General features: G+C 48.9%; 58 protein-coding genes and 1 pseudogene (2 of these 59 only partly in view). 35 read left to right on the plus strand and 24 right to left on the minus strand.

The features are described 5' to 3' along the window. Window positions 1-260: the 3' portion of a leucine efflux protein LeuE gene (gene leuE, locus L462_RS21905; protein WP_014168997.1), read on the plus strand. The gene continues 385 nt to the left of window position 1, outside the view; 260 of the gene's 645 nt are visible here — the last part of the coding sequence; the start codon falls outside the window, past its left edge; it ends in the stop codon at window positions 258-260. A gap of 247 nt (window positions 261-507) precedes the next feature. Continuing rightward, the gene (locus L462_RS21900) at window positions 508-1,185 is read left to right on the plus strand and encodes a DUF1963 domain-containing protein (protein ID WP_032677601.1); all 678 of its coding nucleotides are present in this window, start codon (window positions 508-510) and stop codon (window positions 1,183-1,185) included. Between the two features lie 141 nt (window positions 1,186-1,326). Here the strand turns inward: L462_RS21900 and L462_RS21895 are convergent, their stop codons facing one another. The 4 genes from L462_RS21895 to L462_RS21880 form a co-directional block, all read right to left on the minus strand. Beyond that, complete coding sequence (locus tag L462_RS21895; protein WP_020885047.1) at window positions 1,327-2,202, minus strand: AraC family transcriptional regulator; 876 nt, start codon at window positions 2,200-2,202, stop codon at window positions 1,327-1,329. A 309-nt stretch (window positions 2,203-2,511) separates the two neighbouring features. Then, window positions 2,512-3,249 (minus strand): metallophosphoesterase, encoded by a 738-nt coding sequence (locus L462_RS21890; RefSeq protein ID WP_025204744.1) that lies wholly within the window; start codon window positions 3,247-3,249, stop codon window positions 2,512-2,514. 297 nt (window positions 3,250-3,546) lie between these two features. Next, on the minus strand, window positions 3,547-4,053 hold the full coding sequence (locus L462_RS21885; protein WP_032677602.1) for a P-loop nucleotide/nucleoside kinase family protein: 507 nt from the start codon (window positions 4,051-4,053) through the stop codon (window positions 3,547-3,549). 268 nt (window positions 4,054-4,321) lie between these two features. After that, window positions 4,322-5,197, minus strand: coding sequence for a LysR family transcriptional regulator (locus tag L462_RS21880; RefSeq protein WP_032677603.1), 876 nt, complete (start codon window positions 5,195-5,197; stop codon window positions 4,322-4,324). 128 nt (window positions 5,198-5,325) lie between these two features. Here L462_RS21880 and gstA point away from each other — a divergent pair, with 128 nt between their 5' ends. After that, the gene (gene gstA, locus L462_RS21875; protein WP_032677604.1) at window positions 5,326-5,931 is read left to right on the plus strand and encodes a glutathione transferase GstA; all 606 of its coding nucleotides are present in this window, start codon (window positions 5,326-5,328) and stop codon (window positions 5,929-5,931) included. Between the two features lie 332 nt (window positions 5,932-6,263). On the opposite strand, the gene L462_RS21870 is transcribed toward gstA, so the two are convergent. Continuing rightward, window positions 6,264-7,043 (minus strand): SDR family oxidoreductase, encoded by a 780-nt coding sequence (locus L462_RS21870; protein WP_032677605.1) that lies wholly within the window; start codon window positions 7,041-7,043, stop codon window positions 6,264-6,266. Beyond that, window positions 7,043-7,369, minus strand: coding sequence for a nuclear transport factor 2 family protein (locus L462_RS0123280; RefSeq protein WP_032677606.1), 327 nt, complete (start codon window positions 7,367-7,369; stop codon window positions 7,043-7,045). Before L462_RS0123280 ends, L462_RS21870 begins: the two co-directional genes overlap by 1 nt. Window positions 7,370-7,458: 89 nt before the next feature. Here L462_RS0123280 and L462_RS21865 point away from each other — a divergent pair, with 89 nt between their 5' ends. Beyond that, window positions 7,459-7,785: a winged helix-turn-helix transcriptional regulator gene (locus L462_RS21865; protein WP_014169010.1), complete on the plus strand. Its 327-nt coding sequence runs from the start codon at window positions 7,459-7,461 to the stop codon at window positions 7,783-7,785. Between the two features lie 108 nt (window positions 7,786-7,893). On the opposite strand, the gene L462_RS21860 is transcribed toward L462_RS21865, so the two are convergent. Next, window positions 7,894-8,199, minus strand: coding sequence for a chorismate mutase (locus L462_RS21860; protein WP_032677607.1), 306 nt, complete (start codon window positions 8,197-8,199; stop codon window positions 7,894-7,896). A 283-nt stretch (window positions 8,200-8,482) separates the two neighbouring features. On the opposite strand from L462_RS21860, the pseudogene L462_RS21855 reads away from it, so the two are divergent. Next, window positions 8,483-9,419: pseudogene (locus L462_RS21855) on the plus strand (ATP-grasp fold amidoligase family protein). Here the strand turns inward: L462_RS21855 and L462_RS21850 are convergent. Next, window positions 9,407-10,477 carry an ATP-binding protein gene (locus L462_RS21850; RefSeq protein WP_032677609.1) on the minus strand — a complete coding sequence of 357 codons (1,071 nt, stop codon included), beginning with the start codon at window positions 10,475-10,477 and terminating at the stop codon, window positions 9,407-9,409. The pseudogene L462_RS21855 and the gene L462_RS21850 sit on opposite strands and share 13 nt — an antisense overlap. Further along, window positions 10,474-11,178 (minus strand): response regulator, encoded by a 705-nt coding sequence (locus L462_RS21845; RefSeq protein WP_032677610.1) that lies wholly within the window; start codon window positions 11,176-11,178, stop codon window positions 10,474-10,476. Before L462_RS21845 ends, L462_RS21850 begins: the two co-directional genes overlap by 4 nt. Before the next feature lie 925 nt (window positions 11,179-12,103). Between L462_RS21845 and L462_RS21835 the strand changes: the two genes are divergently transcribed. Together L462_RS21835 and L462_RS21830 are read left to right on the plus strand one after the other, a co-directional pair. Further along, window positions 12,104-13,012 (plus strand): ABC transporter six-transmembrane domain-containing protein, encoded by a 909-nt coding sequence (locus tag L462_RS21835; RefSeq protein WP_032677612.1) that lies wholly within the window; start codon window positions 12,104-12,106, stop codon window positions 13,010-13,012. Window positions 13,013-13,055: 43 nt separating this feature from the next. Beyond that, a complete protein-coding gene (locus L462_RS21830) occupies window positions 13,056-16,172 on the plus strand; it encodes a multidrug efflux RND transporter permease subunit (RefSeq protein WP_032677613.1) in 3,117 nt (1,038 codons plus the stop codon). Between the two features lie 172 nt (window positions 16,173-16,344). Here L462_RS21830 and L462_RS21825 read toward each other — a convergent pair whose 3' ends face one another. The 4 genes from L462_RS21825 to L462_RS21810 all read right to left on the minus strand — a co-directional run bounded on the left by L462_RS21825 (window position 16,345) and on the right by L462_RS21810 (window position 21,634). After that, window positions 16,345-17,241: a PhzF family phenazine biosynthesis protein gene (locus L462_RS21825; protein ID WP_032679654.1), complete on the minus strand. Its 897-nt coding sequence runs from the start codon at window positions 17,239-17,241 to the stop codon at window positions 16,345-16,347. A 137-nt stretch (window positions 17,242-17,378) separates the two neighbouring features. Next, a complete protein-coding gene (locus L462_RS21820) occupies window positions 17,379-17,915 on the minus strand; it encodes a GNAT family N-acetyltransferase (RefSeq protein ID WP_032677614.1) in 537 nt (178 codons plus the stop codon). A gap of 255 nt (window positions 17,916-18,170) precedes the next feature. Next, window positions 18,171-21,203: an autotransporter outer membrane beta-barrel domain-containing protein gene (locus L462_RS21815; RefSeq protein ID WP_032677616.1), complete on the minus strand. Its 3,033-nt coding sequence runs from the start codon at window positions 21,201-21,203 to the stop codon at window positions 18,171-18,173. Between the two features lie 116 nt (window positions 21,204-21,319). Next, complete coding sequence (locus tag L462_RS21810; RefSeq protein WP_014169014.1) at window positions 21,320-21,634, minus strand: lipoprotein; 315 nt, start codon at window positions 21,632-21,634, stop codon at window positions 21,320-21,322. Window positions 21,635-21,809: 175 nt separating this feature from the next. On the opposite strand from L462_RS21810, the gene L462_RS21805 reads away from it, so the two are divergent. The 3 genes from L462_RS21805 to L462_RS21795 all read left to right on the plus strand — a co-directional run bounded on the left by L462_RS21805 (window position 21,810) and on the right by L462_RS21795 (window position 24,620). After that, entirely contained in the window at window positions 21,810-22,442 is a 633-nt protein-coding gene (locus tag L462_RS21805) for a response regulator transcription factor (RefSeq protein WP_014169015.1), read from the plus strand. Beyond that, complete coding sequence (locus L462_RS21800; protein WP_032677617.1) at window positions 22,439-24,226, plus strand: hybrid sensor histidine kinase/response regulator; 1,788 nt, start codon at window positions 22,439-22,441, stop codon at window positions 24,224-24,226. The genes L462_RS21805 and L462_RS21800 overlap by 4 nt, the downstream gene beginning before the upstream one ends. A gap of 76 nt (window positions 24,227-24,302) precedes the next feature. Further along, complete coding sequence (locus L462_RS21795; protein ID WP_032677618.1) at window positions 24,303-24,620, plus strand: YebG family protein; 318 nt, start codon at window positions 24,303-24,305, stop codon at window positions 24,618-24,620. A gap of 152 nt (window positions 24,621-24,772) precedes the next feature. Here L462_RS21795 and L462_RS21790 read toward each other — a convergent pair whose 3' ends face one another. After that, the gene (locus L462_RS21790; RefSeq protein WP_032677619.1) at window positions 24,773-25,609 is read right to left on the minus strand and encodes a MipA/OmpV family protein; all 837 of its coding nucleotides are present in this window, start codon (window positions 25,607-25,609) and stop codon (window positions 24,773-24,775) included. A 205-nt stretch (window positions 25,610-25,814) separates the two neighbouring features. Here L462_RS21790 and L462_RS21785 point away from each other — a divergent pair, with 205 nt between their 5' ends. Next, a complete protein-coding gene (locus L462_RS21785) occupies window positions 25,815-26,492 on the plus strand; it encodes a response regulator (RefSeq protein ID WP_032677620.1) in 678 nt (225 codons plus the stop codon). Further along, the gene (locus tag L462_RS21780; RefSeq protein WP_032677621.1) at window positions 26,492-27,886 is read left to right on the plus strand and encodes a sensor histidine kinase; all 1,395 of its coding nucleotides are present in this window, start codon (window positions 26,492-26,494) and stop codon (window positions 27,884-27,886) included. The genes L462_RS21785 and L462_RS21780 overlap by 1 nt, the downstream gene beginning before the upstream one ends. An 86-nt stretch (window positions 27,887-27,972) precedes the next feature. On the opposite strand, the gene L462_RS21775 is transcribed toward L462_RS21780, so the two are convergent. From L462_RS21775 to L462_RS21760, 4 genes are all read right to left on the minus strand, one after another. Beyond that, entirely contained in the window at window positions 27,973-28,755 is a 783-nt protein-coding gene (locus tag L462_RS21775) for an alpha/beta fold hydrolase (RefSeq protein ID WP_050595728.1), read from the minus strand. 99 nt (window positions 28,756-28,854) lie between these two features. Then, window positions 28,855-29,238 carry a RidA family protein gene (locus L462_RS21770; protein ID WP_020885066.1) on the minus strand — a complete coding sequence of 128 codons (384 nt, stop codon included), beginning with the start codon at window positions 29,236-29,238 and terminating at the stop codon, window positions 28,855-28,857. 107 nt (window positions 29,239-29,345) lie between these two features. Beyond that, entirely contained in the window at window positions 29,346-30,803 is a 1,458-nt protein-coding gene (locus L462_RS21765) for an MFS transporter (protein ID WP_032677623.1), read from the minus strand. A 49-nt stretch (window positions 30,804-30,852) separates the two neighbouring features. Then, complete coding sequence (locus L462_RS21760) at window positions 30,853-31,599, minus strand: glucose 1-dehydrogenase (protein ID WP_032677624.1); 747 nt, start codon at window positions 31,597-31,599, stop codon at window positions 30,853-30,855. Window positions 31,600-31,713: 114 nt separating this feature from the next. Here L462_RS21760 and L462_RS21755 point away from each other — a divergent pair, with 114 nt between their 5' ends. After that, entirely contained in the window at window positions 31,714-32,583 is an 870-nt protein-coding gene (locus L462_RS21755; protein ID WP_014169025.1) for a LysR family transcriptional regulator, read from the plus strand. A gap of 19 nt (window positions 32,584-32,602) precedes the next feature. Here the strand turns inward: L462_RS21755 and L462_RS21750 are convergent, their stop codons facing one another. After that, window positions 32,603-33,511, minus strand: coding sequence for a LysR family transcriptional regulator (locus L462_RS21750; protein ID WP_020885062.1), 909 nt, complete (start codon window positions 33,509-33,511; stop codon window positions 32,603-32,605). Window positions 33,512-33,636: 125 nt separating this feature from the next. Between L462_RS21750 and L462_RS21745 the strand changes: the two genes are divergently transcribed. The 10 genes from L462_RS21745 (at window position 33,637) to L462_RS21700 (ending at window position 42,898) form a co-directional block, all read left to right on the plus strand. Further along, a complete protein-coding gene (locus tag L462_RS21745) occupies window positions 33,637-34,374 on the plus strand; it encodes an SDR family oxidoreductase (protein ID WP_032677625.1) in 738 nt (245 codons plus the stop codon). 221 nt (window positions 34,375-34,595) lie between these two features. Beyond that, a complete protein-coding gene (locus L462_RS21740; RefSeq protein WP_025204722.1) occupies window positions 34,596-35,510 on the plus strand; it encodes a LysR family transcriptional regulator in 915 nt (304 codons plus the stop codon). A 170-nt stretch (window positions 35,511-35,680) separates the two neighbouring features. Next, window positions 35,681-36,328 (plus strand): isochorismatase family protein, encoded by a 648-nt coding sequence (locus tag L462_RS21735; protein WP_020885059.1) that lies wholly within the window; start codon window positions 35,681-35,683, stop codon window positions 36,326-36,328. Between the two features lie 334 nt (window positions 36,329-36,662). After that, window positions 36,663-37,226 (plus strand): gamma subclass chorismate mutase AroQ, encoded by a 564-nt coding sequence (gene aroQ / locus L462_RS21730; protein ID WP_032677626.1) that lies wholly within the window; start codon window positions 36,663-36,665, stop codon window positions 37,224-37,226. 97 nt (window positions 37,227-37,323) lie between these two features. Next, complete coding sequence (locus L462_RS21725) at window positions 37,324-38,379, plus strand: catalase family peroxidase (RefSeq protein ID WP_032679655.1); 1,056 nt, start codon at window positions 37,324-37,326, stop codon at window positions 38,377-38,379. Next, window positions 38,376-38,921: a cytochrome b gene (locus L462_RS21720; RefSeq protein WP_014169034.1), complete on the plus strand. Its 546-nt coding sequence runs from the start codon at window positions 38,376-38,378 to the stop codon at window positions 38,919-38,921. The genes L462_RS21725 and L462_RS21720 overlap by 4 nt, the downstream gene beginning before the upstream one ends. Before the next feature lie 75 nt (window positions 38,922-38,996). After that, entirely contained in the window at window positions 38,997-39,584 is a 588-nt protein-coding gene (locus L462_RS21715; protein WP_032677627.1) for a TetR/AcrR family transcriptional regulator, read from the plus strand. A 409-nt stretch (window positions 39,585-39,993) separates the two neighbouring features. Next, on the plus strand, window positions 39,994-40,488 hold the full coding sequence (locus L462_RS21710) for a putative pterin-binding protein (protein WP_020885054.1): 495 nt from the start codon (window positions 39,994-39,996) through the stop codon (window positions 40,486-40,488). Between the two features lie 16 nt (window positions 40,489-40,504). Further along, the gene (locus L462_RS21705) at window positions 40,505-42,448 is read left to right on the plus strand and encodes a putative bifunctional diguanylate cyclase/phosphodiesterase (protein ID WP_032677628.1); all 1,944 of its coding nucleotides are present in this window, start codon (window positions 40,505-40,507) and stop codon (window positions 42,446-42,448) included. Between the two features lie 63 nt (window positions 42,449-42,511). Next, window positions 42,512-42,898: a hypothetical protein gene (locus L462_RS21700; protein ID WP_032677629.1), complete on the plus strand. Its 387-nt coding sequence runs from the start codon at window positions 42,512-42,514 to the stop codon at window positions 42,896-42,898. A 108-nt stretch (window positions 42,899-43,006) separates the two neighbouring features. On the opposite strand, the gene L462_RS21695 is transcribed toward L462_RS21700, so the two are convergent. Next, complete coding sequence (locus tag L462_RS21695; protein ID WP_014169039.1) at window positions 43,007-43,483, minus strand: GNAT family N-acetyltransferase; 477 nt, start codon at window positions 43,481-43,483, stop codon at window positions 43,007-43,009. Window positions 43,484-43,575: 92 nt separating this feature from the next. Here L462_RS21695 and L462_RS21690 point away from each other — a divergent pair, with 92 nt between their 5' ends. After that, window positions 43,576-44,535: a LysR family transcriptional regulator gene (locus L462_RS21690; protein ID WP_032677630.1), complete on the plus strand. Its 960-nt coding sequence runs from the start codon at window positions 43,576-43,578 to the stop codon at window positions 44,533-44,535. 15 nt (window positions 44,536-44,550) lie between these two features. After that, entirely contained in the window at window positions 44,551-44,907 is a 357-nt protein-coding gene (locus L462_RS21685; RefSeq protein WP_032677631.1) for a nuclear transport factor 2 family protein, read from the plus strand. Window positions 44,908-45,095: 188 nt separating this feature from the next. Here L462_RS21685 and L462_RS21680 read toward each other — a convergent pair whose 3' ends face one another. After that, window positions 45,096-46,304, minus strand: a complete 1,209-nt coding sequence (locus L462_RS21680) for an MFS transporter (RefSeq protein WP_032677632.1) — start codon at window positions 46,302-46,304, stop codon at window positions 45,096-45,098. Between the two features lie 103 nt (window positions 46,305-46,407). Between L462_RS21680 and L462_RS21675 the strand changes: the two genes are divergently transcribed. Further along, window positions 46,408-47,325, plus strand: a complete 918-nt coding sequence (locus L462_RS21675) for a LysR family transcriptional regulator (RefSeq protein ID WP_032677633.1) — start codon at window positions 46,408-46,410, stop codon at window positions 47,323-47,325. Window positions 47,326-47,475: 150 nt separating this feature from the next. On the opposite strand, the gene L462_RS21670 is transcribed toward L462_RS21675, so the two are convergent. Both L462_RS21670 and L462_RS21665 read right to left on the minus strand, forming a co-directional pair. Then, window positions 47,476-47,880 carry a nuclear transport factor 2 family protein gene (locus tag L462_RS21670; RefSeq protein WP_032677634.1) on the minus strand — a complete coding sequence of 135 codons (405 nt, stop codon included), beginning with the start codon at window positions 47,878-47,880 and terminating at the stop codon, window positions 47,476-47,478. Between the two features lie 225 nt (window positions 47,881-48,105). After that, the gene (locus L462_RS21665) at window positions 48,106-48,546 is read right to left on the minus strand and encodes a GNAT family N-acetyltransferase (RefSeq protein ID WP_032677635.1); all 441 of its coding nucleotides are present in this window, start codon (window positions 48,544-48,546) and stop codon (window positions 48,106-48,108) included. Between the two features lie 779 nt (window positions 48,547-49,325). Here L462_RS21665 and L462_RS24995 point away from each other — a divergent pair. The 7 genes from L462_RS24995 to L462_RS21640 all read left to right on the plus strand — a co-directional run bounded on the left by L462_RS24995 (window position 49,326) and on the right by L462_RS21640 (window position 54,926). Then, a complete protein-coding gene (locus L462_RS24995; RefSeq protein ID WP_155964410.1) occupies window positions 49,326-49,463 on the plus strand; it encodes a hypothetical protein in 138 nt (45 codons plus the stop codon). A gap of 60 nt (window positions 49,464-49,523) precedes the next feature. After that, window positions 49,524-49,991, plus strand: coding sequence for a glycine-rich domain-containing protein (locus L462_RS21660; protein WP_050595729.1), 468 nt, complete (start codon window positions 49,524-49,526; stop codon window positions 49,989-49,991). Then, on the plus strand, window positions 49,966-51,270 hold the full coding sequence (locus L462_RS21655) for a hypothetical protein (protein WP_155964412.1): 1,305 nt from the start codon (window positions 49,966-49,968) through the stop codon (window positions 51,268-51,270). Before L462_RS21660 ends, L462_RS21655 begins: the two co-directional genes overlap by 26 nt. Next, window positions 51,267-52,445, plus strand: coding sequence for a cupin-like domain-containing protein (locus tag L462_RS21650; RefSeq protein WP_032677638.1), 1,179 nt, complete (start codon window positions 51,267-51,269; stop codon window positions 52,443-52,445). Before L462_RS21655 ends, L462_RS21650 begins: the two co-directional genes overlap by 4 nt. Window positions 52,446-52,820: 375 nt before the next feature. Continuing rightward, window positions 52,821-52,949, plus strand: a complete 129-nt coding sequence (locus L462_RS25450) for a hypothetical protein (RefSeq protein WP_255358169.1) — start codon at window positions 52,821-52,823, stop codon at window positions 52,947-52,949. A gap of 206 nt (window positions 52,950-53,155) precedes the next feature. Beyond that, window positions 53,156-53,782, plus strand: coding sequence for a LysE family translocator (locus L462_RS21645; RefSeq protein WP_032677640.1), 627 nt, complete (start codon window positions 53,156-53,158; stop codon window positions 53,780-53,782). Between the two features lie 241 nt (window positions 53,783-54,023). After that, a complete protein-coding gene (locus L462_RS21640) occupies window positions 54,024-54,926 on the plus strand; it encodes a hypothetical protein (protein ID WP_032677641.1) in 903 nt (300 codons plus the stop codon). A 551-nt stretch (window positions 54,927-55,477) separates the two neighbouring features. Here the strand turns inward: L462_RS21640 and L462_RS21635 are convergent. Then, entirely contained in the window at window positions 55,478-56,098 is a 621-nt protein-coding gene (locus L462_RS21635) for a LysE family translocator (RefSeq protein ID WP_032677642.1), read from the minus strand. A 224-nt stretch (window positions 56,099-56,322) separates the two neighbouring features. Between L462_RS21635 and L462_RS21630 the strand changes: the two genes are divergently transcribed. Together L462_RS21630 and map are read left to right on the plus strand one after the other, a co-directional pair. Then, entirely contained in the window at window positions 56,323-56,541 is a 219-nt protein-coding gene (locus L462_RS21630; RefSeq protein WP_032677643.1) for a ParD-like family protein, read from the plus strand. Continuing rightward, window positions 56,522-57,132 carry the 5' portion of a type I methionyl aminopeptidase gene (gene map, locus L462_RS21625; protein WP_032677644.1) on the plus strand. It continues 178 nt past the right edge of the window, so only the first 611 of its 789 coding nucleotides appear in the window; its start codon is at window positions 56,522-56,524; the stop codon falls past the right edge of the window. The genes L462_RS21630 and map overlap by 20 nt, the downstream gene beginning before the upstream one ends.

Raw genomic sequence — 57,132 nt, forward strand, 5'->3', positions numbered from 1 at the left:
ATCCAAAGACGCTGCTGTTCTATATCTCTTTCTTCGCCCAGTTCATCAATGTTCAGGCTGAACACTCCTGGATGGCGTTTATCATTCTTGCTGCAGTAATGTTCGCAATTACTCTCGTTTATTTCGGTTTCCTCGTTTTCTGCGGCTCTTATCTGCTCAGCCGTCTGAAAGGCAACCGTAGGTTATCAACCATTGGAAACGCGCTGGTAGGTATGTTCTTCATTGGATTTGCAGCGCGACTCGCAAGCGCAACTTCCTGACAAGACAGCTAAACCGCCTCACGGCGGTTTTTTTTACGTTCTTACGCTGGATGGGACGGCCGCTCTTCGCTCACAGCGGACTTTATGCTCCGTTAGTTTGGCCGCTTTGTGTCAGGAGCGGACCTCCGTTACTATTCTGAAGAGGAAGCACAGAAATATTTAGGTCTGTTGGGTAATAATTACGATATATAATAAAAACTCCTCCATTTCAGAATCCAAGAGTATGGGCATACGCAAGGATGCAATTATGAAATCCAAGAGTGCGTTAGTTTTAGAAGAACTCAGATCCAAATTACGTACTGCATCTGTGGCACAAGTCGGTGGTTTCCGCCCTACAGCAGACCCAATTACATCCTGGTTTTTAAAAGGAGTCGCTCTTCCAGGTGAAGGGTTGCCAGTTTGGAAGGGGCAGCCGATGTTTCCGCTTCTCCAGATTCGCGTAGATGAGCTTCCCGTGATTCCTGAACAACTGAAGGGGATCGCGCTCTTAGTGCTTTATCATAATATGGAAAGCCATCCATTTGATAAACCTCATGGCGAGGGGTGGCTAATACGAGAATACGCAACTCTTGATGGGCTTGAGTTATTGCCTGCAATTAATACTCCATATCGAGCATTTCCGGTTCGGTGGGTGAGTGTCAATGATGATGCTCCGGGATGGGAGGATGCTTGGGATATTATTGACTTGTCTGACGTAAACGATGATGAGGATGCAAGTAATAGATTCTATGATGGTTTTAACCGGTACAGGGGAACCAAGGTTGGAGGATATCCAATGGAGATACAACATGGTGTGGGGATTCAAGATTTTGTCTTTCAAGTGGGGTCAGAAGAAAAAGTAAACTGGATGTGGGCGGACAATGGTATCGGCTACTTTCACAAATCCCCAGAGGGACTTTGGACGTTTTCATGTCAGTTTTACTAGAAACTCAACGTCCTCTTATCGCTCACAGCGGACCTTCTGCTCCGTTAGTTTGGCCGCTTTGTGCCAGGAGTGGACGTTGCAAATATCACGGTTTTAATTGATGGGGAGCAGGTCAACGATGAACAATAACCCTGAATCAGCTCATTTTAACGGCAAATATATATCCGTGAGTAATTCATGTTCTGCTACCTCATGCACAAAGTTGTGGTAATGAAAGAAAAGCGGGAAGTCGCGAAGTTCCTCTCCGCTCTCTGGCAACCAGTCACGATACAGAGACTTAGCCAACCCGGTTAACGCATCATGCGATCCCTGATGACGTAACACCGCACAGCGACCAGCCGGAATGTCACTATTTATCACCCCGAAGCGATTGTCTTCAATAATGGGTGACGTGACGGTTCCGCAAATATGGAACTCAAATTCATCCGGCGGCGTTAAGGTTGGATCGTGTGGTGCAATACCGTATGTCTGGCTACTGGCAACCGGTGAAAAACCCGTGGTTTTTCGCCATTCAATAAAGCGAGCCGCCGTTTCGTTTATTCGCTCCGGTTGTCCATAATGTGTCAGCATTGCGACTGACGTCGCGGGGAAAGTAATGATCCTGACCTGGCTTTGCATGGTTTGTCTCCTGGCTTTGTAAGGTTCGGATATGCGCTTATGCCAATCCACCCAGGGGGGCTGCTGGCGGAATTGCGTCGGTGATAGACCGAACATTTGTCTGAAAGCACGGCTAAATGATTCAGAATGCTGGAAACCGGCGTCGTACGCGATATCAGTGATTTTCTCTAACGGATTAAAAGCCAGTCGATAAGATGCGCGTTTTAAGCGCATCATCTGGATGTAACGGCCAGGTGGCATCCCACAATAACTACAAAACTGACGATGGAAATGAAATGGCGAGAAGTGAGCCACTTCACTCAGTTTTTCCAGTAATAAAGCGTCATCGAGATGGTGGTCAATATAATCAAAGACCTGTTTAAAGCGTCTGGCGTAACTATCAGTTTTATTATCACACATGACTTCCTCCGTGCTGCTTAATATGCTCGAAGGCGATTCAGTTTGCCTGACCGATCTTGCTCAATGACGTACAAAGGGGAGCATTTCCAGGTGGCTATCTTTCGAACCTTTGACTTGCTCCCCATTGCTCAAGACTCTCGATGTCAATATGCATGCCGAACTTCCACTGTTCGCTCACAGCGGACTTTATGCTCGGTGAGTTCGCCCGCTCTGTGCCAAAAGCAGGCATTTCTCCTTCGCAACCATTATGTATTAATCACTGGGGGTCAGGTCGTTTTCTATGAGGTCTATGCATTTTCTGAATGCCAGTTAAACGCAAACGTGATGACTGGTAAGAGAGTTACTGACGTAGCGGTGAATCATCAACGCTGGCGGGTCATTTGCAGGAGGAGCGTTTACTGTTCCAAACCAGACAGGATTAGCCGGGCAGACGGAGCCACAAATGTAGGCAGGTATGTCCGCAAATGTACCAGCTATTGGTCTATGGACATGGCCTGTAGAAATGGCGAGTAGTCTGGTCGGGGAGCGTCTTATCAAATCTTCCATCTCAGTTAGACCTCTGCACATAGTTTCGTCTAGCGTTGGTATGCCAGATGCAAATACATGATGGTGCAAAAACAGCAATGAAGGAGGGCTGTCTGCGTCGCTAAATTGATTATCCAACCATTCCAGATGGTCAGTCACACTGCCGTAATCCTTATAATTAACCGTCGAATCCAGACCAATCAGGCGAATGCCACCGGTATTATGAATTAAGTGCAGGGCTTCTCCTTGGGCATCGTGCGCCCATCTATTTTCATCCCAAACAGAACGCATCAGACTGCGGTCGTCTGAGTTACCCGGCAGGATATACGAAGGGTAATTTTGCTGATTCAGGCGGTCAGCTATCTGTACATAACCTTCCTGCCAATACCCATCCGTTAGATCACCTGTAAGTACCAGTACGTCCGGTTGCAGATGCGTAAGCCAATTTAATATCTGGTCGAACCGAAACAGATGATCATTCTCGGGTGAGGCGTGAATGTCTGAAACCTGCGCTATCAGCATAAAGGCCTCATACGATTATTGTGTGGGGAACAAGATCGTGATACATGGCCATAAATCCGGTTTCAAATTTCATTTTTTCACCACTATGGCAACAATGGACAGATTAATTAGGATCGGTAATTCAAAAGTTACGCTGAATCAAACTGGCTCCGAAGGCGGTCGGGAATTCACAGTAAATCGCTAAGTTTAATTTCTAATGCTCAGAGCCAATGTTAGCAGGGATGCGTAAGGTCCGCTCCTCGCTCACAGCGGACCTTGCGGCTCTTATGCCAGTCCGCTTTGTGCAGAAAGGTAAATTCAGCTGTATTCAATAATATCAAACCCTTCATCAGCCGTTGGCTCTGCGAAAAAGCGCGTTATGGTTTCAAATTGTTGATCTGAGGCTGTAAATTCATGCATTCCTTCTGCATTACGGGCGCGCAAGCGGGATTTACATACTTCATCAGTAACTTTCAGGTAATGCAGCCTGTTACTGGCACCTGACTCCTTAATGATGCTCATCATCCATTCACGATTGGTTTGTGTGTTTGCCGGAAAATCCAGAACTACGGATAGACCCGCTTTGAGTAGCGACACCAGATGAGGCTTCATAGCGTTTCTGAGTTTTGAAGAATACTGCACATAATCAGCTATGGATTGCATTTCATTGGCAAAGAGGGCAGCCAGCCAATAATCTTCACTGACAATTATGGTGCCGGGTAATGCACCTAACTTTGCTGACAATGTGGATTTGCCTGATGCAATTTTCCCACATAACAAGTGCAAAGTGGGTTTTTCTGACGTTGTTACTGAAGCGATATCCATTATTTACCTCACGGGATTTTTACCGGTAAGGCCCGCCTTACCGGCGGGAAAATGGCGAACGTTATCCCACCTGAGTCAGACAGGTGATAATAATCATTGAATGGAATAGGACAGAGTGTGTTTTCATTGTCATTCAAGTTAACAGGGCCTGAATGCAAAATCAGCAATTTTTTCCCTTATACATTGAATGTCCACTCCAGTGAGTTTGGCTGCTTTGTGTCAGAAACGGACATTTAACAAGGCGCTGAATTGAATAACACCAGCTGGCTCATCTTCGCTTACGTAGCGCATTAAGTAGCGTCTGCGTTGCATCGGAAGACGCTCCAGATGACGAACAAACCAGCCCAAATTCCCGGTGTATAGCAGGCGTCAAAGGCGCCACACACAGGTTGCGCAGCGTCTCCGGCAGGGCTGATTCAGGTACAAGGGCGACGCCCATCTCTTCCCCGACCAGCTTACAGGCGCTAATCCAGTCGCGTACTGTCACGCGTATATCAGAAAGTTGCAAACCAGCCATTTCCATCAGGCTTTTTCCATTAACGACACATCCGCCTGTCGCCAGAATAAAGGGCTGGTCTGCCAGCGCCTTTAGCGTTATGCCATAAGCCCTGGCATGATGTGCCAGCTGATGTTTAGCTGGTATTACCGCGACCCATGCATCCTGTCCTAATATAACCTCTGCACGCCCGGGACCGGGATTCATGACCACCCCAAGTTCTACGGTATCGGCGGCAAGCCACTCCTCGACTTCCTCGTCCGAGCCTTCCAGGACAACGATTTCAATACCCGGATGCAGGCGCTTAACGTCGCGAAGAAGCCCTGGCAACAATGTGGACGTCACTGAGGGAAAACTGGCCAGGCGAATGCGCCCTCGGTGTAAGTCTCGGCTCTTATCAGCCAGTATGCGGATGGCATTCAGCTGCAAAAGCATGTTTCGTGCATTTTCAATAACCTGCTCACCCAGCGCGGTAATACCGATATACCGTCGCTCACGCGTAAATACCGGAAATCCAAGCGAAGCTTCTAGCTGGGCGATGGCCTGGCTGGCACCTGACTGAGTCATTCCTATCTCTTCTGCGGCGCGCGAGATGTTACCGGCATCCGCGACGGCCACCAGCAGGCGCCAGTGTAAAAGATTCATCATGATTATCAGTAGCTCAGCTAATGGTTGGATTCTATATCATTAATTTTACAGCGAAATACGCGTCAAATACAGTGAGTTCAGAATTGCTTCGAATTTCTCGATGGCTTTACACATTTAACGGAGACAACATGAAACTCTATTACGCCCCGGATACCTGTTCGTTATCACCGCACATTGTGCTGCGCGAACTGGAAATTGAATTTGAACTGGTGAAGGTTAACAACAAAAGCAAGCTCACTGCTGATGGTCGCGACTTCCGCACCATTAACCCTAAAGGTTATGTCGCTGCACTTGAATTGGATAATGGGCAGATACTCACTGAGGGGCCAGCCATTGTGCAGTACCTCGCCGATCTTAAACCAGAATATGGCCTGGCACCGCGCGCGGACAGTTGGGCTCGGGTGCGTCTGCAGGAATGGCTTAACTTTATCACTAGCGAAATACACGCTGGCTCGGCACCGCTGTTCAACCCCGCGCTGCCCGAGGACATCAAAGCGATTTTTCAGGATAAGCTCTTCCGACAGTTCGATTTACTCCAGGCGAGGCTCGACGAAAACACCTATCTGACTGGCTCATCCTTCAGCGTAGCGGATGCCTACCTTTTTACTGTACTGGGTTGGTGTAAATTCTTCTCAATCCAACTGGAACGCTGGCCAGCGCTACCGGCGTACATGGAAAAAATAAATGCCCGACCTGCTGTACAGGCTGCATTACTGGCTGAAGCGTCTCAGTAGGGTAGGTAATCGCTTATTGCTGGACACAGCATGTTGAGTGTCTGCAAAGAGGTCGTCTGCCCTTTGTTCTACGCGGGCCTGAAGTTGCGCGTAGCGTTCTGCTCCGTAGCATGAGCTGACGCTGAAACCAATTCCCGGCGGCATTCACTGCTGCTTTCGTTTCATTATGGACTCAACGCCGCGCGACTTTTTGCCTTAATCTATGCCTCAAGTCAGACCTTGCGGCTCTTATATCAGGCCGCTTTATACCCTAAGCGGCCGTTACGCCTGGCCACTCGTTTGTCGTGAGGAAACGTAAAGGCTCAAAATAATGCACTGTTTCAGATATAAAATTATACCGTCGGGACAGTACCGCCATCGATCACATATTCCGTACCGGTAATAGTGGCAGCACAGGATGACGCGAGGAAGACGATAAGGTTCGCCACTTCGATGGGCTTTGAGGGACGGCCCAGCGGAATTCCACCGAGTGCATTCATGATGATCTGCTTACCGCCCTCGTAGTCCGTTCCTGCCTGCTGAGCAAGTCGTTCCGCCATCGCGACCGATGCTTCGGTTTCTACCCAGCCAGGCGCCACACGCACCACCCGAATTCCCTTAGGGGACACTTCTTTTGACAGGCTTTTGCTGTACGCCGACAGTGCCGCTTTGGCCGCCGCATATCCGGTGGTCGATTCCGGTAACGGCAGTTCACGCTGAATAGAGGTGACGTGGATGATCACCCCATCCTGTTGCGCCAGCATCCCTGGCAACAACGCGCGATCTAAGCGTACCGCAGGCAACAGATTAAGATTGAGCTCCTGTTGCCATTCCTCTTCCCCAAGGGCTGCAAACCCACCGCCGGGAGCGGTAGAACCGCCTGCTACGTGGATGATGATATCGACGCCGCCCAGGTATTTCTGAACGGCGTCCACGACTAAATTACATCCCTGGATGGTGGTCAGATCCGCCGCCACGAAAGCGTCTGCGGCAGATTCTGCGGGCTCGTGACGCGCGGTGGTTAGCACCGTTGCCCCTTGCTGTTTTAAAAGGCGGACAACTGCTTTGCCGATCCCTTTGGTCCCTGCGGTAACCAGAACACGTCTGCCCTGTAAATCAAGATCCATCAGCATCAGATTATCTCCAGAGTCGCAATCTTGTCGCCAGCGAGGCCGAAAGTATGTGTAAGCATCACGGGGCTACCGGGAAAATTACCGACAACGTTCGAGGTGACTATTACCCGATCGCCTTCCGTGAGAACTTCAATGGGATGAGCGCTATAGTCGAACGCAGCCCGCGCCGCGCGTTGCCACGCTTCGATTGCCGCGTGCCCCCGATGGGTTTTACCTTCATCGAACACGACGGCATTGAGGGTAAAACAGCGCTTAACGCTGGCAATATCGGCACCATTGCCGATCGCAAAATAGGTTGAAATAGCTTGCGGTAGAGATAATGACATGGCCCTTACTCCCGTTATTTACAGTACGGGAATTTTTAACATAGACTTTAAAATTGACAAGTACGCACAAAAAAGTGAGCAACTGAATTATGAGTAAGTTATATAGCCCTGAAACCGCCGCAAGCGGCGTGGAACAAGTTCTGCGAATGCTGGAAGGTCGCTGGAAACTCATTATTCTGTTTCATCTTTTCGACGGAAAGGTGCAACGCTATTCTGATTTTGAAAAACTGATCCCCGAAATTTCGCAGAAGATGCTGGCACAACAGCTGCGACAGCTGGAGGCCGACGGCATTGTGTCACGTAGGGTATATCCCCAGGTTCCACCGAAAGTCGAATATCGGCTCACTGAGTGGGGGCAGGCGCTGTGTCCGGCTCTCGATGCGATGCTGAAATGGGCAGAAAAACGCGAGGTTTAGGTGCTCGGGTACATTTTTGTTTATGATCGAAAATTGTTGATGTTCATCCCTTGCTGATAGCAGACCTTGCGGCTCTTATTTCGGTCCGCTTTGTGCCGGGAGTGGACATTAATCAAGCTCAGATTTTTTCTTCCGCAGTTGGTCGTGTTGCTCGAGTTCATAATCGATAAACGCTCCAATCATAGTCCGATAGATTTTTTCGATAATCACTTCGGGAAGTCCTGCTTCAGTGGCCTGTTTATGTACCTTGTCGATCACCTGCTGGACGCGGTCTGGCGCGCGGACGGCTGAGTGGTCAACTTTGAACGTTGCTGCAGCTTTAACACATTCGCTGCGTTGCGCGATTATCTTCACCAGTTTACTGTCAATTTCATCGATTCGTTTTCTAACGTCTTCAATTGATGAAAAATTCATATTCGGTCCACCTGACTAGTGCATGAGATTGACAGGATACACACATCTTCTATTCATTGCAGTATCAAATTTAGAAAATCCTTGTAAGAGGGAGAGAAATATTAAGTAAAAATATCCAGAAACTCGAGGCTCTGGGTAGTGTGTTGAATTTGTGAGTCGGAAGACCCTCCCTTCTCTCATAGTAGGCCTTGCGGCCCTTATGTCGGTCCATATACTCTCCATAATCTGCGAAACATAAATCAATAATCCTCTGTCAGAATTATTTAACTGAAACGGAGGAGAGATGAATAAAATAACTTATCACATTAAATACTTCGAGTATTTATTAAGAAAGTGCAAGACGATTTTATCCGGGGATATTGCATTCCATGCGGCCAGGTTAAATAAAATTTCAGGGGTTTATCCAGATTTACTTAACCCTTTAACGCTTAATGAGAAGATTTGTCATCGTCTTATATTTGAACGCAACCCATTTTATACAATGCTAGCGGATAAAATTGCTGTCAGGGAGTATGTGGCTAGAAACACTCGTTTAGTTAACATTGTTCCGGTGATTGGTGTATATAACCGTGTTGAAGATATTGATTTCGACAGGCTACCTGGCAAATTCGTCTTGAAGTGCAGCCATGATAGCGGTAGTGCAATCATATGCACAGACAGGGAAAGTTTTGAACCTGAGAAGATTTTAAATAAATTAAAGTTGGCCCTTAAAAAGAATATGTATTACACAACCAGGGAGTGGCAATATAAAAATATCTCACCTGTTGTAATCTGTGAAATGTATGTGGATTTATTTTCCAGTAACAATAAGAGTGTCACTCCAGAAATGTTAAGAATACATTGCTTTCATGGTGTGGCTTGTTCCATTGAAGCTGATTTTACCGATGAAAAGGGCCGAGGATTCATCAATGTATATGATAGATCGTGGCATTTACAACCCTTTCAAATGGAATACCCGAATACACCCACTCCGGTTGATGAACCCGAGTCATTCCATAAATCCATAATTGCTGCCCAGCAGTTAGCGAAAGAAATCGACTATTGTCGTGTCGATCTGATGCTAAAAGGGCAAGATATCTATTTTAGCGAAATAACGTTAAGTCCTAAAAGAGGAAAACTGAAAATTACCCCAGCGATATGGGATACAAAACTTGGGGGGATGTGGGATCTGTCGTTGACTAAAAACAGGCTCAATTGAGCCTGTGTATCAATCCCTTTGAACAGGCCATGAAAGCCTGAAAACTGAACCGTTTTCTCGTGTTAAGCTGTAGCTGACGTCTCCACCATGGGCACGCATAATGGCTTTAACAACCGATAGTCCTAATCCACAACCCTCAGGATTAATTTTTTTTGCTTGTTCTCCTCGCTGAAAAGGCTGGAATAAGGTCTTCTGGAGGTCTTCAGGGATCCCCGGACCTTTATCCTGAACGATTATAAAATTATCGCTTCCCATGATACCATTATTAACTAAAAGCGTTTTCGATGTGGAATATTTTAAGGCATTATCAAAAAGGACAGTCAGGCACTGAATTATGCGTAAAGGATCGCAGACGCTACGCTGAGAGCTAAGTTTAGTTACTATTTTAAAATCTTTAGTTTCAAAGTCTGGTAAAAAGGTATCCAGCGTATTTGAAATTGTTGTCTTGAGATCGACCTCACTGAGCACCAAAGAATATCCGGCCCCGCCTGAAGAACTCACGACACGAAGGTCTTCTATTAAGTTAGTCAGCCCTTCAGTTTGTTTAAGGAGATTTTGGAATAGCGACGGCTCTGGTTCAAACACGCCGTCAACCAGTCCCTGAAGCCTCCCTCTCAAAATAGTCACTGGTGTCCGGAGCTCATGAGCGATTGCAGCATTCCATAAATTTCGCTGAGCATCCAGTGTCTGTAATTTTTCCGCCATTACATTGAAATCATTGACGAGTTTATTCATCTCGCCTAACTGAGAATTACTGCTAAACGCTCTTGCGCTAAGGTTTCCTTGAGAGATCTGTTTCAGACTGTATGCTACTTCATTCAAGGGTTTTAATATTCTTGCAGATAATTTTACGGTAAAAAAGAGTGAAACGACCAGACTGGTAACTGAAGCGATCAAGATCCACATCCAGTCAAGGAATGTCATGTTATCTTCATTACCTGCGTTAATCCCTCCCGGCAGATAATCAATTATGAAACTATAAAATAAGTAGGAGCCAAGTATGGCAATCGCAATAATGACGAAAGTTAATGACAACATATATGTCAATATCTGACGGCTCAGAATTGTTTCTTTGTTCATTTTTTGTCACCGAGCCGGTAGCCTAATCCTCTGATGCTTTCCGGAATGCCTTTTAGTCCGGCATGCTCAAGTTTTTTCCGGAGTTTACTCATATGACTGTCTACAGTGCGATCCAGCGAGTCGCCCTCTGGTAAACACGCATCGAGTAACTCCTCTCTTGAGCACACTTTTCTCGGATTTCTGGCCAGATAGGTCAGAAGCTTAAACTCAGTCGTGGTAAGTACTGGCGTGGAAACCTCACCTTGCGTAGTGATTTCTACATAAAATTCATCGGGGTAAATTGTAAGAAAAGGCGTTCTTAAAGGACGTGAATGTGTAGCCTCTGCAATCGGTCTGGTTCTGCGAAGGACTGCTTCAACTCTGGCAATAACCTCTGAAGGATTAAAGGGTTTTATCACATAGTCATCTGCCCCGAGCCGTAGACCCATCAGTTTATCAACGTCTTGATCCAGTGCCGTAACCATGATGACGGGTACATTCGTTTCCTTTCTTAACGTTGTGAGAACGTTCCAGCCATCGTACACGGGCAGGTGAATGTCCAATAGCAGGAGGTCAGGCTTGTGGAGACGGGTAAGATTGATCGCCTGTTCACCGTCTTCGGCTCTCATGGTTTTCATTCCTGCCTTATGTAAATAGCCTGTCAGTATGGCGGCGATGTCATCATCGTCTTCAGCAACGATGATCAGAGTGTTTTTATGCATATTTTTTCCACAGTACCGATGACAGCGTGTATTTTATCCTGAAATGCCTTTTTCCGTCATGCTAAAAGAGTGTTTGCTCAATTATAATCATCAAGGTTTTAAGCTAATTTATTTTGACAGATACTTTTTGAAAAAGTTCATCAGGATATTTTTTGCGAAAACGTAAGCTGTCAGCGTCTCCATATTGGCTACACAATTCATAAATAATTATCCAACATTGTTAAGTAATAATCCTTAGCCAGGGTATGAATAATTCAGATTCCCACTATCCGATGACTCTTGCCTGGGGCAGGGTAAGTTTAGTGAAAAAAATATTTTTATTTTTAGAGGGCAATTATCATGATGGCTAAGGTAAGTTTTCGGCGTGAGAATGTCATGGCCTCTATTTTATTTTCTATTTTGTCCTGGGGGTTATTGTATTCCTGGGTTTATCTTATGCGTGCCACCAATGAAAGAGTAGATTCAACTTTACCTGAGTCATCAGTGATTCAGGTTTCGATAATATTGGCTGTCATATTTTTCGTGTTTCAGAAAAGACCCGGCGTATTAAAAAATCTTTTCATAATAATATCTGGGTTAATCTTGATATTTTTATACACAATCACTGTGTTACATCTGCTTTTGAATGTGGTTCCGGATATCGATGATTTCGTTTTTTATTATGAGTGTTTTTTATTGATGTTTTTTTGTGGGCTGCCTATGTATTTATGTCTAAGGATGATTTGATTCCAGTTGTGTTCATTCCGGAGAACGGCTTAGAGGCGTACATATACCCTCCATAAAACGTCCATTCGCAATTGATATCATGACGTTAAACTCCTCATGTACTTTATTTGATAGCTATATCAGTTCATTTTTACGCGATCTGAACTCATTAGCTAATGGCAGAATACTTTCTCGAACCGATGCTTAACATACATTCATCATGACCTATAAAAACGAAAAATACGGTTCCACGGCACCTGGGGTGGCTATCTCACTAAAGAGACTCGCGTTCCGTCACATTAAGAAATTGTGTATTACTTTTCTGCTCGTTATTACAGAAAACGTTGCATTTCTGCTCTATCCCGTTCTGGCTGGCGTGGCCATAAATGCCATTCTGGCAGGGCAGACGGCACGTGCGACCATCTATGGCCTTCTGGTTCTATTCATGTGGTGCATCGGGGCCGCCAGACGTAGCGTAGATACCCGAACTTTTGCACGTATTTACGCAAGTCTTGCCGTGACGGTAGTGTTAGCTCAGCGAAAATATTCACACAATCAATCGACTATTGCCGCGAGAGTAACGCTATCGCGAGAATTTGTGGACTTTTTTGAATTGCATCTGCCTGTCTTTATCACTTCGATAATTTCCCTTTTCGGTGCTGCAATTATGCTTTTGTGGATTGAGTTCTGGACAGGAATAACCTGTTTGATCATCGTGGCAATATTAATGTGCTTTGTCTCAGGCTATGCCTGTAAAAACGAGGCGCTTTACCGACGACTTAACAACCGCCTTGAAAAAGAAGTCGATTATGTTGATAAGGCATCTTTTAGTGCTTTGAACCGACACTATGACACGCTTGCCCGTCTACGGATGGTCTTATCCGACAGAGAGGCATGGGGATTCTTATTCATAGGCATTCTGGTCTCTGCGCTATTTTCAATGACCATTATCAGGATGAGTATGGAAACCGGAATTAATGCCGGTCATGTTTATTCCGTAATGACCTATATGTGGATGTTTGCAACAAGCCTGGATGACGCTCCACATCTCCTTGAGAAATTTTCCCAGCTTCGAGATGTAGGTCGGCGGGTCTCAACAGACGATGAAACGCATTTAACGGGAAAGTGATTATGAATTTAGACCATTTGCATATTGACTGGAAGTATACCTGATGCCGTACTTTTTCATTAAACGTCCCATTTTCGCATGGGTTGTCGCTCTGTTTATTGTCCTGGCAGGCGTATTGTCTATTCCTCGTCTACCGGTTGCACAATATCCTGCTGTTGCACCACCGGGTATTATCATATCAGTCAGTTACCCTGGCGCTAGCCCGGATGTTATGAACACTTCCGTCGTATCACTGATTGAACGTGAAATTTCTGGTGTTGATAATTTACTGTATTTTGAGTCTTCCAGTGACGCTACGGGTATGGCGTCAATTACAGTGACCTTCAAACCCGGAACAGATATCAAAATCGCCCAAATGGATCTGCAAAACCAAATTAAGATTGTGGAGCCTCGCTTGCCGCAGTCTGTACGACAAAATGGGATAACTGTTGAAGCGGCCAATTCCGGGTTTTTGATGATGGTGGGATTAAAATCCCAAAATGGAGAATATCAGGAAGCTGATTTAAGTGATTATTTCGCCAGAAATGTGACGGATGAACTCCGACGCGTACCCGGTGTAGGGAAGGTTCAACTTTTTGGCGGAGAAAAAGCACTTCGCATTTGGCTGGACCCTATGAAATTACACGGCTATGGGCTGTCTGTCACCGATGTATTAAACGCCGTCAGTCAACAAAACGTGATTGTTTCTCCGGGCCGAACGGGAGATGAACCTACGACCGACGGGCAGGGGGTTACCTATCCTATAACGGTAAAAGGGCAACTCTCTTCGGTTGAAGAATTTCGCAATATCACGATTAAATCGCAAGTCTCCGCTGCGCGTCTGACGTTGGCAGACGTTGCCCGCGTGGAGTCCGGGTTACAAAGTTATGCATTTGGGATACGTGAAAATGGTGTGCCCGCCACGGCTGCAGCCATTCAACTGTCGCCTGGCGCTAATGCAATGAGTACCGCATCGGGTATCCGTACGCGGTTAACAGAGCTATCGGGTGTACTTCCGGAGGGAATGGAGTTCACCGTACCTTTCGATACGGCTCCGTTTGTGAAGCTTTCTATCCTGAAAGTGGTTGAGACATTTGTCGAAGCTATGGTTCTGGTCTTTTTCGTTATGCTGCTTTTCCTTCACAAGATTCGCTGCACGATTATTCCTGCGATTGTTGCACCGGTGGCGCTACTCGGTACCTTTACCGTGATGTTATTAAGTGGTTATTCCATCAATATTTTGACCATGTTTGGTATGGTGCTGGCCATCGGGATTATTGTCGACGATGCGATTGTTGTGGTCGAGAATGTGGAACGTTTGATGGAGGAAAAAAGCATGTCTCCGCAGGAAGCGACGCGAGAAGCGATGCGTGAGATCACTCCGGCGATTATTGGTATCACGCTGGTGCTTACCGCGGTATTTATACCGATGGCCTTTGCCAGCGGCTCTGTTGGTATTATTTATCGGCAGTTCTCTATTTCAATGGCCATATCTATTTTACTGTCGGCATTCCTGGCGCTGACATTAACCCCTGCGCTTTGTGCAACCCTGCTCAAGCCCCATGGTCGTCATCACGGTAAGAGCAGTGCATTTTCAGCGTGGTTTAACGCTCACTTTCATAGACTGGCTTCATTTTACGCCACCGGGCTGGGCTTTGTTCTTAAGCGTACTGGCCGCATGATGGCGATCTACGCTGCTTTATGTATAGCGCTGTATGCCGGTCTGTCTTCCTTACCTTCTTCATTTTTACCTGATGAAGACCAGGGATATTTTATGTCGTCAATCCAGCTTCCATCGGATGCCACGATGCAAAGGACGCTTAAGGTCGTCGATGAGTTTGAAAATGAAATCGCCCACCGTCAGGCGGTAGAAAGCAACATTATGATCCTGGGGTTTGGGTTCTCAGGCTCGGGTCAGAACTCGGCTATGGCGTTCACCACACTGAAGGACTGGAAACAGCGTAAAGGGATCACGGCGCAGGATGAAGCCGACTATATTCAGTCCCGAATGGCAAATGTGCCTGACGCCGTTACGATGAGTCTTCTGCCTCCGGCGATTTCTGATATGGGTACCTCTTCCGGGTTCACTTATTATTTACAGGACAGAGGCGGTAAGGGTTATCAGGCATTAAAAAAGACCGCGGATGAGCTTGTTATGCAAGCAAATCAGGATCCTCGACTGGCCGATGTCTATATTGATGGGCTTGGTGAGGGGACACGTCTCTCCCTCAATGTCGACCGGGAAAAAGCGGAAGCCATGGGTGTGTCTTTTGATGAGATTAATCAAACCATTTCCGTCGCAGCGGGTTCCAATTATGTCAATGACTATACCAATCATGGTCGGGTTCAGCAGGTTATCGTCCAGGCGGATGCTCCGTACAGGATGCAGCCAGAACAAATTTTGGCCTTGTCAGTCAGAAATCATCTGGGGCAGATGCTTCCGTTATCCACTTTTGTGACACTTTCGTGGAATGTTGCTCCGCAGCAACTGAATCGTTATCAGGGATATCCAGCCATACGCATAACCGGAAGTGCCGCTCAGGGAAAATCGTCGGGCACTGCAATGGTCGCCGTGGACAAACTGGCTGAGCACTTACCGCCAGGATTTGCAGGGGAGTGGGCGGGGAGTTCTTTACAGGAAAGGGAATCCGCTTCACAGCTTCCAGGACTCATTGTGCTCTCTATACTGGTAGTATTTATGGTGCTGGCTGCTCTTTATGAAAGCTGGTCCGTGCCCTTCGCGGTAATGCTTGTTGTTCCGTTGGGGCTGCTCGGTGCTGTGCTGGCCGTAGCCGTTACGAATATGACTAATGATATCTTTTTCAAAGTGGGCCTGATTACCCTGATTGGTCTTTCCGCTAAAAATGCGATTCTGATTATCGAATTTGCGAGACAATTGATGAATGACGGAAAGAACCTAATTGATGCGACAATAACTGCAGCGAAGCAACGTTTGCGACCCATAATGATGACTTCTCTGGCTTTCACATTGGGCGTTGTTCCACTGATGCTTGCCAGTGGGGCCAGTGACAGTACGCAGCATGCCATTGGTACCGGTGTATTCGGCGGGATGATTAGCGGCACACTACTGGCAATTTTCTTTGTTCCGGTATTTTTCGTTGTGGTCAGCCGATTTACCGGAAGGCGAAAAGATAGACTGGAAAATAGCCGGAACGGCTAATATCGGTCATATTTTCCAGCCGGTTAAAGCATGGTTATCGCTTGACTGGCTGGTATATCTCCTTTGCCAGTGAGCATGGTGAGGACAGGTATGATGACACATACATCTATGTGTTACTGAACTACGTAAAGGTCCTGGTTAACCGTCCGCTTCTCCTCATTCACCGCGGCCGTCAGGGCAATGAAAATGAGCCTTCCATGACAATAACGCTTTTTCCTCCTACCCGAACTGACGGGCTTTCTGCAGTGCCGTCATAGCCTGAAAATAATATGCTGGCGCGCCCCATATCAACGCCCTGGCTTACGCGAAGAGAGAGCTCTTTTTTATTGCGAAGCTGGGCCAGCAGGGCTGTTACTGCGCCAGTCGCGCTGCCTGTTGCCGGATCTTCGGTCATGCGGGGCGTAAACATCCGGGCCTGCAAATCACACGGGTCTTCAGGATCCGTTTCCAGCGTATAGGCGTAAATGGACACCGCACCGTCGAGGGGCAAAATAGCCCGGAACCCCTGCAAATTGGGTACGCAACAGCGAAGCGCATTTCGGGTCGCGAGTTCGACAATCAAAAAAGGCAGGCCAACAGAGGCGACGACAGGCATATGCATTTCAGTGCGTATATCACTGGCTTCAAGAGAGAGGCAGGCCGCCACGTTTTCTGGACTGACTTCTGAATGGCAGGATAAAGCTTGCGGAACAAGAAGTTCTGCACCCGTGACCTTTGCATTTTCTCTGATAATCCTGACAGGTACCCGTCCGGCGGCTTCTTCGAATATCAGCGTTTCAGGTAGCGATTCGCCATTCAGTTCAGCCTGATACGCCAGGACAAAAGCAGTCCCAATATTGGGATGACCAGCGAAAGGGATTTCACGCGTCGGGGTAAAAATCCGTACCCAAGCCGTATGTGATGGTTCTTCAGGAGGTAAAACAAACGTCGTTTCACTGTAGCCAAATTCTAACGCGAGCAGCTGCATTTGCTCAGTGGTCAATCCCTCGGCATCCAGAACGACAGCTACCGGGTTACCGCAAAACGGTTTATCAGTAAACACATCTGCAATCACATAACGTCTTCTCACCAGGACCTCAACTTCCATGCCTTAAAATGAATTTATACTCAACGAGTTTGTCGTTTTAATATACGCTCACGTGAAAACATAACCCACTGGCATTTACCTGTATGCGTATTTTTCACCTTAACGACTGAAGGTGATGTTTACCTGGTTTTGTTCATCCACTCCGTTAAGGTGAGTGAATACAAAAGGCTCGGCGGTGCGTCTTTAATATCATGTATATCTCTGACATATCTCAGTCCCGTTTTTTCAAGAACGTTCTGTGACGCCAGATGGTTAGCTCTGACAACGGCTGAGATCTCGGTGAGTTTCATATCATCAAAACCATACCTTACCGCGCGTGTAGCAAATTCTGTCGCCAGGCCTTTTCCCCAGGCATCTGTCGATAACCGATATCCAAGATTGTTAATCACACAATCGCCATAGCTACGGATGCTCAGACCACCAAATCCGATAATTTTTTCAGGGGATTCGAGAAGCGATATGGCGAAGCTACCAAAGCTGTGAGTTTGCCAGTGGGTGAGCCAGCGATTGAGAACCGTTTTTGCATGATCAATATCCGGGTAGGGGCCTGCGGGGTTAAACGTGTTCGTCGCCGGATCACCATAAATTCTGAAAAGATTGGCTACGTCTGATGCTATTACCGGGCGAAGGCACAATCGAGTTGTTTCAATTCGCAAACAGACCTCCTGATATGTGTTGACGGGAATATGTCTTTCATTAATTGATGCTCTCTGATTTAAGCATATATGTGTTTTGACGTAATTCGACAGATCCGATTGTGTGCTGTCGTGGCGAAACGCACACGACGAATACCCTGGTGTGTTAACCAATGGGCACAGGTCAGCCTTACCAGATATCAGTTTGCGATGGACAGAAAACGGACAAAAAAAGACCCGCAGTACGCGGGTCTGTATAAATGCTGAAAAGGGTAATCAGAACGACCAACGCAGGTTAGCGTTGACCGAATTGATGCGGGTGTCTTGACCGAGTTGCCCCTGATAACCGACATCCAGCGTCGCAGCGCGCGACAGCTGTACGCTGACGCCGATATCGCCCACCATCACGTCCTCATCAACGGCCTGGCCCTGGGTGATGAACGCGTCACTGCCGGCAAATGCCATCCGCGATGAGGTGTTTTTATCCCCGTAGGCGTGCTGCCAGCCCAACGAACCATACAGGTTAACGTTTTTCGGCAGTTCGGTGACGCCGCGCATCCCGAGCGTGGAGTAGAAGGTGTTCATCGTTTCATTACGCACGCTCAGCGCGGCGGCACCGCCATCTTCCCTGAAACTGTCGGTATGCAGTCGAATCCAGGACAGGTTGATAAACGGTTCAACATTCATCGCCGGCTGGCCAAAACGGTAGCCCGCCTCGGTAAACGCCAGCAGCGAGTTGGCGTCGTAATCTGACTTCAGGCGGTCCGAGAAACCACTGAAATCAACGTTGCGCTCGCCTTCAATCTTGTGCCAGGTGTAACCCAGCGCGCCGCGCAGTGAGAACGCATTCTGTTGCCCTGCGGCATACAGGCCAAGGTGATAGTTGTCGGTATCCGTGGATGAACGGCGGCTATCAACGTCGTAATCACCACGGCTATAGCCGAAGTACCCCCCGACACGTACGTTATGGTCAGCCAACGTGCGATCCGCGCCCAGCAGGAAGCCGGTGGTGTTGCCGTCCAGCTTGCCTGCGTTACCGTTGTCGCGCGTTCTGCTCCAGGAACTGAAGGTCTGGCCCCATACACCGTTATTTTGTTGCTCCGGCTGTTGTACCAGCGACATCGCTAACGGCGGTATCGGCAGACTGTCATTATCGAACGCGCGCTGCATGCGCTGGTTCAGTACGTTGAACAGCTGAGTGCTGCCGGCGATCAGGTTAGACTGTACCGACGGGTAAACTTCACCTGACAGCTGGTTGAACGCCTCGCGCGCTTGCGGTGCGCTGAGTACCAGCAGAGAGTTATACAGCGCCAGGGAAGGGCCGTTTTGTGTCAGCGTGGAAAGCGCGCCGGCGGTATTCCACTGGTTGCTGGTGTTGGCTACCGTCTGGAAAATACCCGGCTTACCGCTTCCTGGATTTTCTCCACCTGGATTCTCGCCGCCTGGATTCTCACCGCCAGGATTCTCACCACCCGGATTTTCACCCCCTGGGTTCTCACCGCCCGGATTCTCACCACCCGGGTTTTCGCCCCCAGGATTCTCTCCGCCGGTCTCTTTCTGCGCGATGGTGAGATCGACAGCGTCGGTGCTCTGTTTCAGTGCCACGTCCAGGAAGGCGGATTTGGAGATGGCCCCGGCGAACTGGCCGTCAATTCCCCCGTTGGAGGTTAGAATGCGATAGCTTTGGCCCGTTTTGTAGCTGGTCTGCGGATCCAGCGCGGTAACCTGTACTTTAGCCTGATCGCTGATGGTCGTTTTGCCAGACACCAGTAACTGATCGCTGCGGCCGTCACCAGCGATATCAACGTCATAGAACGATGCACCCACAAAATTCAGGTAGCGTTTCAGCGTCAGCGTGCCGATAGTGCCATCACCGGGCGAGATATGGCCGCCGGAGAGGATCTCTGTCTGGCCCAGCGTGCCGTCACCGCCCAGCGTGCCGCCGGCTTTGATCGACGCGGCGCTGCTGTAACCTTGTCCGTTACTGACCTCCGATCCCGCCGTCGCGTTGAGGATCAGCGTGCCGCCGTTCTCGGCGCTAAGCGTCTGCACATCAAAAATATCGTCTTCGGGTTGGGTATTGATATTGCTGGCAATAATGACTTTTCCACCGCGCGCGGTGACGTTCGCCTTGAGCCCTGAAAGATCGCCGTTCAGCGTGGTCTGGCCGGAGGTAGTGATCACTTCACCTTCGCCGCTCATCTTGTTGCTGAAAACGTAATTTCCGTCGGTATGGTTGAAATAGACATAGCTGCCGAATAACCCACCCCGAAGGCTGATTGCCGTCTTCGCATCAAGAGTGCCCGCGCCGCCCGCCGCGCCGAGCGTCGGCTCCGTTAAACCGGTGCCGGAGTCCATATTGCCGCGGCTGCCGATTATCAGTGCGCCCCGGTTCGAGCCAGAGCCCGTCATCCCCACTACCAGCTCATTACTGCCTGCGGAAAATGCACCGCCGTCCATGACCGACAGTACGCCATTGCCGTAATCGCCAACGCTAACGCTGCTGGCACTGGTAAAACGCGAGCCCTCGCCCGCGATAACCAGCTCGGCGGTTTTACGTGCGCCTGAGACGCCCGCCACCTGAATGTTGCCCACGTTAACCGCTCCGCCGTTGAGCACGTCCAGATCGCCATAAAGCGTGAGCGTACGGCCAACATTCCATTGCGAACCGGATCCCGTGACGGTGGCTTTCGGGCTCAGCTTGTCGGTTTCATCTGGGCCGGAACCATTGCCGATACGGGCATCGTAGGTGGTGTTGAGCGTCGCACCGTTTTCAATCGCCAGCGTGGAGCGGGCTCCCAGGTCAGTGCCAACGCTGAGAAAATTACTGACGACGCGTGAACCGGCGCCCGTAGCGATTAGGTGGCTGTCGTAGCCACGGGTGGTACCGACCACGATCTCCTTCGCGCTGGCCAGCGCACCGTCTTCGACTCGCAGGGTGCCCAGGCCAAGATTCAGGCCACCACGCAGAATGTACTGATCGTTAACCGCGTTCAGCTCGGCGTTTGGTCCGCGGACCGTGACCACGCTTTCATAAATTTGGCCGTTGAACAGTCGACCGATATTGATGTTATAGGCAGTGATTTTGCCATTATCGATCAGCAGGTTCCCGCGTTGGTTACGGCCGACGTAAACATCGCCGGTGTAACCTAAAGATTCGGTAACACGCGCATCGCCGTCAAAAATGGCATCCGCTGCGCGAGCGAAATCGGCAGGGGAGAGCATCAACAGCGGTGCGGAAAATAGAGCGAGGTAAAGTCTGGAAAGCGGTGTCTTAACCGCTAAAGAATGCGATGTAGAGTTATTCACGGGCTATCTCCGTACTCATTAGCATGATGTCTGGAAAATCGTTTTTATATGAAACTCAAATGTGTCGGGAAATTTAAAAGGCGTTATTATTTGTACGCCTTTTGGTATTGAGGAAATTATTTATGCGTGACAACCGGCGTACAGGTCGGCGCGCTTAGCGTCGGCGCAGATCCTAAAATTCCAGGCATCATCATTGATGAGCAATCGAAAATTCGCCCTTTTTCTGTCGTGGCGCGATAAGAAAGTTTTTGGCCGCCCAACGCATCCGGTTGGGCACCATTCACGTTGGTCACCGTTATTTCGTCCGACGAGCCCAGCCCCAGCATTTTAGCGGTTTCCGCCTGCAGCAGTGGAATAGCCTGATCGGTTTTCAGGGTGGAACAACCGGCTAGCATCAACGTAACGGTTAAAGCGATTAGTGGTCTTTTCATAAATTATCCTTTATATCCAACCAGTTAAAATCACTGATTGTATTTATGTTTTCTATTACCCAAATCAGCGGGTAATATATTTCTCTTTCCTAATTGAAAAAACCCTCCTAAAGTAGGGTGGGTCGATAATAATTCATCTGTACTCTCAGATACGCGAAGGTGAAAGGAGATTCCTTTGGGGCAGAATTATGCGTTGGTTGTTGATGACCATCCATTGGTAGCAAGCGGCATCGCCAATTTTCTGATTACACATTGCCGGTTCAAACAGGCGTATGTCGTGACGAATGAAGAAGATTGCTACCGTCATATTAGGGAAAATGGCCCGCCACGTTTACTGGTAATCGATTTTTGGCTATCTTCCGGTACGGCGTTGAAATTACTCAAAGAAGTGAAACAACTTTACCCTCAAGTGCGCCTCCTGGTCGTCAGTGGGGATGAAAATAACGATATCTGGCAGAAAGTGCATACGGCCGGAGGACACGGTTTCGTATTGAAAAGCGAACCTCCTGAATTATTCTCACGGGCCGTTTTTGCCCTGGCGGATAATCTGACATGGTTTCCTTGTGCAAACGAATGTGCCGTTAAGACGAATAATGAGCAGTTAAGTAAATTTAACTTAACGCCGCGGCAAATTGATGTTTTGAATATGATTATGCGCGGCCTGCCAAATAAAAGAATTGCCGCCCAGCTTTCTATTTCTGAGCCCACGGTAAAAGAACACATCAGCAATATTCTGAAAAAGATAGGCGTTAACAGTCGGGTGGAAGCCATCACGCTACTGCATGGCAAACGGGAGCCGTCGGAATGAGGTTTTTCCAGGGTTCACAGAACGATGGCATCTCTCCCCCCGCGCAAATTCGCCTGCTGAATAATACGTTTCTGCGGCTGGTATTCAGCTTTAGCGCTGTGCCTTTTGTCGGCATTCCTTTCGCTATCTGGATCCATTTGCTGGGGGACGATCTGGGTCCCACCATTACCTGGATAATAATTTACTTGCTCTGTGCTGTGGCGATCCGAATAGTGCATCGGCGCTATCAGCAAGAGGTTAAAGAAAATGATGATGAGGCCGTCCTGCGCCGCTGGCTTCCGCGCATTAATAAGGTGGCCTTTTTTCACGGGCTGGGGATTTCATCACTCTATTTAATTACCCCGCAGACGCAGAATTTTGACTTTTTCCTGCTCCTTAATATCAGCATTGCCGCTATTGTCGCTGCCAATGCGACGCATCTGACGCCGGTCATCAGCACCTTCACACGGTTTTTCTTTGCCTCCTGGGGGGTTCTGACTCTCGGTATCATCCTGCGACTGGATGACCTGATGTTCATCGTGCTGATGCTGAACCTGCTGTACGGCTTCGCAATCTACCGCCATGCGTTAACGTCCCACGCGTTCTTTATCCAGCAAGCGCTGCTGGAAGAGCAAAGCTCACGCCTGGCGGAGCAGTTCCGGCAGGCCAAAGAAGAAGCGGAACAGGCGTTGCTCGATAAAAATCAGTTCCTGACGACCGCCAGCCACGATCTGCGCCAGCCAGTGCATGCCATGGGCTTTTTGATCGAAGCCATTATCCACAGAAACCAGGACGACAGCCTGACGCCGCAGCTGCTTGACCTGCAACAGAGCGTTCGTTCGGTGCACCTGATGTTCAATTCCCTGCTCGATCTCAGCAAAATTGAATCTGGCAATGTGATGACCGCCCCTACACGCGTGGACATCGGCACGCTTCTCGACTCGGTGATCACCCTGTTTCGCGAAGAGGCCAACAGTCGCGCACTGCGGCTGCGAACCTGGCGGCCCAAACGTCGCCTCTTCGTGATGGGGGACCCGCTGCTGGTGCGTCAGTCCTTGATTAACCTGATACAAAATGCCCTTCGCTATACGCAACAGGGCGGTGTGCTGGTTGCCATCCGTCCGCGCGGTGCCGAGTGTCTGGTGGAAGTATGGGACACCGGGGTGGGGATCGCCGACGACGAAAAAAGCAAAATCTTCTCGCCTTACTACCGCCCCGAGCTGGCATGGAAGATCGACAGCGCAGGGCACGGGCTGGGCCTGGCGGTGGTTGCCCGCTGTGCCAAGCTGATGAACGTGAAGTATGGAATGCACTCCATTGAAGGCAAAGGTTCGCGCTTCTGGATGCGCTTTACTCAATACACGGGTGACGTGAAAGCGGTGGATCCACTGCCCGCCGGTGACAACATCGCTACACCGGTACGCTATGCGCCACTGCATGGCTCCTGCCTGATCGTTGACGACGATCCGCTGGTGACGTCCGCCTGGGAGAGCCTGATGAGCCTCTGGGGGATTAACGTGCGCTGCGCGGCCTCGGCCGAAGACGCTTTTGCCATCATTGACGACGGCTTCACGCCATTTGCTGTGCTGTGCGACCAGCGCCTGCGATCCGGCGAAAGCGGGTTCGACATCCTGAAAGCACTTTTCGAACGTCTGCCCGACATGAGCGGCGCGATGGTCAGCGGGGAGTTTAACTCGCCGGTTTTGCTGGAAGCGGAGCAGGAAGGCTACCTGGTGTTGCGTAAGCCGCTGGAGCCAGCCAAACTGCATGCGCTACTGACACAGTGGTCTGTAGGCTCGGGCTAAAACAAAAGTACAATTTGACTGCAACACAATTCTGGAAATGCTATACTGTATATAAATACAGTATGAGAGGTGCATAATGGCTGTTGAAACAAAATATGTTGTCGTACGAAAAGGTGAAGAGAAAATGACATTTGCCAGTAAAAAAGAGGCTGACGCTCACGACAAACTGCTCGACATGGCAGAAGCGTTCACCGACTGGCTGTTGCAAAGCGGCATGCAGATGGATGAAACGCAGGCTGAAAATCTTGGGCTGTATCTCGCCGAGCAGAAAGAGGCCGTGCAGCATATTCTGCGTACCAGCAAGCTTCCCGATCTCAATGCCGCCACTGCCACAGATAACCCAGAGCCAGATGCGGTTGGCAGTAAGAAAATCAGAGCCGTTAAAGCTGCCTGATCGCCAGAGTGCATCATTGATTCTGATGCCCCGAGTCAGGGGGGCATCAGGGAGTGTTGAGTGCCGCCCCGTTATCTGACAGGGGCGGAACGAAAACATATTATTGAGAGTTCAGAGCGAGAAGTCGTCGGGAAGCACTCATCCCATCACGATCAGAAGCTGTACGTCACTTTCAAACTTCCCGTGGGCGACGTTTTTCGTTGAACAATGGGGCTATTGCCTGCATCTCCCGTCAACTGCGTAATACCTGTTGCGACAGCTACGCTCCAGTCTGGGGTGAGCTTGTGGGTCCAGTCCACATTCAGCGAGTAAGCATAAATACCGGATCCAGCATCATGTCGGGAAAACCCCGATGCTGCTGACTGTGCAGCATTCACCCCGTAGTAAGTCTGCATGTATTTGCTGGATCCCCAACTGGTGGTCAGCGCCAGCGTCAGCGAATTTTTCGGTGATGTATAAAGCGGGCTGATAATCCCGAAATGCAGGGCCTCACCGTTGTTTCTTTCAGAAATCGGCACTTCAGCCTGCAATTGCACACTCAGCCAGTCGGTCACCTTATACCCCAGTCCGGGCACAATGATGGCCGATCCTTTGACATCACCCATACCCCGCAAGTCGTCACTGCCGGAGTTTATTGAATCGCTGTTCACGTCACGATCCTTGCGGCCAGCGCGATAGCTCAGCGCAGCGTTGTAATCCAGCTTACCGACACTGTTACCGTAACCGATACCCCGCGTGGTGCTGATAAAGACGCCATTTGCCATGGAGTAATCAAGCACTAATGCTGTAGTGGCGCGGCTTTTATCCGAACCAGAATAGCGTGGCGCAATATCCACACCTCCCCCCAGGGTCAACACATTACCCTGGTTCTGTTCTGCCGCCAGTGTGGGGGTGGCCAGAAACGCCAGAACGACTCCCGGCACTATTTTTTTCAGGCTGCGAGGCGGGAGCAAAGGAGGAAACTGATGACGCAGTGCGATGTTTCTCATTAAAGAAGTCCTTGTGGATTCAAATGATGACGATACAAGCGGTTATTCACGCCAGTTTTCTCAGTTTGAATACGCACCCTAAGGTTCTTATGAGCCGAAAATGAAGAAACGCTGAAGCAAGTACCGCTGCAGTAAACCTGATAGATTTATCGAAACCGTTTTTTTCTTAAGACGTTCTTCATTCACTGTTGATACCGTTACCAATGTGAAAATTCTACTAATCGAAGACGACCTGGATCTGGGCAATGGCGTGCGGATCGCCCTTGCAGATCAAGGATTTGATGTCATATGGGTTCGCCGCAAAGAGGATGCGCTGCATCAGCTTGATGCCTGCGTGCCAGAACTGATATTGCTCGACCTGGGACTGCCCGATGGCGATGGCATGGGCCTGATGACCTGCTTGCGGCAGCAGTTCAAAGGGATCCCTGTCATCATCCTGACTGCCCGAGGCACGCTACAGGATCGCCTGTGTGGGCTGGATGCCGGTGCAGACGATTACCTTGTTAAACCTTTTATTCTCGCCGAGTTGTTGGCCAGGGTAAGAGCGCTTGCGCGACGCAGTTACGGTTTTCAGAATGAGGCGCTAGAAATCAGAGGGTTATCTCTGCATGTGCCAACGCGTCGCGTGACGGTGAGTGCCAGTCACGTGGAGTTGACGGCAAGTGAATACGCGCTGCTTGAAACGTTAATGTTGCGCGCTGACCGCGTGCTTACACGACGATTTCTGGAAGAAAGAATCTTCGGCACCAAAGAAAATCTGAGTAATGCTCTCGACGTGCATATGGGGAATTTGCGTCGAAAAATCGGGGACGGTTATGTGCGAACGGTGAGAGGGGTGGGGTATGTCATTGATACTGTACCGATCTACAAAGGCGGTGATTGATGCGAAATATCTGGCGTACCCTGAGACTCCCCACGCTCGTACGGCGAATCATCATCGCCCAGATGCTGCTGCTGACCTTGCTGTGGTGTCTTTTTTTGACTTTTGTTTTGTGGGAGGACTTGCGTAGCCCCCCGATATTAACGGGCAGTAAGACCTACGAAACCCTTTTTACGCTGGTGGACAGTATGGACGATCGCCCGCAGGAACGCACCGATGTGCTGAACACGTTCAGCAAGGCGTTGCGGGAAGGATATGGCGGAGGTGAAGATCCTGAACTGTCAATCAGCCTCATTATTCGCAAACATAACGAGATAATTTATTCATCTGATGGCGCACCAACAGGGGTCGTAAACACCCAACTGGGGGAATTACAGCGCATTGAGAGTGAGGGGCGCACCTGGACCAGCCGTACGCTAAAATCCGGGAACTCCGATGTGGAGGTGACACTTGTGACGCCTGCCGGAGGATGGAACTTCTTTATCTACCTGAACTCGCGTGGCTATTACATATTGCCGCTACTGGTATGCATTCCTTTTCTTTTATTTCCCGCGTGGCTGTCAATTCGTATTGCAATGCGACCCTGGAGCAAGGTCGTAAATGAAATATCCTTGCGAACGCCAGACGATCTCTCTCCATTAAAAGCCATGCCAAAACACAGGGAGCTTCGCCAAATGGTGGACGCGATAAACGTGTTTCTTGCCAGGGTGCGCGAAAGCGCGGAAAGGGAACGGATTTTCATTGCTGATGCCGCTCACGAGCTGCGTACTCCTCTGGCTGCAATGCGAATCAACGTGGAGGCGCTGCAGTCGTATGTAAGCAATGAGACTCAACAGGAATTACTGGCGGGGATTATTCGCAGCAACAGCCGGGCTGCCCGACTCGTCAATCAATTATTGCTGATGATGCACAGTGAAGCACGTATTGATACCGTTATGCAGCCAGTGCCGCTGACGACGCTCATTCAGGAGCGAATGGCGGCACTGGAGCCGCTGGCTACGGAGCGCAGGATAGAGCTTGAATTCGTCTCTGATGATGAAGTCTGGATCACAGGCATCAGGGAGCGCCTGATGTCGCTGATTGACAATTTGATTGAGAACGCAGTCAAGTACAGCCCTGAGGGCGGACGGGTTGAAGTAGAGATACGATCGCGGGATAAATCCACGCAGCTTCGTGTCTCAGATGCCGGACCCGGTATTCGGCCTGAATTGAGGGAGCGAGTATTCGACCGATTTTTTCGCGACCCCAACCAGATGCAAAGCGGGAGTGGACTGGGACTTGCAATCGTCAACGCGGTTGCGCAGCAACACAACAGCAGCGTAGGCCTGTGTACGTCTGCAGAAGGCGGGCTGCTGGTCACTGTCGATTTCCCAACTCAGATAGCCGAAGATGCGTAGCAAAGGCCAGAAGCAGACAAATCAGAAAAACGACCTGGCGTTTTATTCGCAGAGAATAGGGGGACTCTGTTTGCATCAACGTTATTTTAAAGGCCTGTTTTATCGAGCCATCTGGACACACGCTGGGCCAGTTCATCCGGTTTTTCCAGAGGAATAAGATGTCCACAACCGTCAACATAATCCACACAGGTTCCGGTTAGCCTGGCGAGTTCTTCTGCCTCTTCTGTTGAACGCAGCCGATCATGTTTCGCTGCAATAACGTATGTCGGGCATGAAATGGGTTTTAATGATATTCGCTCGCGGTTTAGCCCTGACTGGACTCTGAATACATCGGCTCCCAGCCTTTTTCCCATATTACGGATTTTCTCAATAAGGGCCGTATTACTGGCGAGATCAGCATGAAGTGATTTTCTAATGGCCGTTGTGCTCAGCCCGCTAAATTCTCTGGAGGAATTGATATTCGCTGCAGCAACACGGGTATTTATCTGTTCTGCCGAATCCTCTCTGAGAGACGTGGCAATGAGGATCATCGCCGCTGTCCGCTCCGGAAAAGCCTCATAAATAGCTCTGGCAACATAACCACCTAGCGAAAAGCCGGCCAGCACAAAACGCTCCGGTAGTTTCTGGACTATATTAGCGGCAATATCCTGGATTGTGGTTCCCTGGCCCAGGCTCGTAGGTATAAAGAGCCTGCGCTCGGGAAATGCGGTGATAAAATCGTCCCACAGTGTTTCATCAAGCATAAATCCCGGGATAAGTACCACAGGAAGGTTCTCTGCATTCATCGGCAAGTCCCATTTTCTGGCCGCAGTGCCATTGCCAGGGTTTCTGAATCTGTAAACATAGCCTATTGCAGTTGATGAAGACATTGTCGTCTCGTCGAGGTCTGCCGTTTGTTCGTAGCAGACCTTGCGGCGCTTAAGCCGATCCGGTTCGTGCCTGGGGTGATTTGGGGACACACGGTGGTACTATTTTTTAGCCACAATCCGCATTTCCACCAGCGCATTTTCTGGAATGAACGCTGATACGCCTATCGCGGTCCATGCTGGGTAGGGCGCCTTTACATATTCATCTTTCACTTTAGAAAAAACGTCTATATGTTTTTTTAGATCAATATGAAAAGTGGTCATCTCAAGGATATTTTCATACCCTAAGCCTGCGGCTTTCAAATAAACACCAAGCTTATAAAACGCATCATGGAATTGTTCTTCCGGATGCTGACTTATCGGTTTGTCCTTCCGTGCCGCGGTAACACCAGAGAGATACACCGTGCCATCTGCTTCGATGACAGGCGAGAAGTGCCAGTCATCGAAATAGTGTTGAAATTCTTCAGGGACTATCGATTTTTTCATGATTTTTTCTCAGGTTGATGCAGGAGTACGTGCTACGGGTAAACGGTACGCTGGGGAGGAACATGAGCAAGGATGTCCACCCCTCAGCCAGTTGATTGTCTGTTACGTTACTTGATAGACGCGCCGCTCGCAGCAGAAAATAAACCGGAGGCCTGCCGGATAAGCCGGATGCTTAGCGCGGCACCCGTGGCCAGGCATATCGCCATCGCCAGAAGGGCGACGATAAAGGCATGCGTAATATTTGCACCGCTTCTGCCGGTGTCCAGCATGCTGTAAAAAATGCCACCGATGACGGCGACGCTCAGTGCAGTGCTGATTTGGAGTGTCGAGCTGGTTACCCCGGCAATCATGCCTGAAAACGCCGGTGCAACGCGGCCTGTCACCATCCGGACCAGCGTCGGCATCGCCAGTCCCTGGCCGAGGCCGGTGATAAAAAGCAATACGGCGAGTGGCAGCATGGACGGTGCGTTACCCGTCATAGTATGGGCAATCAACCCTGCCAGGCCTGCTAACCCCAACGTCTCGCATCCCATCCCGATTGCGCTCAGGTAATTGCCGACAAAACGCCTCAGATAAGGTGTTAGCAACGGACCGATCAGAAAACCTACGCCAAAAGGCAGAAAAAGCAGGCCCGCAGTCAGGGCGTTTAACTGCAACGCATCTTGTAGATAAACGGAGAACAAAAGAAAGAAGGCCCCGATAGAATAAAACAGCAAAACGATCGCCAGCCCCTGGCCCAGCCCCGGTGCGCGTAACACGACCGGATCAAGCAGAGGCGAACCGCCGTTCTGGCTAAGGCGACGCTCATAACGCCATAACAGCGACGCCAGCAGCGGGACAGCCAGAAATGACAGCCATGTCCACCAGGGCCATCCCGCTTCACGGCCTTCAATTAACGGCACAATCAGCGCACTCAACGTGGCGGTCGCCAGTAACATGCCGACCGGGTCCAGTCGTTGTGCGGATGGCGCACGCGTCTCTTTCAGCAGTGGCAGCCCGAAGAGAATGACCAGCAGCGCCACCGGCAAGTTAACGAGAAAAATAGCGCGCCATCCCAGGTGAAACAGATCCGCTGAGATCAGGATACCGCCCACTACCTGCCCGATAACCGAGGCGAGGCCAAATACAGCGCCATAGATACTCAACGCGAACGGTTTTTCCGCTTCCGGAAAAATGGCCTGTACGGAAGCCAGTGCCTGAGGTGCCATAATCGCGGCCGTAGCACCCTGTAACACGCGTCCACTAATCAGTACCCATGGTGACCAGGCTAAACCGCACAGCAGCGATGCCGCCGCAAAACCGATAAGCCCTATAAAAAACATCTTCCCACGACCATAAATATCACCCAGACGGCCGCCGGTAATTAAGGTTACGGCATACACGGCTGCATAGGACGAAATGACCAGCTGTTCAGCAGAGGAAGAGGCGCTCAGCTCGTTCTGAATAGCAGGCAGTGCAACATTGACGATAAAAAAATCGAGCGGGGGCAAAAATGCGCCAACCAGCAGGATGACAAACATTGCCCAGCGACGCGGCTCGGCTTGCGGGAGGATAGGGGTCGACATGGAACACTCCACAGGTAACAGTTATGTGCAGAGATTGAGAGGCAGGGCGTTAGTGCATGCCACCAGAGGCAAGAATCACCTCACCGGTGATCCATCCCGCATCGTCTGATGCGAGAAATGAGACGATCGGCGCAACATCCTGCACCTGACCGATGCGGCCGAGCGGGGTCTGCTTTTCATTCCATGTCTGGAAGTCCGAGTTCATCGCGCCTGCACTATGACTGCCTTCCGTTTCGATAAGGCCTGGGTTGACCGCGTTGACGCGAATTCCCCGGGGGCCGAGTTCTCGTGACAGTACCCCGGTAATAGCATCGATCGCCCCTTTGGTGCCGCTGTAGATGGCACTCTCGGCGATAAAGACGCGGGTGACGAACGAACTGATGTTAATGATGCTGCTGCCTTTATTCAGATGCGGCGCAGCAGCGCCGGACATTAACAGCGGGCCCAGAACATTGATGTCGAATTGTCTGCGGTAGAGTGCCTCTGTGCTCTCTTCAATGCGGGCGAACTCATAAATGCCGGCGTTGTTCACCACAATGTCCAGCCGCCCGAAAATGTCGATGGCCGCGTTAACCAGCGCCTCAACCTCAGCCTGGCGGGTGACATCCGCCGCGACCGCTACCGCCTGCCCGCCGGCAGCCTGTATATCGGCAACGACGTTATCAGCACTACTTTTGCCTGACGCGTAATTGACAATGACCTTCGCGCCGTCAGACGCCAGTTGACGGGCAATCCCGGCTCCGATGCCTTTGGAACCACCGGTTACAATCGCCACTTTGTCTTTTAATTTGTACATGTCATTCATTTCCTGACTGGGGGGGTGAGGACGCTATAGTGATATCGACAAAGTTGTTTTGGAACTGCCACTTTTGTATATTCAATGTTCATTTTTGTACGGTGAGACACTGGCATGGAATGGGGCGACGTCCGGGTATTTCTTGCAGTTATGCGTAAGGGCTCTTTCGGCGAGGCGGCACGAAGCCTGGGTGTGAGCCATCCGACGATTGGTCGCCGGATAAAGGCGCTTGAGGAAGAGGCGCAGCAAGCGCTATTTCGCCGGACACAGGAGGGTCTGGTTCTAACCGACGCCGGCGATAGGGTGCTGAAGCTGGCAGAAGCGATGGAAAACTCCGCGCTGGCGATGGAGCGGCGTCTCGCCGGTAATCACGAACGTCTTGAAGGGATATTGCGGATCTCTTCAGCAGAGTGGTTTGCCAACTATGTTCTCGCACCGGTCCTGGAGGAACTGACGCGCCGCCATCCGGCGATTGTGCCGGAGCTTATCGCAAGCTACCGCTTACTTAACCTGTCGCGGCGTGATGCCGACATTGCGTTTCGCATCGTTCCCTTTACCGAACCGGATATTGTCCAGCGCCGCCTGATGCGCATCCCCTATGCGCTATATGGAACGCCGGAAATCGCCGATATCGCCCGACACGATCCGGCCGCAGTGGGGCTTATTCTGATGAACACGGCACAATCCCACTTCTCTGACGTCGCCTGGCTGCTCGACAGGTTCCCCCAGTCACGACGTGTGTTCACCAGTACCAGCCGGGCCGTACAGGCACAGATGTGCCAGCGCGGAATGGGCATCGCCGTGTTACCGCGCCCGCTTGGTGATGCCATCACCGGCTTAGCGGCTATCAGCATGCCGGAGCCACCGCCGTCCAAAGATATATGGGTAGGGTATCACTCTGACCTCCGGCATATGGATCGCCTGCGGGTTATGCTGGATATCGCCGATGCGATGCTTGCCGATCCCGCGGCGCCGTCAACGTGAGCGACGGTTTACGCAGCCATTAAGCGTTCACCTCAAAGCGTTCCCGATAGAGAGAAACCAGCCAGTCTACAAAAATCCGGACACGGGGAGAAAGCTGTCGGTGCTGTGGATAGATAGCCGAAAGTTGCATGGCCGGGCTTTTCCAGTCGCTTAACACTTCCTGTAGCAGGCCATCCCGAAGGGCATCGTCCACATGATAACGTGGAAGCTGAACCAGCCCACATCCACGCAACGCGCAAATAACGTAATTTTCTGCGTCATTCACAGTCATCCAGCCTTTGGTCGGATAGCTTTTCTCTTTACCGTTAACAATGAGTTCCAGAGGGTAATTCTTACCCCGGCTGGTGGAAAAGAAATTGACGCTCTGGTGAGAAAGCAGATCGTCAGGGGTCATCGGTCGGCCGTGCTTACGAAGATAGTCCGGACTGGCGCAGATAACCTGAGGCATCTGGGCTAAAGGCCGGGCAATTAATGATGAATCAAAGAGCTTGCCCGCGCGTACGGCGCAGTCAACGCCTTCCCGAATCAGATCGACCAGACGATCCCCACTGCTGATAACCAGCCTGATGGCGGGATAGCGGGCGTGAAACTCGTCAATACGGGGCAGTACAATGCGGGTCGCATGGGCCCCGTGAAGATTCACGCGCAAAATCCCCTGTGGTCTTACGCCGGAATGACGCAGGGAAGACTCCGCATCGTCCAGTTCAGAAAGAATATGCACGCAGCGTTCATAAAATGCCTCGCCATCCAGCGAGGCCCGCACGTGTCTGGTCGTCCGCTCCAGCAGACGACACTCCAGGTTTTTCTCCAGGCTTTTTATTGCATTGCTGGCCGTCGCTCTGGGGATCCCTAGCTGGTCCGCGGCCTGACTGAAGCTTTGAAGCTCTACAATGCGGGTGAAGAGCAGCATGGTATCAAATTTATCCATCACGGATCCTGAAGGCGATTATTAACGATAATGGAATTATGTTATCAAATATCACCCATTTATCTCTCCCGCTAAAACATTAATATCTCCATTCAGACCCCCTTTCACTGAAACCGGAGAGAACGATGGACAAAGTCAATAAAACTGCCCTTGTTACGGGCGGTTCCCGTGGTATCGGCCGCGCCATTGCTGAGCGTCTCGCGCGGGACGGTTTTACCACTATCGTGAATTACGCAGGTAATGCCGAGGCGGCAGAGCAAACCGTGCAGAGCATCGTTGCTAAAGGTGGCCGTGCGACGGCGATTCAGGCTGATGTTGCCAGCGAAGCGGACGTCAGCCACTTGTTCCAGCAAGCGAAAGCGGTTACCGGCAGACTGGATGTGGTGGTGCACAGCGCGGGGATCATGCCAATGGCGAAGATTACCCCTGCCGGTCTTCACGATTTTGATCGTGTCATTCATACCAACCTGCGTGGCGCATTTCTGGTGCTGGCAAATGCGGCTGAAACCGTGAGTGAAGGCGGCAGAATCATTGCCCTTTCGACGAGCGTGATCGGCAAATCCTTCCCGGCTTATGGTCCCTATATCGCCTCAAAAGCAGGCGTGGAAGGGCTTGTACACGTGCTGGCAAACGAACTGCGGGGCAGAAATATCACCGTTAATGCCGTTGCCCCGGGACCCACCGGGACTGAGCTCTTCTTTAACGGTAAGAGCGAAGAGCAGGTTGCGGCCGTTGCAAAACTGGCCCCGCTCGAGCGCATCGGTACCCCAGAAGAGATCGCCAGCGCAGTAGCGATGATCGCCGGTCCGGACGGGAGCTGGATCAACTCGCAGGTTATTCGTGTAAATGGTGGCTTCGCCTAATCCCCCCGACAGGCGGATGCATACGCTTTCGGGGTAAATGAGCGATGAGGCCTGCACGGTCATGCCGCGCAGGCAATAGTCAATATCGTCACTACACCTGCGGGAAACGTCCCTTCCGGGTTGATATTGGAGAGTGCGGCGGTGGTCAATGCCATTGCCGAGCGCATCCGCCAGCAATTTTTACAGCTGGCCTGCCGATAAGATATTTGGATTTAAAGAGTATGAAGAAAATGACCTCCCAGAACTTTTCCTGGGATGATTTGAAAACCGTTATGGCTATAGGTGAGCACGGTAATCTGTCACGCGCCGCAGATGCTCTGGGCATCAATCATTCCACCTTGTTTCGTCGGTTGGGGGCCATTGAGACGTCGCTGGCATTAGCCCTCTTTCTGCGTCGCCGTACCCACTACGTTCCGACAAAAGCCGGAACCGCGCTGATCGCCCTGGGACACCGCATTGAAGAGGATATCCACTATGTTCTACAGAACATTGAAGAGGATGAATGCGGTTTTTCGGGGGAGATAAGGGTCACCACGTCAGATGCCCTTTTGCAGGATTACCTTAACCCGCTGATCGCGTCATTTAGCCGGGTAAATCCCCACATTACCTTTCAGGTCTCGACAGGAAATGAATCCGTCAATTTGTTCGATGGCGGGGCAGATATCGCGTTTCGAGCCACCAGAGACATTCCGGAGCATCTTTCCGGCCGCAAGGTGGGATCGGCGTTCTGGGCAGTGTATGGTTTACGTGAACAATGGGAAAAAAAGCAAGTCAATGCTATGACGCTCACGGAGCATCGCTGGGTCTCCTTCCATTACGCAATGTCTAAGTTAAACGCCTTTCTGTGGATTGAAAAAAATATTCCCGAGAAAAATATCACCTTTCGCGGCGACTCCGTTCTCAGTGTTGCGTCGGCAATCTCAAGCGGCATTGGGATCGGTTTGTTACCCTGCATGCATGGCAATCAGATAGATAAACTGGCTCAGATTAGCCCCATCGTGGAGGGACTGGGTGAAGACATTTGGCTGCTCGCGCATCCTGATGTGAGGAAATCAGCAAAAATAAGGGAATTTATGAATCACTGTTCCCACTATTTAGCAGAGAACAGAAAGAGAATATTCGGACAAACATGTTAATTCCTTTTTTCATATAAAATTCATTAATATTTCACAGCGTTCATTTTTGCAATAAGCCCTTTGCAAAAATGAACGGACAAAAGAATATTTCGTTTTGTATAGTTTTCCCGAGTTCACGAATCAGGTCGTTAATACACTGATAAATTTAAATAAACATCGCGGAAACTATTATGACGATTAAAGCAACACCTGCAGCGGCCAGAAATCTGTTAAGCCCGGAAAACCATGCGCTGATCCTGCTGGATCACCAGAGCCAGATGGCGTTCAATGTGAAAAATATTGATATCGGCCTGCTGAGACAAAATACCGCAGTCCTCGCGGAAACAGGTAAGGGGTTTAATATTCCGACCCTTGTTTCGACGATTTCACGCCATGATTTTGCGGGCCCGGTATTTCCTGAAGTTTCAGCGGTATTCCCGGATGACGCGTCGTACGTTAACCGATCCACCTCAAACGCATGGGAAGATGGTAATTTTGTTGATGCCGTCAACAAACTGGAGCGCGACCGCCTGGTGTTTGCAGGTCTGTGGACCTCGGTCTGTCTGAATGGTCCGGTTCAGTCTGCCATTGAGCAAGGTTTTGACGTCTATATCGTCACAGACGCCAGCGGTGACATGAGTGCAGAAGCTCACGAACGCGCTGTGCAACGCATGATTCAGGCTGGCGCAAAGCCGATTACTGCCCTGACTTACCTGCTTGAACTGCAACGTGACTGGGCACGTCATGAAACCTACGAACTGACCACTTCGATCAGCCAGAAACATGGCGGAGCGTTCGGTATTGGCATCCAGTATTGTGCAGATATGGTTCACGCCTAAGATAACTCGCCATACGATTTTTTTTGCTGGGGGAGTGGAATGACCGTATGGCCGGTATGCGGGCAGGATGCAGTATTCCTGCCCGCATGTTTTTTCTGAGTTCTGTTCATCTTTCTTCGTTCCCCCTCGCTCGCCGTTTCGGCAGCCTGTCTTACCCCGAATTCTTTTGAAAACCATTCCGAACAAACATGGCATCCAGCATTGAGTAAAAAATGAGTGATGAAATTGACACCAAACCTACCAACTGGTAGGTTGGTTTTTGTTCGCTTTCCAGCCAACCGGATCCGGGCCTGAGAACGTTATTTTTTTACCTATGCGATAAGTGAGATCGGTAATGGAGAAAAAGCATGAGTTAGCGGCAGGGCCATCCATTCAGGGAGATGGCATTGCGGAAACAACGACAGCGATCGAGGTTTTTTCCGGCCCTGGCATGAGTATCAACCTGCGTTTTTGCCTGATGAAAGAGGTTGCAGCGTATAAGGCGCAGCAGGGTCTGGCAATTGCCGACCCTGAACAGGAACGGGACGTGCTTGAAAGAGCCTTTGCTGTCGCCCACGCGTCAGGGCTGGAAAGAGAGAGCGTCAGGTCTTTCATTCAACTGCAGATGGACATTGCGAAGGCTATCCAGCATTTCCATTGTGCCGACTGGCTCATGGAAGAAGACACACCGAGGACACCGATGCCGCTCTCTGCGGTGAGAGCAAAAATTGCCCATGCCGATGAATCAACGCTTCGCAGTATCGCCCGGAAATTAAAAACGGAGGGCGGCTTTTCCGGAGTTGATAAAGCGGCATTCATGCGAGAAATTCAGCATGAAAAAATACGTGACAGAGATAAAGAGCGGCTCTGGGCTACAGTTAAAAAAATCCTGCTTCATTCATCCTGTGGCGCGTCTTAATGGGCGAGTTATCACGCCAGCAGCGAAAGACGTGCTTAATGTTTTCAGGAATACGTTCTCGCGTATTTGATTGTGTATTCACTGTGTGAGCAAAAATATGACGAAGACTTCACTTTCCACCGGCCAAAAAATAGTCCGCCTGTGCCTGGTCGCGATTATTCCCCTTGTCTTGATAGCGCTGTTTCTCTGGTCAGGCGGCTGGCTGACGCCGAATCGTCTGACGTCTGACAAACTGGTTTCGGTATTGCAGAAATCGGGTGGGGAACATCCTGGTTTTCGCCGCAATCACGCGAAGGGCGTGTGCGTGGTGGGGGATTTTATCTCTAATGGCCAGGTCAGTTCGTTATCGCGAGCAGCGCTGTTTGCCCCTGGCGAAACGCCGGTTACGGGACGTTTCGCCATCGCAGGGGGTAACCCAAAAGCGCCGGATTATGCCGTTCCCGTGCGCAGCATGGCGCTGCAATTCAGGCAGAGCAACGGCGAGCAGTGGCGAACAGGCATGAACGCGATGCCACGCTTTCCGGTCTCTACCGTTGAAGACTTCTATGCGCTGCAAAACCTGACTCTGCCCGATCCGGCAACCGGTAAACCCAACCCCGATAAGCTTAAGGCGTTTGTGATCGCGCATCCTCAGATGCAACCCTACCTCGCCTGGGCAAAGCAGTATGTACCTTCATCCAGTTGGGCAAGCGATCGCTTTAATAGCCTGAATGCATTTCGCTTTATTGATAAAGCGGGTAAAGAGCATCTGGTCCGCTGGAGTATGGTGCCGCATATTGGCTCTCAGCCGATGAGCGAGGCGGATAAAAATGATAAAGATTTTCTGCAACACGATCTTGAAGAGCGCCTGAAGCAAGGGCCGCTGAAATGGGATCTGATGATTACCGTCGCTAAACCGGGCGATCCGGGCAACGATGCAAGCCAGGTTTGGCCTGAAGATCGGCAAACCATCAATGCCGGCATGCTCGTGCTGACGCGTGCAACACCGCAGCAAAACGGTCCGTGCAATGACATCAACTACGATCCGCTGATTTTGCCCGATGGCATTGCCCCTTCGGACGATCCTTTACTGAATGCGCGCTCGGCGGCCTATGCCAAATCCTACAATGCGCGTACCCGTGAACAGTCCCGACAGTCAGGAGCTGGCTTATGAAACAGGTTGCTTATTTCCATCCGGCGTTGCGCATTCTGCACTGGTTCATGGCAGCGGCTATCGTGGCAATGCTGTTTATCGGCATTGCGATGGTTTCAACTATTTCGTCGAAGCATGCCCTGCTGGTGGCGATCCACAAACCGCTGGGGCTGATGATTCTGGTTCTGGTGGTGGTCAGGCTATGGCTGAGGTTTTATACCTCCGTCCCTTCGCTACCGGCTTCCATACCGGCCTGGCAGCGCCTGATAGCGCATCTCTCCCACTGGGCGTTATACCTCATGATGTTCCTTCAGCCCCTGATTGGCTGGGCGATGCAGTCAGCGGCGGGGTACCCCATCACCCTCGGCGGCGGGGTTGTTTTGCCACCCATTGTTCCGGTGAATAACGACTGGTTTGCCATTCTGCGGCCTTTGCACTCTCTGGTTGCGCTGATGCTATTTGCTACCGTGATGCTGCATTTGGCGGCCGCGCTTTTTCATGCGTTAGTGCTGCGAGATGGCGTCTTTGACAGTATGGCGGGGACCGGCAGACGGCGGCAGTAAAGGCGGCCTGTCGGTAGGTTTTCGCTCTGCTCTCTGATATCTTATTGATCTGTATACTGACAATGGGTTACGGCTATGTCCACCGAACGTTCACAGAAAGCAAACGACATTGTATTTTTCACCCGACAATTGCTTACCACCGGTGGCTACCGAAGCTTCAGTTTTGCCGACCTTTCTGAAAAGGTGAATATTCGCAAGGCGAGTATTCACCACCATTTTTCAAGCAAGGCGGAGCTGGTAAGGGTCGTTGTGAGCGAGTATCGCCAGGAGGCCCGCGCCGGAATGCAGGCATTAAGCCATCAACTAAATAATCCGGTTGCCGAACTTCAGGCCTATGCCGATTATTGGGCCAAATGCATCCAGGACGGTTCTGCGCCATTTTGTATCTGCGCGATGCTTGCCGCCGAACTGCCGACGTTGCCGCCCGAAGTCGTTTCGGAAGTGACGGGACATTTCGCCGATCTCTCTGGCTGGCTGACGGAGTTGCTTCAGAGAGGAGAAAGGGAAAAATGCTTTACTGTCCGGTCAACCCACGCCAGCGAGGCGGGGCAGTTAATGGCAACGGTACATGGTGCCATGTTAGCCGCACGCGCGTTTAACGACGCGAAAGTATTTCAGCAAATCGTCCAGCCGGTGATCGACAATATTCTTGTGTCGGATTGATCGCTCGATAGCACGACATTGCTCTTTTAACCTGCTTATAAGGGCGCAATGTGCACCTCTCCTGAGGGTATTCCGTAGCAATAATTGACCACTCCGCACAAATTCTGACCGTTTAAGACGCAACGGGGGATTAGAAACGACAATTTTTTCAAATTCCGCCTTCGTCCAATTTTAATAACCTGCTCTGTCTCATATTATCATGGTGTAAAAGGGAGACAGGGACACGTCTGAAGGCTAATCTTTGTTAATGACGATACGGCAAGCAACAACGTCGGGATGGCTGTCATGGACCGTTAAACGAGAGTATAACGGGACCGTTTCGTCCTGGAGTCTTATCTGGTTGGCTGGTAACAATTTGTGTCAGAATAGACGACAAGACATACCTATTTCCTTAATGGAGTCATCGCGCATGAGAATGGCAATCACCCTACTTTTCTTGATTATTTCGACCTGTTCCTGGGGGAAGGAACTCCCTAAGCTTGAAGGGAAACCCGTGTTAACCATCTCCGGGAAAATCGAGAACAGTAATCAAAATGGCGCTGCAGTCTTTGATATCGCTGGCCTGGAAAAAATCGGCCTCGTTACCATGCGTACCCGTAACCCATGGTATAATGACCAGACAAGCTTTGAGGGTATTCCCATGAAAAAACTCATGGAACTGGTCGGCGCCAAAGGCACTGTTCTGAGTGTAACCGCGCTCAATGATTATACGACCGAAATTCCCATTGAAGACTTCACAAAATATAACGTGATCCTTGCAATAAAAATGAACGGCCAATATATGCGCGTTCGCGACAAGGGCCCTCTGTTTATTGTCTATCCTTATGAAAGTAACAAAGAGTTGGATAACCAGGTCTATTACTCGAGATCAGCATGGCAGATTAGCAAAATGGTCGTAGAGTAATAATCTGGAGAAATGCATGAACAGGATCCTGGTAGGCATTATATTTTTCCTATTCATTACAACCGGGTATATTTCATTTCTTTTGCATGAGCGGCAGGAGGATCTGCAAAAACTCAACCATTATAAGGACTCCTGGTCTGTCTCTCAGATGGTTTCAGAATACTACAGGCTGGAGTCGTGGATCAGCCGTTATTCTGACAATAATCCTGATATCACCATGGACGATCTCCGCATGCGGCTGGAGATCATGCTTAGCCAGCGCGAGTTACTGAAAGAAGGCGATTTAGGGAAATATGTAAAGTCGAATAAAAGCCATAATGCACTGGCAAAAAACCTGCATGAAACGCTTGATTACCTTGATCATCATCTGGAAGGGATGAGTCGCGCTCAACTTGCTGATTATCTTGAGAAAATGTATGCGCTTGATTCCTCCCTTAGCCAGTTTTCATCCAGTGCACTCTCCAATGATGTTAACTCTATCAACGAGACAAACCAGAATATACAAAAGCTGTATCGTATCTATTCAGGCCTTTCGGTTCTGCTGATTATTTTAAGTGCGATATTGGGTGTTTTAAACGTCTGCCAGAACAGGAAGATACTTAAAACTCACCGACAGGTTACCAGCCTGGCAAATGAACTCCAGAAATCGAAGGAAATACTCCAGCAACAGAATAAAAAACTGGCGTATGACGTTTACCATGACTCGTTGACGGGGCTTAAAAACAGGCTTTATTTCTGGGATGATCTTATTAATAACATCTCGATAGCGAGTCGCATACACAGGCCAGTCACGGTCATGTTATTTGATCTTGATCGCTTTAAAGAAGTCAATGACAGCTTTGGTCACGATGCCGGCGATCTGTTATTGCGTGAGGTTGCGCACCGGTTATCCTCCATGAGCAACGAAACAAATACATTCTATCGTCTCGGGGGCGACGAGTTTGCATTATTGTCGCATGAGCTGACAGAAGAAAGTGCCGTTAATCTGGCAATGGAAATCTGTGAGTGCATTAAAAAGCCTTACATAATAGGTAACTCTAACGTCACCATTGGTACCTGCGTCGGTATTGTTGTTTCAGAGTTAGAACGACGTTCAGATTACCTTTATAAGTTTGCCGATCTTGCTCTGTATGAAGCTAAACGTGCAGGCTTAAACATGATCAAAGTGTTTCGCCGCATCATGCTACAAAAGCTCGAGGAAAGCAGAACCCTGGAGCGTGATTTATCAGTGGCAGTCGCAAATAAAGAGTTGGTCGTTTACTATCAGCCGATTGTTGATTCGTACACCACTGAAATATATGGCTATGAAGCCCTTCTGCGCTGGAATCATCCCGTTAAGGGCATCATTGCACCGGATGATTTTATTTCGGTAGCAGAGAAAACAGGATTCATCCATGAGATAGGCAAAGCCGCGCTTGAAATCGCCTGCAAGGAAGCGACGACATGGAAGGTGCCGGCAAGGATCTCTGTCAATGTGTCGCCGGTGCAGTTAAGCAGTATGAATTTTGTCGATACAGTACGCGCAGTGCTGGCCGAAACGGGGTTGCCCGCGACCCGACTCGAACTGGAAGTGACGGAATCTTCGCTGTTTACCGACAGTGAAACCCCCATCGAAATCCTTATGGCGCTCAGAGTGCTGGGCATAAAAATCTCTATTGATGATTTTGGTACGGGCTATTCCTCCCTTTCAAGATTGATTCAGTTAGGCTTTGATAAAATAAAAATCGATAAATCGTTTGTGCGAACAATATCCACGGATGAAGAAACTCAGACCATCGCAAAATTAATGGTCGGCATGGCGAAATGCCTTGATATGGTAATTATTGCTGAAGGCGTTGAAACCAATGATCAACTGTTATGCCTTCAACGTTTAGGGTGTGATTTGGCACAAGGATATCTCTTTGGAAAGCCCGCGCCCTTTATCAGTCAATCAATCAAAGCGGGTGAAACACTTGTTTAATCCTGCGGTGACGCTCACTGGTCAACACGTGTGCCTGGCGCCTGGAAGAGAAGAGAGGGCGATATGCAGGCGCAACGGCTGATGGGGGAGGGGTATGAACCGTACGTTGAGCAACAGGGTGACAGACTGACCTACTCTTTGCCGGTCGATTCCGGATTTGTCAGTTTTAACTTCACGTTTGATCTTCGCCAGACCGATCTGGATGTCCTGCTGTCGAGCGATTACAGGCGAGCCGTCCTCGAGATCACGGCCCACACTTTGCTCCAGCATTCGACACTGAAGGGGAATGACCGTTTCACTCAGAAAGACTTCGACAACCTGGTCGCAGTCACACTCCACGCATCGCTGGCGCTTTTGCACATATTCATTTCGCGCGTGAGCTGTGAGCACAATATTGCCATTGACCATTATGTCGAAGAAATACTCCTCCGACGAACACGCCGCGGCTGAACAGGCCCGAAGCCTGATCAATGTGTTCCTGATACTCCCCTCAACGCGAACATGACTGCCCCTCAACAGAAGCAGCCTGCATCTGCAATTTGCTGCAACACGGTCGCGTTATTCGGCAAAATTCAACAGCGCGTTACCCTCCAGGCGATACCGTACCCATTCGTTTTGAGGTAATGCGCCAATGCTGAGGTAAAAATCAATCGCGGGCTGGTTCCAGTCCAGTACGCTCCATTCAAGGCGTCCGCAGCGCCGTTCCACGGCATATTGCGCAATTTTCTTCAGCATCGCTTTTCCCGCGCCCTTGCCGCGATAATCGGGGGAAATATACAGATCTTCCATATAAATACCGTTACGTCCTAGCCATGTGGAATAGCTGGTGAAGAACACGGCGTACCCGGCGATTTTCCCTTCAATCTCGCAGATTAATGCTTCGGTATGGCTGCCGTCACCAAAGAGTGTTTCGCGAATCTCATCCGGTGTGGTGACCACTTCTTGCGGGGCTTTTTCGTAAACCGCCAGCTCATAAATCATATCGTAAATAGCGGAGGCATCTTCCGGGCGGGCCTGGCGAAGGCTGATACTCATATGTTTTCCTGTCTTTTTTGCAAGGCATCGTTATTGATGGCGTTAAGCATAGGGGGTATTGTCAGAAGAATTAAGTGCAATGAAATCACCCCATGATGAATATTATGCATCCAGCGCTACGACGTCTTGATTTAAACCTGCTGCTCATTTTTGACGCCATTTATCGGCACTGTTCCGTTCGCCTCGCCGCGGATGAACTGGCGATGAGCACCTCTGCGTTGAGCCACGCGCTGTCCCGACTGCGTATTGCGCTCAATGACCCGCTATTTTACCGGGAAGGCCACCGGATGTGCCCAAGCGTGTATGCTACCCAGCTCGCGCCGTCTATTGCATCAGCACTGAAATTTCTCAATCAGGAGCTGACTGTACAACCGGCGTTCGTGGCTTGCGAAAGCACGGAGCGGATCCAGATTGCGATTACGGACTTTACCGCGTTGTGCATTTTCCCGACGTTGATGCAGAGGCTGCAGCAGGAAGCGCCTGGCTTGCGCTTTGATTTACGCTATTTGCCACACAGCCCGGCGCTGAACGAACTGTTGGCAGGAGAAGTGGATCTGGCGCTGGGATTCAGTACACCCGACGATATCCGTCACAATGAACTGGACGAGATAAACTGGTTTGAGGATGAGTATGTTGTCATCAGCAATACCCGCCGAACACAGCTGACGCTGGAAGATTATCTTGCCGCACGGCATCTGGTGATAACCCCCTGGAACGAAAAGCAGGGTGTACTGGATTTACGGCTTGAGCAGTTGGGGTATACGCGGCAGATAGCGCTTAAGACGCCATCCATGCTGAGTGCCCCGTTTATCGTTGCGGAAAGTGACCTGCTAATGGCCATCCCCCGTTTTGCTGCTGAGAAGCTGAAACATGCTGCCAGTATTCAGATTTTTTCATTGCCGTTCACCATAAGCCCGTTTGAAGTAAAGATTTACTCGCATAAACGCAGTGGCCAGAGAGGGGCAACCAAATGGCTGAAGACGACACTTCACATGCTGGCGGACGAGTTGCCGCAAAACATTTATGGCCATGCAACTGACAGTCGAATTTGAATGAGGGTAAATGCCATGCTTCTGGAACAGTTGAAAACGCTGGAACGCACGCTTCATGGCAGCAGGCGCAACGATCGTGAATGGCTTGAACAGATACTTCACGACCAGTTCAGGGAAATGACACGATCAGGTGTGTTGATCGATCGTTCGCAGACAATAGAGGCACTTTCTGCCGAAACAGTTATCCCGACCATTCTCAGCAGCGACTTTCGGCTCATCCAAATAAGAGAGGATGTCGCGATATTGCACTACAGGACATTCAATACGGACGGCGCTCGCCAGACTTTGCGTTCTTCGTGTTGGGAGCGGGCCGGGAGCGGGCAATGGAAACTGGTATTCCATCAGGGGACACCTGTTGCGGTGAGCGGATAAGGTCCCAGGAGCGCACCGCAGAAAACGATTTCTGGATCTCAAGTGGGGTGAGTTAAGCCAGCCGACGGAGTGACCTGAAATAGCGGCATTACTCCGCACTCATTTTAAGTTTGTGGGGTCGCTTATCGCTCGTAGCAAACCTTGCGGCTCTTATGTCGGTCCGCTTTGTGCCAGAAGCGGACGTTATGCTAATCATTGATGAGATGATTTGGCTGGAGCGTACGCTTAGCCAGCTTCTTTTGCAGAATGATAACGATGATGGGGAACCCTGATGCGGAAATTGCACATACCCCCAGCAACGTGTTCATATTTTGTTGTGCTATGGAGTGCCCAGATAATAGAAAAGAAGACAGAAAAAATGCGACAGTTGTGATCAGGTACATTATTGATGACTGCAATGAAGAAAATCCCGCTCGTTGCCTGTCATCAGGAAACTGAATACTCACCGCCGAGGAGGAAACCAGACGACTGTAAGATGCACCGAGAAATAAAATAATAAATAGCGTCGGATTCGAATAGCCCATAACAGGTATCAGCAAAGCGAGTAAAAAAACGAAAGTTGACCCTGTAGCCAGACTCACTGCAGAAAAATGCGGAGTTAGCGCACCTGTCATTTTTGTTGACAGGTATCCTGCAATGCCCCCGGCGAAAAACAGCCATGGCAGCAGGTATTGAGAGCCCCCCAGCTGTTGGGTCATTAATGGTACCAAAACAGGAATGACCAGCATCGGGCTAAACTGTACCAGCGCATTACTGGAAGCGAACAGTAAAGTATTAACGTCGAGAGGCAGTGCGTGGGGTGTATCGAAAGAGACTGTATCCTGAGGGATGATGGATACAATCAGTGGCATTGCCAACAAACACAGCGTACTGGTTAGCCACAAAGCGACATGCCAACCGTAATGAGCGCACAAAAATAGTATCGTGGGCATTCCGGCAATGCTTATCATCGGAAATGATGCAATTACCGTCGCCAACAATTTCCCTCGCAAGTTAGTTGGTGCGAGATTTATCAATATACTGATACTCACCCCCATAGTTGTGCCTCCAGCCAATCCGGCACAGAATCGTAATGTAAGCAGAAGGCTAAAGCTGGAGGTAAATGTCGTCAAAAGTGTCAGTAGGCCGAGTAGTGCCATATTGGCGATTAAAAAACGTTTCTTATTGAAACGACCAATCCAGTAAAAGGCGATAATTCCCGACAGGACCGCCCCGGAGGTGTACATGCCCGATACGTAGCCAGAGAATGACACGGGAACGGCGAAGTCTGCTGCCATAAAAGCAAAAACAGGGTTGAACATCATATATTCCAGCGCATTTGTGAACTGGATAAAAGCCATGACAACCGCTATCCGGATGAGGGCTTTATGATTAAACGTTGTTGTGACCGATGACATAACAAGCGACCTGTGGGTAAAAGATATCCGAGTTTAATTGCTTTCAATCTTATTCAGTAGATGGTAAAACTGGCACGTATTGTTATCATTTATGGGATAGTCTATGCGACCAGCTCTTGATTTTAATACCCTGAAAGTTTTCATTGCGGTGGTTGAAAGAGAAAGTTTTGTTGGGGCATCTAAAGTCCTTGAAATGCCGACATCAAACGTTAGTCGTTGTATTTCTCAGCTAGAAGACAGACTGAATCTTCAGCTCATTGAGCGCAGCACCCGACATATGAAACTCACACAAGCGGGGCACCTGCTCTATTCCCGGGCGAAGCCATTAATGGATGCACTTGAGCAGACTGAAACAGAATTAACGTTGCGGCAGATGCAGCTCAAGGGGCCACTACGTATCTGTATTCCCAATGAAATAGGTCCTGCACTGCTGGGTTCTGTGATTGCCGATTTCGCCTGCCAGCACCCGGATCTGGAAATTAGCTGTGTCACAAATTTGTCTGGTCTTGAATCCCTGAGAGACGATCTCGATTTAGCCATCATTGTGAGCCGTGGCCAGATGGATGACGGTGATTACATAGCCCGTCACCTGGTGACGATCCCTTGCACCATCGTTGCAGCCCCCTCCGTCATTCAGCGTTATGGCATACCTTCTCGTATACAGCAATTTGAAGAATTACCCTGTATTACCACGGTAAATGCACTTAAAGGTGCTCCCTGGCAGTTTGTGAATAAAAAGGGGGGATTTGAGACGATAAAGGTTAAAGGCCATTACCGGGTAAACAGCGGAGAGATGGCAGGACGCGCGGCGGTAGCGGGTGTTGGTTTCGCTATTCTTTCGAAACAGGCCTGCCAGCCCTACATCGACGATGGACGACTGATCGAGACTAAGTTCGAACAACCGCCAGCCCCACTTCAATTGTACGCACTTTATTCAGACAAGCGTTATTTGCCCGCTAAAACACGAGCGCTTATTGAATACATACAGCAGAATTTGAGCAATCTATCCTTAGCAGCCTAAGGATAGATGAAACAGCTACAGAGAGTTCCAGTGTTTCAATGGTCTCTAAATGCAGAATGTCTGCTGTACGCTCAACGCAGACCTTATGACCACGTGGGCTGTCCGTTGCGTGCCAGAAACGGACGTTCAATGGAATAAACGTATCTGCAATTAAAGGCACGCCTCGGAAACTCCGAAGCTATCCTCAAACATGCGAAAGCGGGTAATAAGACCATTTTCGATGTACATGTCGAGTACAAATTCGGTTTCAATCAGCTTCTGTGTTTTTTTAACGCGTGATGCAAGCTCACCAATAGCAACCAGTCGCTTGTCTTTGATGAGAATATCTTTTATTTCAAAATGTTCTGGTGAGAGGTGTGTCCGTATTTGCGCATAGAATTCTGCCACACCGTTTCTGCCGTATTTTCGGCCAATCCAGGGAACTAACTGAGTATTTCCAGCGACCACCCAGTCGACGCTTTCACTTACCAGTGCCGCTATCTCATTCACATCTTCTGCTGTGGCTATACGATGAAAAAAAGTTTCCGCTACTACCTGTGGTGTTTGGACTGTCATAGCTTGTTAATCCCAGTAAGAGTAATTAAGGATTGTCAGACTAAACGATGGTATTAAAAATCACCTTGTCCTACGGTGCTGTTTGATCATGTTATAGAGAGCAGTTGGTACGTTACTCAGTCCCCTGGGGGGGCTTTTGTCCGATTTTCGCTCATGGCGGACCTTTGGCTCAGTTAGCTTGTCCGCTTTTTGCCAGAAGCGGACAATGCAAACCTTGCGAGGGAGTTAATTAACAACGGGAACGTCGGCGAGATGTTTAACAAAACGCTTCCTAACTTCCTGATAACCATTATCTTCATAAAACTTGTGTGCTCTGACTCTTCTTTCACTGCTTGAAAGCTCAATTTGAGAACATCCTTTCTCCAGGGCGATTTGCTCAGCGGCGATGAGGAGTTTCCGCCCGATCCCTGCCCCTCGCAATGATTCGTCAATAACCAGAGCTGAAATTAATGCCCATAAGCCGTTTTCGTGCAGGGGCGTTATAAAATTCACCACAATAACCCCGCAAAGTTCTTTTTCTGATTCGGCAACCAATATGCTAAGACCGGTATACTCTTGGTCAATGTGCTTTTCTAAGCGTTCTCCCTCTGTCTGATATCCTAGTTGCAGAAACAGCTTATTTAGAGAGGGTATATCTTTTAACTTTGGCGTCCTGATTAAGACCATGCCATAACCTCCTTCATAATAGTTTAGAAAAAATATCCAAATCACAATTCGATGCGCCTGCAGGGAAGCCATATACGGTCAAGGCTGTTAAGAGGAACACTGGCCCTGAAGCTGAAAGAAACTTTGCGTTAAAGGAAGTGGTTTCAGAATTGATGGGCGTCTGTAAAGCTTCTCCGGCTCACGGCATCCCAACAAGGGTTCGCGATTTCCTCACATGTTCTCTTAATGATATGTTCTCACTGAAACGCTGCCGTCGTGACGCTATTTATAGACAACATCATATCGTCAGCAACCGTCAGCCTCTTCAATATATTCCTCTGTATTACCAAAAATGGTAGTTATGTATGAAAGCATAGCTACCACCTTACGTAATACCTCTTAGCAGATTAGCTGCTCGCTCAAAAATAATTATGCGTGACAAATCTGATGGAGACTACCAATTATAGTGGGGAGGGGGCTTACTTGTATAAATAAAAAAACAGAAATAAGCCGATTAATAATACCAAGATGAAAGCTTCATCATGAAAAGTTACCACCAGTAAATTTATGAAAGAATATAAAGAAATCCTTTTTTTAGGAAGTATTAAAATCTTCACATCTTCGACCAGCTAGATGATAAAACTACGTAAACCAACTTGAGTTTTTGTGCTAAGCGGACAAAGTTAATATTTTTTTATTGTGACGTAGATCACACTTTCGGATAGATGAAATTAAAATTTATGTAAACATGTAGTTAATTTTCTGGGCGCAGATGCGCATAACCTAAAAAGGAAATGGAAATGAAAAAACTTTCTGAAATGCTGAAAGCAGCCGCTTCTTCTAAAAAGCCGGCACAAAAGGTTAAGGGTAAGGATCTTTATTCCGGTGCTGGTCCGAGTAACTCCAATTCCCACTGCCAGGGTGGTGGTGGCTGGTAAGAAATACCGGGGGGAGTGATCCACTCCCCCATTGCTCCCCCTCAAAAAGGAAGAATCATAATGATGGACGATATTGCTAAAACTTTGCCACATTCTATGGAAGTGTCGCTTACCGGGCGAGAACCCACTCTTGATGAAGCTGTAGAGTACATTGATAAAATTGACTTTTCTGAGTTGAAAAATAAGTTATCAAGATCAGATGAGCTAATTTCCCGAGTCTGGTCTGAGCAAGAGTTACAGATGACTGAACAATATTATAAAAACTTCCTGTATCTGAATAAAAAATACAATAATATTGTTAAAGTAATTGTCCCAAGCCTCGCCATAGATGAATTCTGGCATCATCATATCTTAGACACAAGGTCGTACATCAGAGACTGCAACAATATTTTTGGATACTATTTTCACCACTACCCATATTTTGGTATGCGGGGTGAGACAGATTATAAGAACTTAAAAAAAGCATTTGATGTTACACAACAAATATACGAGGCGGAATTTGGTGAAAAAATCATTGATATTTGGTGAGCCAGATTACTTTAAAAATATCAGATCTAGGATCATACCATTCATTACAAGCAGGGTGGTTCCCTTTGCAGGTTTTACACTAATCACCGTCATGATCGCCCGCCTCAACTATCCGGAGTTGGGAACTTTCACCTATCTTACTGCGATGTTTTCTCTTCCAGTAGTCCTGATGTCGATGCCATTAGCAATGGTTGGGAATTTCTCGGCAGCATCAAAAAAGACAGGTGAAAGCGGGAGCGAAATATTTTTGAGTGGTCTTCCGTTGGCTGTCATCCTGTCGGTTTCAGGAGGGTTCATTGCTGCATTCATGCTGTTTTACTTAGTCAACACGGTAGATCCAAATGTTGATTTGGCTGGGAGAATATATTGCTTTTGCGTTCCTTTCTTAATAATTAACACTTATTTATTCTATTACATAGAAAGCTATATAAGCAACAAGATAATGGCTAAAGTAAAGATTGCCAGTACTTTCATCAGTGCGGTTGCTATCTTATCCCTTTCGGTATTTGTGAATGAAATTGTTACTTGGCATGTTTTTTCCGTATTTTTGCTAATCGAGATTATTCTTTTTTGCCTATATGTATGGGTAACAGTCTCCCATTCAGATGCTAATCTAAGGCAGGGTATTGGTTTAAAAATTACAGAGGCCTCAAAAAAACTAATCGTTATCGGGTTGCCTGTTGCTCTGGGCCTGACGGGGCAAAAAGCGGTATACTTTCTTATCACTCAGCGCATCAACGATATAAACAGCAGCCTTGTGGCAGATTTGTCTGTAATGATGAGTATATCGGGAATTTTATCTCTGCCATTTGCCGCTTTTGCACAAATACATAGCTTGTTTGTTAGCGAAAATGATTTTAAGTTTCATTACCAGATTTACAAACAAGGGGTTGTTTGTGGTTGTATTGCTATCTTCAGCATACTGATACTGGGAGTAGGTAGTTATTATTTCTTACTGGAATTATATAATGCCGCACCTGATTTATATAGTATAAATTACTTTGTCAGTATTTCAGCTTTGTTTGTTGCGTCTTCTCTTATGCTTTTGTCCATGAGTCATCTGAGGGCGTTACATGACACACTCTATCCTCAGTCGATTGCAGTCTTAATTCTCCTGGCGGGGTTTATCCCGGTAATCTGGTTACATACATTTAAAAGCAATGCATTGTATAAAGTTATATATATACAGGCTGCATTTACAATGATAATTTTTGTTGCACTGAGTTTCAGGATTAAAACACAATTCAAATTCAGTAATGGAACTGAGGTTACACAATGAAGACCATTGATATGCAATTTAAGGAGTTAACAAAAGAGCTCCTTATGCTTCATACAAATAAAATGCGCAGTCCATGTGTATTTGTTAATATGGTTATAAATCAACGACTTGAGAATTGCAGCGTTGAAGAGATATTGTCTCTTCAACAAACACAATTTTTGTCTAGTAATCATAACGGATCGTACTGGGCCGATAAACCGCTCTACGCTGAAGTTCAGGGCAGGAAGAAAACACTGGACCTGGAGCGTATGTTTTTAAAGGATAGCGGTGACTACTATGTCACCTATTTTGTTCAGAGAACACTCCATCCAGCCGGATGGGAAACCATCCGGACTTGTGGAAATAATGTTTTCGATGATTATCTGGCAAGCAGAACCACCTTCAAAGATTATATGAAGGGAAGCGTGTTTCATAACCACTGGATTTCAAACGGTAACACTTTGAGTTCACTTCATGCAGATCCGGTCAATACTTTCTTTCTCCAGGTGCAGGGAACGAAAAGATTCAGATTGATTGAGGAGTCTTTATTATTGTGTAAATATGTTGATTTAAGACAGCCTCATAAACTTAAAATTAATTTTGATAAGCTAAAAAATTTAGGTGTTAAAAATGAAGAGTTCACTGTCACCCCTGGGATGGCCGTTTTCATGCCTTCTTGGTGTTTTCATGAAATAGAAAGTCAGGGGGCCGGGCTTAATATTTCGTTAACTTCGCATTATCCCCGTTCACGTTCAGCGTTCCTTCTTTCTCCTCTACAGGCCATCAATAAAGTAAGGCGTTTCTGGTATCCAAAATTTGTCCAAAAAAAAAGAATACAATTTCAGATTGAAAATCTTTCAGTGAATGCTGTACCCTTTTTTCCCTGGTTCTCCTCATTCGTATCAAATACTACTTTCTTAAATGACACCACCTACCAGCCTCAATATTATATATTGAACAGGAAAACAAAAAGGATCGTACCCGTCTTAAATATGGAATTGGTATCTGTACTTAAACAGATAAATGGCTTTGTTACAGTGCAGGATATTTCGAACATAACAGGTCTTGCTCAGGATACCGTAATCGATACTCTGGCCACACTTATTGAAGATGAGTTCATCCAGATACTTTTTGATTCGGAAGATAAGTATAATTATTTCTATCAAAGTATAGAGCCGAAAACATTATCTACCTGAAATAGGATAAGTGAAGGTCCTGTTCAGACCTTCATGTATGCCACAGGAGCCGCGTCCAAAGGATGGTTTCTATGTGCAACTGATAGCACACGGCCGGGGTTGCCTCCGGCCACAGCCCGTTCGCCGGGTTCTCATCAAAAAATCTAGCCGCTTTAAAACCGGTACGCTGATAAGGCTGCTGTCTCTCCAGCCTGCGGGTCTGTACTTAATGATCTTTTTTTTACATAAGTTTTGCCTTTATATCGTCGTGAGTGACGTTCTAATTTTTCTGTCACGACACGGCATAAACCTTTCTTCCGATCACGGGAGTTTTCGAATCTGCGGAGAAGAATAGAGAGATTGATTCAGAACAGGCACTAATTAAGGAGGATTATTATGATATCTGGATTATTCTCATTCAGGAATGAAAAGGTACTGATTATTGCCCTGAGCGGACAAGTTATCCTCACGGCCTATCAGCGACGAACCGGCACGCATCATTTTCACCCTGAACGTCCGTCCTGACCTTTGACAACGTGGCCGATGATTAAAGTCCCCTTTGTGCCAATAACTGACCTTGCTAATCTAAATGCTGTTTAAATTGTTAGCGAGATCTCAAGCGAATGACGGGCGTAAATCTTCAACAAGCGAGCCGTTAATTCCCACCTCCCAAACCATTCCTCACCGGCTTCTATTGCTGATATAGTGCAAGTTTTGGCGAGGATGATTTTATGTCTTTAACTGCCCTTATGGCTTTTGCCCTGATTATGTCTGCCGGTATCGTCACTCCAGGCCCGACTGTTCTACTTGCTCTTAATAATGCGGCTCGCTTTGGTATCAGGAAGGCGACATGGGGGATTATTGGCGCAGCAGCAGCGGATATCCTTCTGGTAGCGCTGGTCGGTTTAGGACTTGGCGTTGTTCTGGCTGCTTCAGAAACCCTTTTTGTCACCCTGAAGTGGGTTGGAGCTGCGTGGCTTGCTTTTATCGGCTTGCGAATGTTGCTTTCTTCGAACACTTCTTTGCCTGGAGGCATTGAGGAAACAACTCCGGCGCGTCATTCACTTTTTCTCAAAAGCTTCTTTGTCGCCATGAGCAATCCTAAATATTATATCTTCATGACCGCATTACTCCCTCAGTTCGTCAGTACGGCGCAACCAGCCTTGCCGCAGTATGTCAGCCTGGCGGCAGTGATAGTTTTAATCGATGTGGCGGTGATGCTGGGCTATGCGATCTTGGGTAAGAAATCCGTCAGCCTCTGGAGAGCTGGCGGTATTAAATGGATGAACCGTATCAGCGGGTCGTTTCTGTTAATTCTCGCTGGTTCGGTTGCTTTGTATCGTAAAAGCAGCACATAAGTTTCCCTGGAGATGTAAAGCAGCTATCAGGCGGCTTTTTTCCGTCCCATGTCCGCTTCTTGCTCAAAGCGGACCCTTCCATCTCCACCTGCCTTTTGCTTTGAACGCCGGAGCCTCAACAATTTCTCTGCCCGGCCCGGTGCAGAGAGAAAAGACGTCATCAACCTCATGCTATCTTTCTATAAAACAGGTATCCCAGTGGTAATTGGGGCTGCCCCGTTGAAATAAAAGGAACAAGTTAATGCTTGATTATATGCTTGAGCAGTTCAGCAGGCTGCCTGTTGACTCTTGGTTACTCAGGAACGGCCTGAAAGACTATATTGATGAACAGCTGCTCTGGTGTGAGGACAGCAATTTTTCATCAAATTTCCCTTTCCGGGAAACCGGTCTGCCTCAGGATTTTTTTCTTCAGAAAATCATTTCCTGCGACGGTAATGACTACCTCACCGGACCCAGATACAGAGGCGGCGATTTGAAGAAGCCGTTCATTGATCTGGTCGCCAGCTCTGCTCCTCTGACCCGGAGGGCAATGGCCTCAATACTGGACGTATGGCATCCCATGGGCGCACGTTCAGTCCGCGTTCTCCGACCCGTGTCTGAGGATACGCGCGGTTGTGCCGATCAGTTTTTCTATGTCGGCGGCAGCATGGATGAAAAAAAAGAAGCTGTAATCAGCGGCCATACTGTCCGCATTGAGCGTGCCTGCCAGCCGTCAGTTGAGTGGTGCCTTCAGGCTCTGGAACTTGCCTATGCCGAGACGTATTCCCGCTATCCTTTCCTGAAGGATAAGGTGGTTCCTGCAGATGAAGAAGACATTCGCGATGCCATTAAGGACGGAAACCTGTTCATCATAGTTTATGAGGGGTCGCGTGCCGGTTTTATCATCTGTGATAACGCGCGCCGGGCTTTTATATCCGGACAGTGGATCACCGAGGAGATCGTTATTCCGCGCTTTCGCGGAAAGCATGTTGCGGGTTCCGCTCAACAGGCCTTACTTTCTTTTCTCAGCACGCCCCGCACACCGGCATCGCTATGGGGAACCATCGAAAGCAGTAACCTGCCTTCAATACGCGCCGCTGAGCATGCCGGGAGAAAGCGGGTGATGGAGTATGCTTTTCCGTATGGGGAAGATGTGCATGATTAAGAGCTACCGGCAGCTTACGCTGTGTCTTTTCATACTGTTGTCCACATTCGGCTTCTGCCTTTATCTGGGTTTTTTTTCCTTCTGTCTGGTTAAAATAAAAACCGACCCGCTTGTTATTTCAGTGCTGACAGGTTCAACTGCGCTGGCGGCGTGACCGCCACCTTGTGATCCACCCTGTCAGCTGCATACAGACCGCCTTCCCGGCGGTTTTTTTATGCCTTTTCTGCGGTAACAAGACAGGGCGGAAGTCTGCCTGCCCCGTGGCTCAGCATCCGACTTCGGGAGTTTTCGGATCTGTGCAGAAGAGGAGAGAGATTGATGCAGGACAGGCACTAATTAAGGAGGATTATTGTGATTAGGGGATTATTGTCTTTCAGGAAGGAAAAGGTACTGATTATTGCACCGAGCAGACAAGTCATTCTGACGGTCTATCAGCGACGAAGCGGCACGCATCATTTTTCACCCTGAACATCCGTCCTGACCTTTGACAACGTGGCCGATGATTAAAGTCCGCTTAGTGCCAGAAGCGGACATTGCCAGCCAGCCCAAGGCTATCTCGTGCTAATAGCAAGTTTAGCCGCGAAGCATAAAAATAAGCCCCCTGTTGCTCTGTCCATCATTCGGACAACGCGACTTTTCTTCAGTACGGCTGATGCAAAATGCGTGGATAAAATGAGAGTGACTGACCATATAGTCCCAATCGCTACGTGGATGCTGACCAGGATAAAAGTCCATATTAAAGGTGAGTGACCGGCAGGTACGAACTGCGGCAAAAAAGAGACATAAAAAATGCCCATTTTGGGATTGAGCACATTCCCCAGCATTCCTCTGATAAACCAGTTCCCTTGAGAAACGTTGTTGTCATCACCATCACTGAAAGATGATCGAGGACGTATCAGCAGTTGTAAGCCCAGCCAGCTCAGGTAGACCGCGCCACAAACTTTGAGCACAGTGTAAGCCATCTCTGAAACCGCCAGAAGAGCACCAAGACCTAACGCAACCAGCGCGCCCCATACAAAACAGCCAGCATCAATGCCAAGCGCAGCGTGAAAAGCCTTTTTACCGCCCTCAGCACAAGCGGTGCGCAGAATAAGTGCCGTATCAAGACCGGGGGTCAGGGTAAGTAACAGTGCTGCGAGAGAGAATGCGAAGAGGGAATCGTTAACAGTCATTTTCTTTGTCCGAAAGAGCAGATGCTAATCATTTAGCTCCCTACAATCAATCCATTAAATATTGTTTTTAAAGGTCTGCTCTTCGCTCAAAGCGGACTTTCAGCTCACTTAGCCTGCCCGCTTTGCGCCCGAAGCAGACCTTTATTCGTACGGCAAAAATCTCCGTGACAACGGTCTATGAAACATATACGTTATATATATGTTCTATGACAGAGTATATGCTTATGGGTATTGTCAAAATTTCAGATTTGCTGCATGAAGACGTGCGGGATGCAAGCAGAGCGATGTCACGTTCAGTGAATGCACAAGCCGAATACTGGATCCGCCTCGGTATGATGAGTGAGCTTTACCCGGAACTTAACTATCAACAAATTAAAATGATGATGCTGAAATCAGGTTCTGACCGTTTAATGGAGGTTATCAATGCCATCAATTCCCATTAAAACCGCAGATGAACTTGCCCGCCAGCGTCATGCAGGAGCGTTGCTGGCCTCCGTATTTGAGATGCTGGACACGTTTATTGTTCCGGGAGTCTCAACTCTGGACATCAATGATCGCGTAGAAGCTTTTATTGTCAATGAGTTGCAGTCAAGACCTGCCAGTAAAGGACAATATAATTACCCTTACGTCCTGAATACTTCTGTGAATGAAGTGGTTTGTCACGGAGTTCCTAAAGCCAACGAATACCTGAAAGCCGGCGCTATAGTTAATGTCGATATCACCCTGGAGAAAGGGGGCCTGATTGCCGACTCCAGCAAAATGTATCTGATTGGTGACGTCTCTCCGCTGGCTCGCCGGTTGGTGGATATAAGCCAGGAAGCCATGTGGCTGGGCATAAAAATGGTAAAACCGGGTGCAACACTGGGAGACATCGGGCATGCCATCCAGACGCATGCTGAGTCCAACGGCTATAGCATTGTCAGGGAATACTGCGGGCACGGTATCGGCAAAGAAATGCATGAAGAACCGCAGGTGCTGCACTATGGTAAACCTGGTACAGGCGAAGTGTTACAGGCAGGAATGGTTTTTACCAT

This window comes from Enterobacter sp. BIDMC 26, from assembly GCF_000534435.1.
Lineage (GTDB): Bacteria > Pseudomonadota > Gammaproteobacteria > Enterobacterales > Enterobacteriaceae > Enterobacter > Enterobacter ludwigii.

What these genes read in the sequence shown, in the direction of transcription:
- L462_RS21900 (WP_032677601.1), top strand. Translation starts at nt 508, where the DNA reads ATGAAATCCAAGAGTGCGTTAGTTTTAGAAGAACTCAGATCCAAATTA.
- L462_RS21895 (WP_020885047.1), bottom strand. Translation starts at nt 2,202, where the DNA reads ATGTGTGATAATAAAACTGATAGTTACGCCAGACGCTTTAAACAGGTC.
- L462_RS21890 (WP_025204744.1), bottom strand. Translation starts at nt 3,249, where the DNA reads ATGCTGATAGCGCAGGTTTCAGACATTCACGCCTCACCCGAGAATGAT.
- L462_RS21885 (WP_032677602.1), bottom strand. Translation starts at nt 4,053, where the DNA reads ATGGATATCGCTTCAGTAACAACGTCAGAAAAACCCACTTTGCACTTG.
- L462_RS21880 (WP_032677603.1), bottom strand. Translation starts at nt 5,197, where the DNA reads ATGATGAATCTTTTACACTGGCGCCTGCTGGTGGCCGTCGCGGATGCC.
- gstA (WP_032677604.1), top strand. Translation starts at nt 5,326, where the DNA reads ATGAAACTCTATTACGCCCCGGATACCTGTTCGTTATCACCGCACATT.
- L462_RS21870 (WP_032677605.1), bottom strand. Translation starts at nt 7,043, where the DNA reads ATGCTGATGGATCTTGATTTACAGGGCAGACGTGTTCTGGTTACCGCA.
- L462_RS0123280 (WP_032677606.1), bottom strand. Translation starts at nt 7,369, where the DNA reads ATGTCATTATCTCTACCGCAAGCTATTTCAACCTATTTTGCGATCGGC.
- L462_RS21865 (WP_014169010.1), top strand. Translation starts at nt 7,459, where the DNA reads ATGAGTAAGTTATATAGCCCTGAAACCGCCGCAAGCGGCGTGGAACAA.
- L462_RS21860 (WP_032677607.1), bottom strand. Translation starts at nt 8,199, where the DNA reads ATGAATTTTTCATCAATTGAAGACGTTAGAAAACGAATCGATGAAATT.
- L462_RS21850 (WP_032677609.1), bottom strand. Translation starts at nt 10,477, where the DNA reads ATGAACAAAGAAACAATTCTGAGCCGTCAGATATTGACATATATGTTG.
- L462_RS21845 (WP_032677610.1), bottom strand. Translation starts at nt 11,178, where the DNA reads ATGCATAAAAACACTCTGATCATCGTTGCTGAAGACGATGATGACATC.
- L462_RS21835 (WP_032677612.1), top strand. Translation starts at nt 12,104, where the DNA reads ATGACCTATAAAAACGAAAAATACGGTTCCACGGCACCTGGGGTGGCT.
- L462_RS21830 (WP_032677613.1), top strand. Translation starts at nt 13,056, where the DNA reads ATGCCGTACTTTTTCATTAAACGTCCCATTTTCGCATGGGTTGTCGCT.
- L462_RS21810 (WP_014169014.1), bottom strand. Translation starts at nt 21,634, where the DNA reads ATGAAAAGACCACTAATCGCTTTAACCGTTACGTTGATGCTAGCCGGT.
- L462_RS21800 (WP_032677617.1), top strand. Translation starts at nt 22,439, where the DNA reads ATGAGGTTTTTCCAGGGTTCACAGAACGATGGCATCTCTCCCCCCGCG.
- L462_RS21795 (WP_032677618.1), top strand. Translation starts at nt 24,303, where the DNA reads ATGGCTGTTGAAACAAAATATGTTGTCGTACGAAAAGGTGAAGAGAAA.
- L462_RS21790 (WP_032677619.1), bottom strand. Translation starts at nt 25,609, where the DNA reads ATGAGAAACATCGCACTGCGTCATCAGTTTCCTCCTTTGCTCCCGCCT.
- L462_RS21780 (WP_032677621.1), top strand. Translation starts at nt 26,492, where the DNA reads ATGCGAAATATCTGGCGTACCCTGAGACTCCCCACGCTCGTACGGCGA.
- L462_RS21775 (WP_050595728.1), bottom strand. Translation starts at nt 28,755, where the DNA reads ATGTCTTCATCAACTGCAATAGGCTATGTTTACAGATTCAGAAACCCT.
- L462_RS21770 (WP_020885066.1), bottom strand. Translation starts at nt 29,238, where the DNA reads ATGAAAAAATCGATAGTCCCTGAAGAATTTCAACACTATTTCGATGAC.
- L462_RS21765 (WP_032677623.1), bottom strand. Translation starts at nt 30,803, where the DNA reads ATGTCGACCCCTATCCTCCCGCAAGCCGAGCCGCGTCGCTGGGCAATG.
- L462_RS21760 (WP_032677624.1), bottom strand. Translation starts at nt 31,599, where the DNA reads ATGTACAAATTAAAAGACAAAGTGGCGATTGTAACCGGTGGTTCCAAA.
- L462_RS21755 (WP_014169025.1), top strand. Translation starts at nt 31,714, where the DNA reads ATGGAATGGGGCGACGTCCGGGTATTTCTTGCAGTTATGCGTAAGGGC.
- L462_RS21750 (WP_020885062.1), bottom strand. Translation starts at nt 33,511, where the DNA reads ATGGATAAATTTGATACCATGCTGCTCTTCACCCGCATTGTAGAGCTT.
- L462_RS21745 (WP_032677625.1), top strand. Translation starts at nt 33,637, where the DNA reads ATGGACAAAGTCAATAAAACTGCCCTTGTTACGGGCGGTTCCCGTGGT.
- L462_RS21740 (WP_025204722.1), top strand. Translation starts at nt 34,596, where the DNA reads ATGAAGAAAATGACCTCCCAGAACTTTTCCTGGGATGATTTGAAAACC.
- L462_RS21735 (WP_020885059.1), top strand. Translation starts at nt 35,681, where the DNA reads ATGACGATTAAAGCAACACCTGCAGCGGCCAGAAATCTGTTAAGCCCG.
- aroQ (WP_032677626.1), top strand. Translation starts at nt 36,663, where the DNA reads ATGGAGAAAAAGCATGAGTTAGCGGCAGGGCCATCCATTCAGGGAGAT.
- L462_RS21725 (WP_032679655.1), top strand. Translation starts at nt 37,324, where the DNA reads ATGACGAAGACTTCACTTTCCACCGGCCAAAAAATAGTCCGCCTGTGC.
- L462_RS21720 (WP_014169034.1), top strand. Translation starts at nt 38,376, where the DNA reads ATGAAACAGGTTGCTTATTTCCATCCGGCGTTGCGCATTCTGCACTGG.
- L462_RS21715 (WP_032677627.1), top strand. Translation starts at nt 38,997, where the DNA reads ATGTCCACCGAACGTTCACAGAAAGCAAACGACATTGTATTTTTCACC.
- L462_RS21710 (WP_020885054.1), top strand. Translation starts at nt 39,994, where the DNA reads ATGAGAATGGCAATCACCCTACTTTTCTTGATTATTTCGACCTGTTCC.
- L462_RS21705 (WP_032677628.1), top strand. Translation starts at nt 40,505, where the DNA reads ATGAACAGGATCCTGGTAGGCATTATATTTTTCCTATTCATTACAACC.
- L462_RS21700 (WP_032677629.1), top strand. Translation starts at nt 42,512, where the DNA reads ATGCAGGCGCAACGGCTGATGGGGGAGGGGTATGAACCGTACGTTGAG.
- L462_RS21695 (WP_014169039.1), bottom strand. Translation starts at nt 43,483, where the DNA reads ATGAGTATCAGCCTTCGCCAGGCCCGCCCGGAAGATGCCTCCGCTATT.
- L462_RS21690 (WP_032677630.1), top strand. Translation starts at nt 43,576, where the DNA reads ATGATGAATATTATGCATCCAGCGCTACGACGTCTTGATTTAAACCTG.
- L462_RS21685 (WP_032677631.1), top strand. Translation starts at nt 44,551, where the DNA reads ATGCTTCTGGAACAGTTGAAAACGCTGGAACGCACGCTTCATGGCAGC.
- L462_RS21680 (WP_032677632.1), bottom strand. Translation starts at nt 46,304, where the DNA reads ATGTCATCGGTCACAACAACGTTTAATCATAAAGCCCTCATCCGGATA.
- L462_RS21675 (WP_032677633.1), top strand. Translation starts at nt 46,408, where the DNA reads ATGCGACCAGCTCTTGATTTTAATACCCTGAAAGTTTTCATTGCGGTG.
- L462_RS21670 (WP_032677634.1), bottom strand. Translation starts at nt 47,880, where the DNA reads ATGACAGTCCAAACACCACAGGTAGTAGCGGAAACTTTTTTTCATCGT.
- L462_RS21665 (WP_032677635.1), bottom strand. Translation starts at nt 48,546, where the DNA reads ATGGTCTTAATCAGGACGCCAAAGTTAAAAGATATACCCTCTCTAAAT.
- L462_RS24995 (WP_155964410.1), top strand. Translation starts at nt 49,326, where the DNA reads ATGAAAAAACTTTCTGAAATGCTGAAAGCAGCCGCTTCTTCTAAAAAG.
- L462_RS21660 (WP_050595729.1), top strand. Translation starts at nt 49,524, where the DNA reads ATGATGGACGATATTGCTAAAACTTTGCCACATTCTATGGAAGTGTCG.
- L462_RS21650 (WP_032677638.1), top strand. Translation starts at nt 51,267, where the DNA reads ATGAAGACCATTGATATGCAATTTAAGGAGTTAACAAAAGAGCTCCTT.
- L462_RS25450 (WP_255358169.1), top strand. Translation starts at nt 52,821, where the DNA reads ATGATATCTGGATTATTCTCATTCAGGAATGAAAAGGTACTGATTATT.
- L462_RS21645 (WP_032677640.1), top strand. Translation starts at nt 53,156, where the DNA reads ATGTCTTTAACTGCCCTTATGGCTTTTGCCCTGATTATGTCTGCCGGT.
- L462_RS21640 (WP_032677641.1), top strand. Translation starts at nt 54,024, where the DNA reads ATGCTTGATTATATGCTTGAGCAGTTCAGCAGGCTGCCTGTTGACTCT.
- L462_RS21635 (WP_032677642.1), bottom strand. Translation starts at nt 56,098, where the DNA reads ATGACTGTTAACGATTCCCTCTTCGCATTCTCTCTCGCAGCACTGTTA.
- L462_RS21630 (WP_032677643.1), top strand. Translation starts at nt 56,323, where the DNA reads ATGGGTATTGTCAAAATTTCAGATTTGCTGCATGAAGACGTGCGGGAT.